The organism is Mesorhizobium sp. M1406 (genome assembly GCF_040317555.1).
Classification (GTDB): domain Bacteria; phylum Pseudomonadota; class Alphaproteobacteria; order Rhizobiales; family Rhizobiaceae; genus Mesorhizobium.
The window spans coordinates 55,896-98,647 of sequence record NZ_JAMYKW010000023.1 but is presented as its reverse complement, the minus strand read 5'-3'; the positions used below and the strand labels follow the sequence as shown (position 1 = coordinate 98,647).

General features: G+C 60.4%; 34 protein-coding genes, 1 tRNA gene and 1 pseudogene (1 of these 36 only partly in view). 11 read left to right on the top strand and 25 right to left on the bottom strand.

The features are described 5' to 3' along the window. Positions 1-82: 82 nt before the first annotated feature. The 5 genes and pseudogenes from NKH03_RS19935 to rpsU form a co-directional block, all read right to left on the bottom strand. Positions 83-1,174 (bottom strand): annotated as a pseudogene (locus NKH03_RS19935) (MFS transporter); the annotation flags it as partial. Between the two features lie 204 nt (positions 1,175-1,378). Further along, a complete protein-coding gene (locus NKH03_RS19930) occupies positions 1,379-1,876 on the bottom strand; it encodes a DUF992 domain-containing protein (protein WP_352863136.1) in 498 nt (165 codons plus the stop codon). A gap of 93 nt (positions 1,877-1,969) precedes the next feature. Further along, positions 1,970-2,446, bottom strand: coding sequence for a DUF992 domain-containing protein (locus tag NKH03_RS19925; RefSeq protein ID WP_352725195.1), 477 nt, complete (start codon positions 2,444-2,446; stop codon positions 1,970-1,972). Between the two features lie 205 nt (positions 2,447-2,651). Continuing rightward, positions 2,652-3,494: a tetratricopeptide repeat protein gene (locus NKH03_RS19920; protein ID WP_352969992.1), complete on the bottom strand. Its 843-nt coding sequence runs from the start codon at positions 3,492-3,494 to the stop codon at positions 2,652-2,654. A 141-nt stretch (positions 3,495-3,635) separates the two neighbouring features. After that, positions 3,636-3,914: a 30S ribosomal protein S21 gene (rpsU, locus tag NKH03_RS19915; RefSeq protein ID WP_023810129.1), complete on the bottom strand. Its 279-nt coding sequence runs from the start codon at positions 3,912-3,914 to the stop codon at positions 3,636-3,638. A 134-nt stretch (positions 3,915-4,048) separates the two neighbouring features. Here rpsU and NKH03_RS19910 point away from each other — a divergent pair, with 134 nt between their 5' ends. The 3 genes from NKH03_RS19910 to NKH03_RS19900 all read left to right on the top strand — a co-directional run bounded on the left by NKH03_RS19910 (position 4,049) and on the right by NKH03_RS19900 (position 5,895). After that, complete coding sequence (locus NKH03_RS19910; RefSeq protein ID WP_352969990.1) at positions 4,049-4,213, top strand: hypothetical protein; 165 nt, start codon at positions 4,049-4,051, stop codon at positions 4,211-4,213. 191 nt (positions 4,214-4,404) lie between these two features. Further along, entirely contained in the window at positions 4,405-5,472 is a 1,068-nt protein-coding gene (locus NKH03_RS19905) for a cyclic nucleotide-gated potassium channel (protein WP_352863141.1), read from the top strand. Between the two features lie 332 nt (positions 5,473-5,804). Further along, positions 5,805-5,895 (top strand) — tRNA-Ser (locus NKH03_RS19900). A gap of 300 nt (positions 5,896-6,195) precedes the next feature. On the opposite strand, the gene NKH03_RS19895 is transcribed toward NKH03_RS19900, so the two are convergent. The 4 genes from NKH03_RS19895 to NKH03_RS19880 all read right to left on the bottom strand — a co-directional run bounded on the left by NKH03_RS19895 (position 6,196) and on the right by NKH03_RS19880 (position 12,316). Then, positions 6,196-8,421 carry a mechanosensitive ion channel family protein gene (locus NKH03_RS19895; protein ID WP_352969989.1) on the bottom strand — a complete coding sequence of 742 codons (2,226 nt, stop codon included), beginning with the start codon at positions 8,419-8,421 and terminating at the stop codon, positions 6,196-6,198. 400 nt (positions 8,422-8,821) lie between these two features. Then, the gene (locus NKH03_RS19890; RefSeq protein ID WP_352969987.1) at positions 8,822-11,710 is read right to left on the bottom strand and encodes a glycosyltransferase; all 2,889 of its coding nucleotides are present in this window, start codon (positions 11,708-11,710) and stop codon (positions 8,822-8,824) included. Positions 11,711-11,716: 6 nt separating this feature from the next. Next, positions 11,717-11,893: a glycosyltransferase gene (locus NKH03_RS19885; protein WP_352969985.1), complete on the bottom strand. Its 177-nt coding sequence runs from the start codon at positions 11,891-11,893 to the stop codon at positions 11,717-11,719. Between the two features lie 177 nt (positions 11,894-12,070). Continuing rightward, positions 12,071-12,316 carry an IS66 family transposase gene (locus NKH03_RS19880; protein ID WP_352969983.1) on the bottom strand — a complete coding sequence of 82 codons (246 nt, stop codon included), beginning with the start codon at positions 12,314-12,316 and terminating at the stop codon, positions 12,071-12,073. A gap of 126 nt (positions 12,317-12,442) precedes the next feature. Between NKH03_RS19880 and NKH03_RS19875 the strand changes: the two genes are divergently transcribed. Genes NKH03_RS19875 through NKH03_RS19860 form a run of 4 tightly spaced genes read left to right on the top strand, consistent with a single transcriptional unit; the run spans position 12,443 to position 17,348 of the window. Next, a complete protein-coding gene (locus NKH03_RS19875) occupies positions 12,443-13,108 on the top strand; it encodes a hypothetical protein (RefSeq protein WP_352863147.1) in 666 nt (221 codons plus the stop codon). A 7-nt stretch (positions 13,109-13,115) separates the two neighbouring features. After that, the gene (locus NKH03_RS19870; protein ID WP_352969981.1) at positions 13,116-15,773 is read left to right on the top strand and encodes an OmpA family protein; all 2,658 of its coding nucleotides are present in this window, start codon (positions 13,116-13,118) and stop codon (positions 15,771-15,773) included. A 6-nt stretch (positions 15,774-15,779) separates the two neighbouring features. Then, positions 15,780-16,274 (top strand): Rab family GTPase, encoded by a 495-nt coding sequence (locus NKH03_RS19865; protein ID WP_352969980.1) that lies wholly within the window; start codon positions 15,780-15,782, stop codon positions 16,272-16,274. 3 nt (positions 16,275-16,277) lie between these two features. Continuing rightward, positions 16,278-17,348: an adenylate/guanylate cyclase domain-containing protein gene (locus NKH03_RS19860; RefSeq protein WP_352969978.1), complete on the top strand. Its 1,071-nt coding sequence runs from the start codon at positions 16,278-16,280 to the stop codon at positions 17,346-17,348. 133 nt (positions 17,349-17,481) lie between these two features. On the opposite strand, the gene NKH03_RS19855 is transcribed toward NKH03_RS19860, so the two are convergent. Next, on the bottom strand, positions 17,482-18,162 hold the full coding sequence (locus NKH03_RS19855) for a redoxin domain-containing protein (protein ID WP_352969976.1): 681 nt from the start codon (positions 18,160-18,162) through the stop codon (positions 17,482-17,484). Positions 18,163-18,181: 19 nt separating this feature from the next. After that, on the bottom strand, positions 18,182-21,481 hold the full coding sequence (locus NKH03_RS19850) for an ATP-binding protein (RefSeq protein ID WP_352969974.1): 3,300 nt from the start codon (positions 21,479-21,481) through the stop codon (positions 18,182-18,184). A 242-nt stretch (positions 21,482-21,723) separates the two neighbouring features. On the opposite strand from NKH03_RS19850, the gene NKH03_RS19845 reads away from it, so the two are divergent. After that, on the top strand, positions 21,724-23,496 hold the full coding sequence (locus NKH03_RS19845) for an adenylate/guanylate cyclase domain-containing protein (RefSeq protein ID WP_352969972.1): 1,773 nt from the start codon (positions 21,724-21,726) through the stop codon (positions 23,494-23,496). Positions 23,497-23,518: 22 nt separating this feature from the next. Here the strand turns inward: NKH03_RS19845 and NKH03_RS19840 are convergent, their stop codons facing one another. The 3 genes from NKH03_RS19840 to NKH03_RS19830 all read right to left on the bottom strand — a co-directional run bounded on the left by NKH03_RS19840 (position 23,519) and on the right by NKH03_RS19830 (position 26,317). Then, on the bottom strand, positions 23,519-24,898 hold the full coding sequence (locus tag NKH03_RS19840) for a hypothetical protein (protein ID WP_352969970.1): 1,380 nt from the start codon (positions 24,896-24,898) through the stop codon (positions 23,519-23,521). 97 nt (positions 24,899-24,995) lie between these two features. Then, positions 24,996-25,520: a GNAT family N-acetyltransferase gene (locus NKH03_RS19835; RefSeq protein WP_352863160.1), complete on the bottom strand. Its 525-nt coding sequence runs from the start codon at positions 25,518-25,520 to the stop codon at positions 24,996-24,998. Positions 25,521-25,594: 74 nt separating this feature from the next. Next, positions 25,595-26,317, bottom strand: coding sequence for a hypothetical protein (locus tag NKH03_RS19830; RefSeq protein ID WP_352969968.1), 723 nt, complete (start codon positions 26,315-26,317; stop codon positions 25,595-25,597). Positions 26,318-26,614: 297 nt separating this feature from the next. Between NKH03_RS19830 and NKH03_RS19825 the strand changes: the two genes are divergently transcribed. Further along, positions 26,615-28,030, top strand: a complete 1,416-nt coding sequence (locus NKH03_RS19825; protein WP_352969965.1) for an adenylate/guanylate cyclase domain-containing protein — start codon at positions 26,615-26,617, stop codon at positions 28,028-28,030. A 72-nt stretch (positions 28,031-28,102) separates the two neighbouring features. Here the strand turns inward: NKH03_RS19825 and NKH03_RS19820 are convergent, their stop codons facing one another. The 8 genes from NKH03_RS19820 to NKH03_RS19785 all read right to left on the bottom strand — a co-directional run bounded on the left by NKH03_RS19820 (position 28,103) and on the right by NKH03_RS19785 (position 39,103). Further along, positions 28,103-28,582, bottom strand: a complete 480-nt coding sequence (locus tag NKH03_RS19820; protein WP_352969963.1) for a class I SAM-dependent methyltransferase — start codon at positions 28,580-28,582, stop codon at positions 28,103-28,105. Between the two features lie 174 nt (positions 28,583-28,756). Next, complete coding sequence (locus NKH03_RS19815) at positions 28,757-29,938, bottom strand: ABC transporter permease (protein WP_352863166.1); 1,182 nt, start codon at positions 29,936-29,938, stop codon at positions 28,757-28,759. Next, a complete protein-coding gene (locus tag NKH03_RS19810; protein ID WP_352863168.1) occupies positions 29,935-30,933 on the bottom strand; it encodes an ABC transporter permease in 999 nt (332 codons plus the stop codon). The genes NKH03_RS19815 and NKH03_RS19810 overlap by 4 nt, the downstream gene beginning before the upstream one ends. Before the next feature lie 2 nt (positions 30,934-30,935). Further along, positions 30,936-32,804, bottom strand: a complete 1,869-nt coding sequence (locus NKH03_RS19805; RefSeq protein ID WP_502913535.1) for an ABC transporter substrate-binding protein — start codon at positions 32,802-32,804, stop codon at positions 30,936-30,938. A gap of 26 nt (positions 32,805-32,830) precedes the next feature. Next, entirely contained in the window at positions 32,831-34,726 is a 1,896-nt protein-coding gene (locus tag NKH03_RS19800; RefSeq protein WP_352970002.1) for an ABC transporter ATP-binding protein, read from the bottom strand. Positions 34,727-34,886: 160 nt separating this feature from the next. Further along, positions 34,887-36,227 (bottom strand): adenylate/guanylate cyclase domain-containing protein, encoded by a 1,341-nt coding sequence (locus NKH03_RS19795; RefSeq protein ID WP_352969960.1) that lies wholly within the window; start codon positions 36,225-36,227, stop codon positions 34,887-34,889. Between the two features lie 257 nt (positions 36,228-36,484). Further along, a complete protein-coding gene (locus NKH03_RS19790; RefSeq protein WP_502913534.1) occupies positions 36,485-37,828 on the bottom strand; it encodes a nucleotide sugar dehydrogenase in 1,344 nt (447 codons plus the stop codon). Positions 37,829-37,942: 114 nt separating this feature from the next. Further along, positions 37,943-39,103 (bottom strand): DUF3095 domain-containing protein, encoded by a 1,161-nt coding sequence (locus NKH03_RS19785; protein ID WP_352970001.1) that lies wholly within the window; start codon positions 39,101-39,103, stop codon positions 37,943-37,945. Positions 39,104-39,195: 92 nt separating this feature from the next. Here NKH03_RS19785 and NKH03_RS19780 point away from each other — a divergent pair, with 92 nt between their 5' ends. Together NKH03_RS19780 and NKH03_RS19775 are read left to right on the top strand one after the other, a co-directional pair. Next, the gene (locus NKH03_RS19780; protein WP_352969958.1) at positions 39,196-40,284 is read left to right on the top strand and encodes a glycosyltransferase family 4 protein; all 1,089 of its coding nucleotides are present in this window, start codon (positions 39,196-39,198) and stop codon (positions 40,282-40,284) included. After that, positions 40,281-41,042 (top strand): polysaccharide deacetylase family protein, encoded by a 762-nt coding sequence (locus NKH03_RS19775; RefSeq protein WP_352969956.1) that lies wholly within the window; start codon positions 40,281-40,283, stop codon positions 41,040-41,042. Before NKH03_RS19780 ends, NKH03_RS19775 begins: the two co-directional genes overlap by 4 nt. 1 nt (position 41,043) lies before the next feature. Here the strand turns inward: NKH03_RS19775 and NKH03_RS19770 are convergent, their stop codons facing one another. From NKH03_RS19770 to NKH03_RS19760, 3 genes are all read right to left on the bottom strand, one after another. Further along, positions 41,044-41,895, bottom strand: a complete 852-nt coding sequence (locus tag NKH03_RS19770; protein ID WP_352969955.1) for an MBL fold metallo-hydrolase — start codon at positions 41,893-41,895, stop codon at positions 41,044-41,046. 192 nt (positions 41,896-42,087) lie between these two features. Further along, positions 42,088-42,537: a cyclic nucleotide-binding domain-containing protein gene (locus NKH03_RS19765; RefSeq protein ID WP_352863176.1), complete on the bottom strand. Its 450-nt coding sequence runs from the start codon at positions 42,535-42,537 to the stop codon at positions 42,088-42,090. 83 nt (positions 42,538-42,620) lie between these two features. Beyond that, positions 42,621-42,752: the final stretch of an ABC transporter transmembrane domain-containing protein gene (locus NKH03_RS19760; protein ID WP_352878836.1), read on the bottom strand. The gene runs 2,583 nt beyond the window's last position; only the last 132 of its 2,715 coding nucleotides appear in the window; its start codon lies off the right edge, out of view — the gene reads right to left on this strand; it ends in the stop codon at positions 42,621-42,623.

The following is a 42,752-nucleotide window of genomic DNA, read 5'->3' as shown; positions in this document are numbered from 1 at the left end:
CAGCATCGAACTGCTCGTCAAACCCGATAGCCTGCCCCGGCTACAACCCATCCAACCCGTCGAATCCTCTGTGCACAGGTACTAGGGGTATCGTATAGGCAAAGCCGGCAATACCGGCCGCGATCATCACCGCGCCGCCAACGATGATCAGCCGCTCGCGTTGCGGTGGTGCGTTGGCGACCAGGATCGACAGGATCGACCAGGCGATCGATTCGGCGGCGATGATGTAGCCGGTGGTCAGCAGCGGAATGTCGTGCAGGCTGGTCAGCAGCAGCGGTCCGTAGACGCCGAAGGAACAGGTCGCTACCGAAAAGGCGGCAACCATGGTCATGCCGGCGCCGACCGGCGTTCGCCACGAGAACAGCCGTGCCGGAAACAGCCGCGAGCGCGGCTTCAACGCGTCGATGGAGAAGAACAGCACCAGGCCAGCCAGGCCAAGGACCATCAGCAGCGAGGAACGCAGCAATGCGATGTCGACGCCGGCCGAGGCGATCAGCACCACGGCGACGGCAAGGCAGCCAAGGGCCGCGAACGGGAAGGGCGGCGCCATGCCTATGCTCGTCCTGGGTTTCGTCGCCTCCGGCGTGTCGAGCACGATGAAACTTGCCAGCGCCATGGCGGTGCCGCCGAGGGTGAAGACGCCGAAGGCCCAGCGCCATGACAGCAGCTCGGTCATGATCGCGCCGAGCAATGGTCCGCTGAAGGCGGCGACGCCCCAGATCGCCGACATGATGCCGAAAAGCTGTGGCCAGATGGCGCGCGAGAACAGCCGCTCGACCGAGACGAAGGCCAGCGACACCAGCGCCCCGCCGCCAAGCCCCTCGATAAGGCGGCCGGCAAGGAACAGTTGCATGGAAGGCGAGGTGGCGCAGATCAGCGCTCCGGCTGCGTAGAGCAGCGCGGCGACCACCATGTTGGTGCGCAGCGGGACATAGCTCACCAGACGCCCGGCTGCCGCGCCGGCAACGATGGCGCCGAGTTCGTAGATAGCCAGCGACCAGCCGACGAGCTGCACGCCGGCCAGTTCGCCGACCATGGCCGGCATCACGGTTGCCACCATGGTTTCGTTGGTGGCGTGCAGCAGGATGCCGAGGCTGATGAAGCAGAAGCGCGCCAGGTCGCCGCTTGCCCACAATGCGCGCCAGTCGACCCTGTTTGTGTTGATATCGGTCATGTCCACCCCTGCCTTGCAATATCTTGACGCCAGAGCAGGACGCCAGAAGCCAGTACGGATTTCCGGCAGGACCATGCGCGGGCAGGAGCGTGTATCGCGCGCCGCTTCAAGCGCGCTGCTCCGGTCGGGGCAGGCTTGTAAAACCTCAACCGAGGTTGAGCTCAAGCGAATTTTTCGGGATGTGGTTGCGGTCCGGTGGCGCGATCAATTCTCGGTGCTGCGCAACTGGAACTGGCTGACGCCGATCGCGAGGTTCATGCCGGTCTGCGTCTGCAGGCTGAGCGGCTGCAAGGTGAAGGCCTGCGAGGATCCTCCGACCAGCAGATTGGCGCCGGCGCCGACGGCCGCCGTCACCTCGGCGCTGGCGCCGATATAGTCGCCGGCCAACGCGCCCGGGGCATAGATATTCTTCAGCGGCGTCAGCACGATCCACTGCATGAACGTCTGCTTCGTCGTGCCGATGTCGAGGCCGTATTTGTTGACGGCGCCGAAATAGGCTTCCGGCGCGAAGCTCTTGTCGGCGGGATTGAAGGTGCAGCTCAAATCCTTGCTCGAGCCGAAGATGAAGCCGGTGCCGCCGCCGATGGCGCAATCGAGCGTGCCGAGTTCTAAGCCCTGGTCCCGCGCATGCGCCGCCCCGGCAAACACAGTGGCGATCACGGCGGCGGCAATGGCTGTCTTCAGTCTGGCTGTCTTGGGCATGGCAGTCCCCCTCAAAAACAAACGGCGCGGAACCATCCTATCTGGTTTCGCGCCGCAGGGTGAGGGGTCGTGGAGCGCATGGCTCCACTGCATTCACTTGAACGAATGGATGAGCTGGAGCGAGGTCACGGCCACGGCAAGGTTGACGCCGGTCTGCGCCTGGACGCTGAGCGGCTCCAACATGAAGGCGCTGTCCAGGCCGCCAACAAGCAGGTTGGCGCCGCCGCCGGTCACGACGCTCGCCTCGGCGTTGACGCCGTAGTAGCTGCCGGCGAGATCGCCTCCGTCGCGGTCGCGCGTTGCCGCCAGCACGGCCCAGACGAGCTGGCCTTGATGCGTCTTGCCGACATCGAGGCCGACCTTGGAGATCACGCCGGTGTAAACCTCGGACGGTCCGTGATGATGGGGGCGGAAGACGCAGGACACGCCCTTGTTGGACGCGACGATATAAGCGGTGCCGCCATCGATGGTGCAGTCGAGCGTGCCGAGTTGCAGCTTGCCGGCGCTGGCCGGGGCGACGGCAAACGCCGTCATGGCGAGGACAGCGGCGCAGGCGAGTTTCTTGATCATGGGAGGTCCTTTCGCAAATTACTTTTTGACAACGGATTGGGTGGGCAGACCGTTCCGCTGAAAACTTGGCGCGAACAAGGCACGGGTCGACGCCTTGCTGCCGGGGTTAACACGGGGTTGCCGGAGTGCGTCTTTTCGGACACGCAAAGGACGCCGCGGCACTTGGATGCCACGCAGATTGTGTGGGAATGCTTGCCGAAATCGATCAGCTGACGCGGACGAGGCCATCCTTGGCCGGCTGGTAGGCCGGGTTTAGATGGATGGCTTCGTGATAGGATTTCGCCGCCCTGGCCTTGTCGCCGCGCCGCTCGTAAATCAACGCCTGGTTGGCCCAGGCCTCGGCATTCTTGCCGTCGAGCTTGATCGCCATGTTGAAGTCGGCGAAGGCGTTGTCCTCGTCATTTGTCGCCAGGTAGGAAAGGCCGCGGCCATTGTAGGGTTCGGCGGCGTCCGCCGCCAGAGAGATGGCGGTCGAGAAGTCCTCGATGGCGAATTTGTGCTGGCCCTGGCTCTGATAGATCAGGCCGCGATTGTGGTAGGCGCGCGCGTCGGTCGTGTCGAGCTGGATCGCCTTCTGGAAGTCGTTGAATGCGTCCTGGGTGCGGCCCGCCTTGCGGTAGAGATTGCCACGGCCGATGTAGGCGGCGTCATAATTTGAATTGATCTGAATCGAACGGTTGTAGTCCTCGAGCGCGGCCGTCTGATTGCCGAGGAAGCGCTGGATGAGCGCGCGGTTCGAATAGGCCTGGAAGAAATTCGGGTTGAGTTGGATGGCCTGGTTGAAATCCTTGAGCGCCGCCTGGTATTGGCCGCCACGGCCATAGGCCGAGCCGCGCACGTTGTAGGCTTCGGGATCCTGGGGATTGCGCTGAATGACCGCCGACAGCGAGGAGATGTTCTCGCTCGACCCCTGCGCCTTGTCGATGTTGTTGAATTCGCCGGTCGGGCCTGACGTCTGGCAGCCGGCAAGCGCCAGTCCGGAGAGCAGGGCCACTGTCAGGGCGAAACCACGCAATGCGGTACCGCGCTCCACGCTTGTTGCGTTCATGTCTGCCCTGTCCTCACTTCAAGCCGCGTCGCTCAGGTCCGGTTCCCCCCTCCGGGCCGGGTCACAACCAAAACAAAAAGGTGGCGGCGATTCCGCATCGCGCCACCTCTGATATCCTTCGAAAAGGACGAAAAATTGGCGTTAGAACCGCGGCGGACGCGGGGCACCACCTGCACCGCCGGCGGCGCCAGCAGCAACGGGGCGCGGCGTCATCGGCAGCAGGCCTTCGCGCTGGGCGCGCTTACGGGCCAGCTTGCGGGCGCGGCGGACAGCTTCAGCCTTTTCACGGGCGCGCTTTTCGGACGGCTTCTCGTAGTGACCGCGCATCTTCATTTCGCGGAAAATGCCTTCGCGCTGCATCTTCTTCTTGAGAGCGCGAAGCGCCTGATCAACGTTATTGTCGCGGACGAGTACCTGCACGGGCAATCCTGTCTTTCGGGTTTGATATCAACAGGCAAGCGGCCATAGCCACTAGCCTCCGCGGCGGTTTACACCACGAATTGGGGCGGCTGATAGCAGAATCATGCCGCGCTGTCCACAACCGAAATGGAAGAATGGCGCCGGATGCGACCGGCAGCGCGCGTATTGGTCTTCTTGGCGCCGACCAGTTCGAGCTGGCGGCAACCGATCCCAACTTGGTGGAAGGTTCCGCAAGACCGCTGGATAAGCAATTCATCTCGCTTGACGGCTACGCCGTCGACCGATCGTCGTCGACCTAGCCCGATCCGCGGAAGGCTGACCATCGCGCAATTGCCGGATCGGGTGATTCTGGGTTGTGGCCTGTCTGTTCACTTTCCCGGACATCTGAGTTTCACCGTTGGTGATTAACATCGCAGCGAAAGTAAGCACCTTTGCGCTTGCCTTGAAGGCATCCTATTCTGGAGGAATAGCATCCACTCGTGGGCATAGAATGTCGGTACTGCCTTTCGTAAGAATTTACGCGCCGCTCAACGCGCTGCTGGCTGCGACTGGGCTTGGGGCGGTGGCCATGCTCACGACACCAGACATGTCCGGACGAAGCAGACTGGCTCTGGCTGCCGTGCTCGCGGTCATTTGGGCCGTCTATCTCCTGGAACTGGCCGAGACGCTGCTCAAGCGCCGGGCGAAAGACGTTCGGGACAGGACGCCGGCTATCGCCATTGATGTGCTCGCGGTTTTGGTTCCACTCGCCGCATTTCTGCTCGTCGGCACGCCGGACCGGAGCCTCTACTGTGCTGTCTGGCTGCTGAAACCGCTGCGCGACTCGACTTTCTTCCCGCTGCTGGGCAGGATCCTGACCAACGAAGCGCGCAACCTGATCGGGGTCACCACGGTATTCGGCATCGTTCTGTTCGGTGTTGCGCTCGCAGCCTTTGTCATCGAGCGCGACGTCCAACCGCAAAAGTTCGGCAGCATCCCCCAGGCAATGTGGTGGGCGGTGGTCACGCTGTCCACCACGGGCTATGGCGACGCTATTCCGGAAAGCTTCGCCGGCCGCGTCCTTGCCGGGGCGGTCATGATGAGTGGCATCGGCATCTTCGCGCTCTGGGCTGGCATTCTTGCCACCGGCTTTTATCAAGAAGTCCGTCGCGAGGATTTCGTCCGTAATTGGCAATTGATCGCCGCCGTGCCGTTGTTTCAGAAGCTCGGCCCGGCCGTGCTGGTCGAGATCGTGCGCGCGTTAAGACCTCGTATCGTGCCGGCGGGCGCTGTGATCTGCCGCAATGGCGAGGCCGGTGATCAGATGTTCTTCGTTGTGGAGGGGCGTGTCAGCGTCGCGACGCCACACCCGGTGGAGCTTGGTCCTGGCGCCTTCTTCGGCGAGATGGCGCTGATCAGCGGCGAACCGCGCTCGGCGACCGTCAGCGCCACGACGGCGGTCTCACTCCTGTCGCTGCACTCGGCGGATTTCCAGATGCTGTGCAGCAGCAGCCCGGAGATCGCGGAAATCATCCGCAAGACCGCGCTCGAGCGGCGCGGCGCGGCACCTAAGGGTTGACCGTACTAAGCGTTCGTCAGGAGCAGGGCGCGATTCAAGACTGCCCAACTGCCTGTCAATGGTGGGGCGGCTCTATCGGCCACGCGCGGCAAGTCGATGGTCGCCAAACATCGCAATTAATTCGGCTATCCCATCAACAGGGCGAGCATCGACAAACTGCTTCAGGCGATCGACCGACAGAATCATGGCAAGGCCCCGAGTCATCTGCCAGGGAATTGCCGCGGATCCGCCGCATCCGAGGAAAAGCCGCGGTCCGGTGCGTTGTTATTTTTCTATATAATGGCGCGGGCTTGTTGATTGTGCCGGCGCTTTTCTTTATCCAGCGGCGCAACGGAGAGGTGGCCGAGTGGTCGAAGGCGCTCCCCTGCTAAGGGAGTAGAGGTCAAAAGCTTCTCGTGGGTTCGAATCCCATCCTCTCCGCCATTCTTGTCTGCTTCGAAGGCGGACTTCCCAAAATTACTTCATTAAAACAGGTTGATAGCAGGATATCCCGCTGCCCGCGCCGCGCGATTCGGCGTCAAAATTCGCTGAAAACAACGCTGTTTTGTTCGGTTCTGACAGGTCTGGAGTGGTCCGGCGCAGTTTTTTCACAGAAAAACAACGATCCGGCCCATCTCGTTCACTGTGGTTCCTACACACTGAATTGAATTATCGTTTACCCAAGTCACAGATTTTTTGCCCTGCGGAAAGCCGCGCTGTGACCGGCAGGGTTTCAGGGCTTTCCTATTCCGTTGTGCTGGCTTTTTTTCTCCGACGAATAGTGTGCGACTGCGCGACGGCCATTTTTAACGCGGGTGTGATCTCCAACGGCGCATTCTCTGCCCCATGTGGATTCTGTAGCCCCTGGACCTGGACGGTCGGAAGTGGGAGTTCGATGCCCTGCTCCTTGAAGACTTGGCGCAGCCGCACATAGAATTTGCGTTTCATACCGAAGGCGCCTCCGGGTCGGGTTGTGGCCTTGACCCTCAATACGATGCCGTACTCGCCGAACTCCTGTACGCCCTGCATCTTGATTGGGTCGAGCACCCAGTGTTTGAACTCGGGATCTTCCGCCAGTTCGAGGCCGATGCGCTTGATGAGCTTGCGGGCGAAGTCGATATCGGTGTCATAGCCAACGGTGATGTTGAATTTGTCGATAACCCAGTCACGACTCTGGTTCTGGACTGCCCCGAGTTCACCGAAAGGTATCGTGAACAGCGGACCTCGATGATGGCGCAGCTTCACCGAGCGCAGCGAAAAGCTTTCCACGGTACCCTTGTAATTGCCCGAGGAAATATATTCGCCGACGCGAAACGCATCATCGAGCAGAAAAAACACGCCTGAAATGACGTCCTTGACGACGGTTTGTGCGCCAAAGCCCACCGCGACGCCGACGACGCCGGCGCCAGCGATCAGCGGGCCGATCTGGATACCCATAGAGGCGAGCATCATCAGCACCGCCATCACCACGATCAATGCGAGCAGCATGTTCTGGAGGATCGGCAAGAGCGTGTGCAGCCGCGCCTGCTGCGGATCGAGGATCGGGACGTCCTCGTCGCTGATGACTGGGTGCGGTATTTCGATGCCCAGCTTTCGCTCGATCAAGGCCTTGATGATCGACCAGCCGAAATCGGCTGCGAGGGCAATGACCACGACATTGATCAAGCCTCGCAAGATGAACATCGTCGTCGTATCGCTGTCGCGCATGGATTGCATGTTCAGACCCCAGACACGCGCGAGAAAGTAAGCCGCCGCCAGGATCAAAATCATCCGGATTCCGCGATCGATGACAGCGATCGTCACCGCCGGGATTGTAGGCCGGCCGACATCTTCCGAACCTGGCCGCAAGACGAAATTAACCCCGCGCTGTGTCAGCACGATTGCCAAAGGCAGGAAGAATGCGGCGAAGGTAAACCAGAAGTATATATAAAGCCCGGCGACGCGCTGCAGGAACAGGACGACGAAATAAGCCGTCAACAACCATGTCGCTTCCGTGTGACCGCTGTGGCGCGCACTGTCTCGGTGCGTTCTTGGCCGACGCCAGATGGCAAGCAGCAACAGCAACAGCAGCACGAAATCGGCGCCCAGTGACAGGACCATCATTCCGTCCTGATCGATGCCGAGACCCGGCAAGAGAATAAACGCGGCGCCGAAAAACGCAAAGACGCCGACGATCCGGGGTAGCCAATAGGACCAATGGTCCGCCACTTCGTTGGTGATCGGCAAACCCCGAACCTCGACGGCGTTCTCGACGTTCATGAAGGAAGGGACGAGCATGGCGAGGACGTACATGCGCACACCCCATGTAACGACGGCCGCCATCAGGAATGTCAATACAATCTCGCGGATAAGCATTGGCCAGTCGAACAACATGAACGCGCCGGCGCTGCCCAATGCGAAAGAGACAATCAGCATGCTGGAATATAGCGCGCGACCGCCAATCTTCTTGGCTCGCCCGATTGGCGTATCCTTCGGTTGCGCGATGATCCAAAGACGAAATGGACGTGTGACTTTATACGTTGCCCAAGTGAGCGTCAGGCCGGCAGCAATGAACATCGCAATCAGCATAAATACGCTTGCGGATCCCTTGCTGGACATGTCCTGCATCGTCTCTGCGCGAACGCGCGCGAACTGACCTGGCAGCAGGGGTAAAGTTCGCACGATTCGTTCGATATGGTGCCCGATCCGATCGAGCGTCGAGGATGCCATCGTATTCATCTGGCCTGGTGCGGCCACGGCGCCGGACGATACGTCGGTCGGCGAAGCCACTGCCCCGGCAGGCGCGCCCGTCGATCCGGCCTCCTGATTTCGTTGTTCGGCCACCCAGGCCTTCACTGTCGGATCGTCGAGAAGCTCGAACAGCTGTTTGACCCTTTCAGGCGGGACCGTCGCCGGCGCCTGCGCCTGTGCCTGACCAGCCAACAAGAGGGCGATCCCAAAGACGAGCGGCCTGGCAACCAGGACAAACATCGCGCTCAGATGTCGGAGACGTTGTGTCGGGCGTGCCAGGTTCCTGGGTACCAGTCGACGAATTATAAGTGCCATCGTGCTGTTAACTTTCCGGTCAAATCGGCGAGGAACGACATCTATGTCCGTTGTTGTCTTACCTTGAAGAAACCGATGTTGCGGTGCAAGAAGTCATCGTTCCGAGCCAGACCGTTTGCGCCGGGTAACTTGGCAGCGTTTATTTAGCCGCCGGGGCAGGGCATTCCGATCCGCGTGACATCGGGCGATCGCCGCAGTCTGGTCGCATGAGCCATCGTCAACAACATATCTCGAGCGCTCCATAGGGCCGCGGGGTCACGCTGCGAAGCGTCCGTCGATCTTGCGCATTGTTAGCGGAAATAATGACGCTGACAAAGTTCACCGTTTAATCGAGCACGGCCTCGACAGTGGCGACAAAGTCATCGAGCGAGCGATCCCCGCGAATCTCGATGCGCGGAAGGTCGATCGGATCGCAATCGAGATCCGCCGGCCCAGATCTGCCGCCGAAGCCAATTCGATAGCCGCATTCCTTGGCCAGCCGCCCTAGCCGTCGGTCAGTGACAGAGAAGGGTGCCGCGAACGCCGTGGTCAGCCGACCCGTCCACCGTTCGATGAACATACGAGAGCGCAGGAGCTCGGCGGCCAGGTCACAGCTCGAAAGACCGTCGATGGCGCGATGCGTCGCCAGATGGCTTCCGAAGAACGCACCCTCGGCGGAGAGGCGTCGCACCGTCCCGGCGTCCATAAGCCGCGTCGGCGGACCGATATCGGCGTCCCACTTTGCACTTTCGCCCACCAGATCCGTCACCAGGAACACTTCCGCGGTCAGGTCGTTGGCGCGCAAGATCGGCCAGGCATGGTCGGCAAAGTTCTGGAAGCCGTCGTCGAAGGTGATGACCACCGGGCGGCCAACGAAAGGCTGACGGTTGGCGATGAACTGTTCCAGTTGCTCGGACCCAATGGCGTGAAAGCCATTGGCGCGCAGCCATGCCATCTGGCTCGCGAATGCGGCGGGCGTGAGCCGAAAACGGGCGAGCGCGTCCGGACCTTCATCGGCAACGCCATGATACATGAGAACAGGGATATGCTGGCGCCGCTCGTTGCGTGCGACGTCGCGGCGCAAGGCCCGCGCCCCGCCCCAGACGATATTTCGCGCGACCCCGATTCCGATGGGTGCGCGGATCGGCACATGATCTATCACCGGTTCCGCCGCCACATCGTCCGGTGACAGGCGGCGGAAGCGGTCTATGCGGTAGAGCTCGGTCTGGATCGATTGCTCAAGGACGAGGCCTTCGGCCGCTGCCAGCGTCTCCGAGATCGCTTGCGCACCGAATGTGTTCCAGTCGAAGCCCGTCCTTTCAACATTGTCACGCAGCACGAATGCGTGTGCGCTGATGAAACTGCCGCCAGGCGCCAACGCCTCAGCGAATTTTTTGGCGATGCGCCGCAACTCGGCGAGATCATCCAGGTAGTAGAGCACCTCCGAACAGAAGATCAAATCCATCTCATCCGGCAGCGCGTCGGCGGAGAAATCCAGTACGCAGAATTCAATGTTCGGCTGATCGCTGCATCGCGCACGGGCCCGCTCGATGGCTATGGCGGAGATGTCAGTTGCGGTCAAATGGCCCACACGCGGCGCCAGCTGCCGCGTGAAGTGGCCCTCCGCGCAGGCCAGTTCGAGCGCCCGTCCGATGGGACCAGCAGGCAGGATTTGGAGCTGCCGCTGATATTTTTCCTGCTCATAGAGCGAGCCGTAGTTCCACGGGTCCTCGGTCGCGAAATAGCTGTTCCAGAACGCCGTGCGATCATTCCTGTCCGCGGTCCGTGCTCGGTGCGGCGTTGCAGGAGGTGGTGCTGGTTCGGCGCTTGACCGAACCAACTCTCGCGCTTCAGCTGCCAATTGGGCGAGTTTGCCGAAGTGGCTGTCCAGATCGGGCCGACGTTCGGCTGCGGCCTCGGCTGCAAGCGTGTTTGGCGTATCGGCACTGGCGTCCTTTTGCAGTGCGATCAGTTCAATCCAATGATCCCTTGTCACTGTCCCGAGTACGCCGAACTGCACGACAGCTTCGATCTGGCCATCCATCATCAGGTAGACATAGATTTGATCGATTCCTTCCGGAAGCTCGGTCGAGGTTGGATTTCGAGTGTCGACGCGAATTCCGAGTATCCGCGCCAGCCTACGCGGTGCGGCAAGATCGTCGGCATCGAGAAGCATTTGCTCAAGATGATACTGGACGCGACGACCCGCGACCGGATCGTCCCAGACGTTGCCGAGTTCGATGATCAACTCGGTGAGGGCGCCGCCGAACCTGTCCCACCGGGCAGCCAATTGCGCTGGCACCGATAGGCTTCCTACCATCAGGCCATAGAAGGCCACCTTGGCGATCTCACGCGCCCACTTACGTGCTGCCGGGAGCGCGCGTAGGGATTGCGGGTTGATCGAGCCGCCGCCGCTGCCGCAATCCGACGCAGCGTTCCACAAGGCGAACCACGCGAGTGCTTCGGAAGCGGTGCGGCCGATCGCCTCGGTCGCTCCATTGGCGTGAGCCGATCCTGGGTGTTTGACCCTGGGATCAGGAGAAAAGCCGCGGGCGATCACGATTTCCGCGTCTGCCAGCATCTGCGTCGAATTGCGGGTGAGGGCGTTGGGGCTGGCTCGATAGAAGGCGAGCGGCTCGTCGACCATCACCCAATTCTTGCCGAGACGTGCGACGCGCTGCCACAGATCCCAGTCCTCGCAGGTGCGTAGCGAAATATCGAAACCGCCCAACTCGACGATTGTCTCCCGGTCGACCAGCAGCGCGTGAGTGGCGATGGCACACCGGCGGGCGAATGTCTCGAAGGGCTGGATCGCGACCTCGGGGGCGATGCTCGACGGGGTGAGTGCACCATCGGGCATCACGCGCCGAGAACCGCAATAGGCCGCCACCGCATCGGGAGCGGTTTTCAGTGCGTCCAGCATTTTCGTAAGGAAGCTGGAATCGACCCAATCGTCGGCATCCAGGAACATCAGCCAGTGGCCGCGCGCCGTCGAAATCCCGTTATTGCGCGCGCCGGCGGGGCTCTTCGCGCAACAACTCAACGTCCGAAATCGGGCATCTTGTTCCACATAACGGGCGATGGTCGCCGGGGTGCGGTCCGTGGAGGCGTCGTCGACGATGATCGCCTCCCAATCCACGATTTCCTGATCGAGAAGGCAATCGAGTGCGCGCGTCAGCGTTACCTCCGCGTTGTGCGCAGGAACTACGATTGAAACCAATGGACTATGCGCCACGTTGTCTTACCCATGCCTGGTTCGACGGTAGAACAAGATGCGTTGATCTTTGTCGGCGTAGGCCGTCACAATCGAGGCCGATCCGTTCGACCCATCGTCCACCACGACTATATCCAGCATCTGGTAGGTCTGCCGGCGAATGCCGGCATGCATTGCGCCGATGTTTTGCTCGACATTGAACATTGGTACCACACCGCCTTGCGGTAGCATTATTCTGGATCATCGAGCTTTCGTTTTCTTCGGCGAGAGTCGGCGAATGTCAAAACCGGATAACGGCATCGGATGGTAGCACCGCCCTGTCAAGATCGGGCGAATTAGAGGCAAGAAAAAGACTTGAAGACTGGCTTGAATGGCAAGCGCTCATGTCCGACGGCTTAGAACTGCGGCCATCGGCAAAAGGATGATCGCGGGCGAAGACGCGAGCGCAAGCTGGTCCGGATCGACCCACTCGGAACCGCGGCCGAACTGAGAGCGCTGCAGTTGCCTGATGATGGATTTAAGGCGCTCGATCTCACCGTCGCGGTGCTCGACAACGGCCGCCATGTTACGCACAAGATGCCGCCGACGGGCCTGTTTGCTGGGCAGATTGTCGAGGTCGAGCCGCATGTTCAAATTTACGCGCGAACCGGCTTAAGCCGAAAAGATTCCGGCTTGCGAGCCGGGTATTTTACTGACATGTTTACCAGTTGCTAAATTAGCACTGTGGCATCTGTTCAAATGAAGGGGATAGGGATGGCCAAGGAATCTTCGAGTACCGCTTCTTCGGCAAATAAAGCGGACGCAAATCTGACAAGTAATGCAGACGGAAACGGGCTGGCCTTCATGGCAGGCCAGGCTCGCGAGAGCGGGGCCTCCGGCGACGCTGTAGGTGTCGACAAGATACGTGATCTGCTGTTCGGCAACCAGATGCAGGACTATGACCGCCGCTTTTCCAAGCTTGAAGAACGGGTGTTGCAGCGCTTCAAGGATGTCGAATCGGAAGCCAAGCGTAATCTTGACATGTACGAGTCAAATGCAAAGAAGCAGGTCGATTCGCTTGCGGCGCAATTGCGGAACGAAAAAGATTCACGAGCCGATGCCGACAAGGAGATTGACCGGAATCTTCGCGAGCAAAACCAGGCACTTGAAAAGCAGGTGCGCGCGTTGTCGGATCAATTGAGCGCGCTTGAGCGCGACGTTTCGGACCGGATAAATCGAAACGATCATTTGCTGCGTGAGGAAATCAAGCAGAAGAATGAAGGCGTTCAGATGCTGATAGAGAAAATGTTTGCCGATCTCAGCAACGTCAAGACCGACCGAAATCTTCTGGCCGGCCTGTTTGTCGAGGTCGCGAAATGTCTGAATCAGGATCCTGTCGGCAGCAAGAGCAACTCGGAACGTAACTGGAAAGTGAGTTGATGGGACCTTGACGTCAACCGTCGACCCAATCAGCCTTCCGCAAAGAACTGCCTCGAACGATACAGAGATTGATCGCGAGGCTCTGGCCCGTCTTTTGATCGAAATTGCCCGGAACGTCGATCCGGACTATCGTGCGTGTTTCGACGGAGTTCCAACCGCCGATCCTCGCATGGAAACGCTGCGCCAGTTGCTGGTCAGCCGCGAAATTTCGGAGCTTTCACGAGTTACGCACCTGCTGGACGAACCCGAGCAGCTTGCGGCAGCCGTGGGCGGCGTTCTTCCCAGTGCGGCCGCGCGAGCGTCTCATGCGCTGCTCGGCGAGGCGCTTGCGCCCGCTGTCGAAAGGGCCGTGCAACGGTCAATCCAGAAGAGCCCGCGCACGCTGACGGATATATTGTACCCGGTGTTTCTGCCGGCAATTCGCAAGTCGATCGGGGAAAAGATCGACCAGACCTTTCAGTCGCTGAATGAAACTTTAAGACATATATTTACCTGGCACGGGCTCAAGTGGAGATTTGAATCATGGAGAACTGGGGCCAGCTTCTCTGAAGTTGTTCTGAAGCATTCTCTTATCTATCGCGTAGAGCATGTCTTTCTCATCAACCGTAATTCCGGGCTTTTGATAGCGCATGTAACTGCTGATAATGCAACGAGCGAAGATCCTCAACTCATTTCTTCGATGCTCAGTGCAATTCAAGATTTTGTAAAAGACTCATTTAACGAGAAAGAGCAGAGCGGCCTGGACACAATCCGTTTTGGCGACCTTCGTCTCTGGTCGGAAGTTGGACCGTTTGCCACCCTGGTTTCGGTGATCCGGGGAAATCCGCCAGAGGAATTGCATGAAATAGTTCGCGACGTATTGCTTCGCATCCATGCGGAATGCTCACAGGCTTTAGAGCAGTTTGACGGCGACAGTTCGCAGTTGGCCGGCGTAGAGGCGCAGTTGCAGACCTGCGTCGAGCTGAAGCAGGAGGAATCAAACCAGGGATTTCCGTGGCTGGTGGTGGCTGCAGCCCTGCTGGTTTTGATTCCGGCAGGCGGTTGGTTCTTTCTTTCCTGGCAATCCGGGCAGCGCTGGCAGGCCTATGTGTCGCGACTGGAGACCCAGCCGGGCATCATCGTTGCAGAACAAAAGATACGCGGCGGCCAATTCTATATTGCCGGCCTGAGAGACCCGCTTGCCGCCAACCCGCAGTCGCTGTTGTCCGGAACGCAGGTCGATCCCGCCCGCGTTCATTCGCAGTGGCAATTCTATCAGAGCCTTGAACCGGAGTTCGTGTTGAAGCGGCTGACGGCGTCGCTGGCTCCGCCGGATACGGTACGATTTTCGATCGTCGATGATCGCATCATTGCCGAGGGTGAGGCTCCCGACACCTGGATAGATCGGGCGCGCGCAGCGGCCCGAGAGCTTTCGGCAGGCGGGCCGGTATTCGATATCTCCAAGGTTCGTGATGTGAGCCCCGAAGCACGCGCGGCGGAGCGCTGGCAGGCCTACGTGTCGCGACTGGGGACCCAGCCGGGCATCATCGTTGCCGAACAAAAGATACGTGATGGCCAATTCTATATTTCCGGCCTGAGAGACCCGCTTGGCGCCGACCCGCAAGCTCTGCTGTCCGGAACGCAGGTCGATCCCGCCCGCGTTCATTCGCAGTGGCAATTCTATCAAAGCCTTGAACCGGAGTTCGTTTTGAAGCGGCTGACGGCGTCGCTGTATCCGCCGGACACAGTACGATTTTCGATCGTCGATAGTCGCATCGTTGCCGAGGGTGAGGCTCCCGACACCTGGATAGATCGGGCGCGCGCGGCGGCCCGGCAGCTTTCGGCAGGCGGACCGGAGTTCGACATCTCCAAGGTTCGTGATGTGAGTCCCGAAGCACGCGCGGCGGAGCACTGGCAGTATTATGTTTCGCGACTTGAGGCCCAATCGGGGATCATCGTCGCCCAACAAGCGGCGAGGGGCGGACATTTCTACATTTCCGGCCTGAGAGACCCGCTTGCCGCCGACCCGCAAGCTCTGCTGTCCGGAACTGGGGTTGATCCTGCCCGCGTTCATTCACAGTGGCAATTCTATCAGAGCCTTGATCCGAAGTTCGTTGTGAAGCGGCTGACAGCGTCACTGACCCCGCCGAAATCGGTTCGGCTTTCGATCATCCAGGGTCGCATCGTTGCCGAAGGTGAGGCTCCTGCCGCCTGGATCAACCGGGCGCAGGCCGCCGCCGAACAGCTTTCGGCGGACGGAGTGGTTCTGGATGTCTCGCAGCTGCGTGAGCTGGACCTTGCGGAACTCAATCATTTGAGGCAGGCCATCCAGACGACCGATATTTTCTTCTCTTCCGGCAAAGTTGTGCCGGGACCAGAGCAGACGCCGGTTCTCGACAGGTTGGCGGATCAAATAAAGGAATTCGCCCAAGATGCCCGCAAGTCAGGCGTGACAGCGCGGTTCATGTTGACCGGCCATTCGGACGCCACGGGCCGCGAGACGGCCAACGCGTCGATCAGCGCCGCCCGCGCCGAGACAGTTCGTGCGCTTCTCAAGAAGCGCGGCGTCGCTCCGGAACTGCTGCTGGTTCGGGGCGCGGGCACCTTTGAGCCGGCTGTGCCTGAAAATAGTCAAACCGGTAGCTCCACCAATCGCCGGGTTTCGGTTACGGTAAACCTGGATTAGGGCAAGATGTTGCAAAAAAAGATCTGTATGCTGGGCGGGTTCTCTGTCGGAAAGACGAGCCTGGTTCGCAGGTTTGTGCAAAGCATCTTTTCAGAAACCTACTTGACCACGGTGGGAGTGAAAATCGACAAGAAGAATGTCGCACTCCCGGACAAAACCGTGGATCTGATTTTGTGGGACTTGGCCGGCGAAGACGATATCGGCTCATTCCGCGTCAGCTATGTTCGAGGTGCAACCGGGCTTGTGCTTGTCGTCGATGGAACCCGCGCTGCTACTCTTGCCGTGGCGCTCACGCTGCGCGAACGGGCCGAGGCCGAATTCGGCGCTATGCCGTTCGTATTGCTGATCAACAAATCCGATCTGGCCGATCGGTGGGCAATATCGGATAGTGAGATTAACGAACTGAGGCAACGTGGATGGCAAATCTATCTAACAAGTGCGCTCTCGGGTGACAATGTTGATGATGCGTTTCGTCAACTTGCTTTGATGGTAACCAGATAGACCATGCATGGGTTGCCAAGAGAAGTCCGAAGTTGGATTTTCAATTTCTTCTACAATGGGCACTCTGTCGCATATCTGAAAATCGACGCCCAGCTTTGCATAGCTGCCAAGGGCGGAAATGTTGAACATTATGGACTCTCATCGCTTCGCATTGGCGAAGCTGTTGCCGAGCAGCTTGAATTTATGGAAGGTTTGCTGCCTTGCCCGGAGCTTCCGTTTCACATTGCCATGGTCGAGCTGCCCAGCGGGCGTGTCGCGGACCTTCATTTTTTTGCTGACAATGCCTGTGTGTGGCTGCTCTTTCTCGACGCCACTGCCGAACGCGACAATAGGCAGCGGCTTCAACAAAAGGCTTATGAAATGACACTCCTGCAAGAGAGGGAGCGTCAACTCAACGAGAAATTACAAACGACGAACGAGGCGTTGAGGAAGAGCCAGGAGGGATTGGCGCGTGAATACCAGCGCGCCGAAACCCTGCTCCTCAACATTCTTCCGGCGTCGATCGCGGAGCGGTTAAAAGCGCACAAAAAAATTGCTGACAACCACGCGGAAGTGAGTGTGCTTTTTGCCGACATCGTCGGTTTCACGGAACGAGCGCGGAGCGTCGGAGCCGTGACGACGCTCGCAATTTTAAACTACTTCTTCAAGGCGGCGGATCGGCTCTCGGAACGATACGGCTGCGAAAAGATCAAGACAATCGGCGATTGTGTGATGGTGGTCGCTGGCCTGCCCACCGCGCGATCCGATCATGCAAAGGCCCTCGCGCGTTATGCACTTGAGCTGCGCAAGGCGGTTAAGCGCGAAAGCTTCGCGGGAGAACCGCTGAGACTCAGAATTGGAATTCACTCGGGACCAATCGTCGCGGGCGTCATAGGCAAGAGGCGGTTTGCCTATGACCTGTGGGGCGACACCGTTAATCTCGCCTCACGTATTCAAACGTCCGCGGAGCCCGATGAAATCCGTATTTCGGATGCAACTCGCCAACTGCTTGGACCAAATTTTGCTTGCGACCCACTCGAGGAAACGGAATTGCGTGGTACAGGTCGTGTGCGGATGTGGCGGCTGCCGGCCTGATTGCCGCATGGCAGTGCCGACCCTGGAGCCGACGCATCTCAAGCCGCAAGCTATTACGCGAAGTTTTGACCCGATGGTGCCCTTCATTGTCCGCATCGCGAATGGCAGCAATGCGGATCAGTCTTCCGACGGTCTATTGGGCGACTTGCGACACGGCTGACATCAGTTCCTGCGGGTTTGGCGCCCCAAACATGTATCGCCCACCCTCTGGAACCTCCGTGAAGCTCCAGCGGACGATCCCCTGCCGGTCCAGCAGGAATTGACCAATCAGTTGTCCGTGTCCCGTTGCCATCATCTGCTCGTCGGCTTCGGTCACTTCGTAATTGTCCTTCTTGCCGAGGAATTCGCTGGCCGCAAAAGGATCCATGGGACCGGGCAACTCGCCTGGTAGGTCGACCCGCATATCCTTTGCCACTGCCATCGAGACCTTGTACGGCCAGTTCGTCTCGTTTTGGGTGAATTCGAGGTTGGGCAGTCCAAAAGCACGATGTGAAGCGCGTTCAGGGTCTGAGGCCGCAAGCAGATTTGGCATCGGGTGGTAGCGGAAATAGAGACGCGCCCGTTCGATCGGCGTGTTGACCACCGTCAGGCTCTCCACGCCCCTTTCGCGCAGTTCCGGATCAAGCCGCGCCTGAGCAGCGATATGGCGCCGGCAAAATGCACAATGCAGACCTCGAAACAGACCGACCAGCACCGGTTTTTGTCCGCGAAAGTCGTCAAGCGCGATCTTGCCTTCCTGGGTAATGGCGTCGAGTACCAAGTTCGGCGCACGGTCGCCCGGTTGAAGCGGTACCAAGTCACTAGGCGCGGACATTTCCAACCTCCAACCCCGGCTAATCGAGAAAGGGCAGCACCACAAGCGCTTCCGGGTCGAGCCCGTGCTGGGCGCATATACCCTGCGCCAAGGAAAAGTAGCGTTCGGCCTCGGCAAGATTGTTGAGGTCGAGATTAAGCGTTGCCAGACCATCATAGCACGGAAACAGCAGTTGGGGTTCGCCCGTTTCGCGGGCTACGTCCAGTGCTTCGTGGAACAAGCCGACGGCCAGTTCCGGACGGCCGTTGCACTGGTGGATCTGCCCAAGCACAATCAACGGCACCGGCAGATGCTCTCGCTGATCGAGTGCCCGGTCGATCTCGATGGCTTTCTCGGCAGCAGGCACGCCCTCTGTTGGACAGCGATCCGTGAAAGTACAACAAGCGACCGCCAGATTGGCGAGAAGACGCGCCTGGAAGCCCAAATCACCAATATGGCGCGCGACTTCAAGACCGCGCCGACAGACCTCCATCGCCCGTGCCGGATCGATGGTCGTGTAAAGCACGCCGAGATTGGTGTAGCCGCGGCAGGCCGCGCCCAGCAGACCGGCGGCTTCGGCCAATTCAATGCTGTGTTCGACCTGACGCACGGCTTCACGGTTTCGCCCAAGGCGAGCCAGCGCGACAGCCTTGGTATTGAGTGCCTCGGCGGTCACAAGAGTGGCCTCACGCCCCACCTCGGAGACATGCTCCGTTGTCAGAGTGCGTACGCAATCCAACGCCGCGTCTGCCCATTTTGCCGCGAGAGCGTGATCTCCGCTACGGAAAGCCTGTCGGCCACGTTCTTGCCAGAGATGCGCCTGCTCGACCGGGGCATCCGCTCCATCGAGGAGCGCTGCCGCTTCAGCATAGCGGGATTCTGCCTTCTCCCGCTTGCCGACGTCCCAGAGCAGCCGACCGATCTTACGCAAAACTCGCGCCGACGCGACGCGATTGGCCGACTCGCGGTATGCCTGCAACACCGCCTCGTAGTGATGGTGCGCAATCTCGCGGCGGCCTGCGGGGCCGCTCAAATCGGCAATGCGCTCGGCAATTGTCAGCTTGAGCGGTGTTTGCCCGGTCGCCTCCAACGCAGTCAGTGCTCGCTCGTAGAAACGAAGGGCATCGTCGTTGGCGTATATCATGCGAGCGCGATCGCCGGCCGCCTGCAGGTAATGCGCGCCCTTCTCCCGCTCGGCGCTCTGTGCGAAATGATGACCGAGCACGGTCAAATCCTCTAGCCGTTCCGGATTATCGCCGCACAGTTGCTCCAAGGCAGCACCTATCCGCCCGTGGATTTCGGTCCGGCGTTGCAGGAGCAGATTCTGGTAGATCACGTCCTGCAGCAATGTTTGCGTAAAGCGGTAGCTTTGCGACGAGATCGAGCCTGATCCGGCAACTTCCTCGATGATTTCCGCATCGCAAAGCAGTTCGCATCCGGCTTCCAGCCGGGCGGGGTCGGCTGTCACGGTTTTCAGAAGCGTGGCATCGAAGCGCGGGCCGATTACCGCGGCTTCCTGGGCCAACCGGCGCACCCCTTGTGGCAGCCGATCGACGCGAGCGAGCAACATTGCCTGGATAGTGGCGGGAATGCCGGTTGCGACTTCACCTGCCACAGTCCGCCATCGCTGGCCCTCGCGCACCAGTACACCGCGATCGATAAGACCGCGAACGATCTCCTCCAAAAAAAGAGGGTTGCCGCCCGCTCGCTCGAGGATCTGATCGACGAGCCCTCCCGCGGAGCTTACCCAGCTCTCGCCGAAAAGCGCCGCCAGCAGGCTGCGACCTTCATCGCTGTTGAGCGGCGAAAGCCTGAGCGCTGTGTGACTGACCCGACTTGAGTCGAGTTGGCTGTTGTCCGGCGCCGGGCGATGCGTGACCAGCACCATCAACCGCGTGCGTTCCAACCTGTCCATAACGAAACGCAGTGCCTCGAGCGACACGGCGTCGGCCCAGTGCAGGTCTTCGACGACAATCAACAGCGGCGACAACGCAAGCCGCCGTTCGATGATTGTGCGGACCGCGTAGAGAATTTGCCGCCGTAGCTGCTCGGGTTCGACATGCTGCAAGGTGGCATCGGGGTCGCCAAGGCCAAGCACATGGTAGAGTAACGGCATCAGCCGCTTCGCCTCCTCGCCCTGCAGGCCGAGATCGGCAAGCAAGCCTGCGAGCTTCCCCCGCATTTCGTCCCCATTGTCGTTTTGCATCATCCCGGCAGCGCTGCGCACCACTGCGCCCAAGGCGCCAAATGATTGTTCGCCCAGCGGTGAGCACGTGGCCTGCCGCACGGCGACGTTGCGAAAACGATCCTCGTCGCCGACGCGGGCGACGAACTCCTTCACCAGCCGCGATTTCCCGATACCGGCTTCTCCGACGAGGCGGACAAGTTGGGCCGAGCCGCCGCAAGCCTGGTCAAGGCTCGCCAGCATTCTATGGAGCTCCGCAGCACGACCAATCATCGGCGCGCTGAGGCCGAGCGCCTCGAGCCCACGCGCTGCACGCGGCGCCGCAAGCGGTGCATCCAGTCGATGGACGAGCACACTGCCAGCCTTGCCGCGAAGCACGACATCGCCCAGCGACTCGTATGAGAAGGCATGCCGGGTCAGCCTGTGAGTGAGCTCGCCTACCAGCACCTCACCCGGTGCGGCCAGCGATTGCAGGCGTTGCGCCGTATTCACCGTGTCGCCGGTCACCGAATAGGATTTGGCGGTGCCGATGCCCAATCCGCCAGTGACGACCGGACCAGTGTTTATGCCGATGTGGAGTAACAGAGGCGAGCCGGAGTGGGAGGCGCTTTCGCCGAGCCGCGCCGTCCGGGCGATCATGTCGAGAGCGGCGCGAAGCGCACGTTCCGGGTCGTCCTCATGCGCGACCGGCGCACCGAACAAAGCGAGCAGTGCATCGCCGATGAATTTGTCGACGAAACCACCAAAGTTTCGCACGGCTGCCGTCAATTCCTTGAACAGTTCGTTCTGCAGCGTTTGCATGACCTCGGGGTCGAGCTGCTCGCTGAGTGTCGTGAAGCCGCAAAGGTCGGCGAAGAGGACCGTTACCGTCCGGCGATCGGCGTCAGAGACAGGATGCAGCCCTTCTTCGGGTTCGATGTTCGCAAGCAGCGACGGAGTTCGAAAAGGCGGCACAATGGTTCGGCTTGGTGTCGGAGCAGGCCGTTCGACGGCTTTTGCGGGCGCACCGACGCTTGCCCCACATTTCGGACAGAACTCGAAATCAGGTGCGCACGGATAGCCGCAACTGGCGCAGGGCACGGGCTGGCGCTTGCCGCACCTCGGACAGAAAGCGTAACCGCCCTCAACCTTGAAACCGCAGCCTGAGCAGTCCATCCAACCAGACCTCACTAGGGGCCGTGACGGCGTGATCTCCCTACGCACTTCACGGCCAGGGTATTCACAAGCATGAACCGATAGCCGTCGACCGGCAAGCGGGCAGCGCAAATGGGCATCGGGCGGTCGGGTGGGTTCCTGTGGCAGCGCGCAGCCAATTCCGTTTGCTGCGTGGCTGTCGGTTGCGAAAGTTCCCTCTTACTTCGGTCTTCCTGCTATCGTGGAGATGAGGAGACGAACCCTTGAGCGAGAATCGTAAGCTAGCCGCAATCCTGGCTGCGGATGTGGTCGGATACAGCCGGCTCGCGAGCGCGGATGAAGATCGTATTTTGGCGAGGTTGCGGACACTGCGCAGCGACCTGATCGATCCGATCATCGCGGTGCACCACGGCCGGGTGATCAAGCGCACCGGCGATGGGGCGCTGGTTGAGTTCCGCAGTGTGGTGGATGCCGTGCGCTGCGCCATAGAGGTTCAGAATGGCATGGTTGAGCGCAACGCCGGCGTGCCGCAGGACCGCCGTATCGAGTTCAGGATCGGCATCCATCTGGGAGATGTGGTCGAAGAAAGCGACGGCGACCTGATGGGCGACGGCGTCAACATCGCCTCGCGTTTGGAGGGAGTCGCGGCGCCCGGCGCCATCTGCCTGTCCGAGGATGCCTATCGCCAGGTCAAGGCGAGGCTCGACCTCTCGGTCAGCGATCTCGGCAGCACACAGCTCAAGAACATCGCCGAGCCGATCCGGGTCTATTCGCTGCAAGTCGGCAGCGCCGGGACCAAGGCGGCCGCGATCTCGGAAACCGCGACGAGCCGGCCGGCTACGGCAGTGCCGCCGAAGCTGTCGATCGCCGTCCTGCCGTTCGCCAATATGAGCGGTGACGCCGAGCAGGACTACTTCGCCGACGGCATCTCCGAAGACATCATCACGGCGCTGTCCAAACTGTCGCAGCTCTTCGTCATCGCCCGCAATTCGTCGTTCACCTTCAAGGGCCAGAACGTCCATGTGCAGGAGGTGGGCACGAAGCTCGGCGTGCGGCATGTCCTTGAGGGCAGCGTACGCAAGTCGGGGAACAGGGTGCGCATCACCGCGCAGCTCATCGATGCAACCACGGGCGGCCATCTTTGGGCGGAGCGGTTTGATCGCGACCTGACCGACATATTCGCGGTGCAGGACGACGTGACGCAGCAGATCGTCGGTGCGCTGGCGCTCAATCTGACTGAGAGCGACCGTCAGCGGCTGGCGCCCGAGCACCCGCGCAACACGGAGGCGTATGACTATTTCCTGCGGGGCCGGGAGCTGTGGCACCGGCTGACGAAGGAGACGAACGTCGCAGCCCGCGACCTCTTGCAACGCGCCACCGAACTGGACCCGAAGTTTGCCTCTGCCTACGCTTTCCTCGCCCTCACGCACGGAATCGATTACCTGAACAGGTGGGGTGCGTCACCGCCTGAATCGATGGCGCAAGCGGAAGAGGCCGCAACGCGAGCGGTAACGCTGGATGACAGCGATCCCTGGGCGCACTGGGCGCTGGCGATAGCCAAGCTGTACACACGACGGCACGATGAGGCCATCGACGAGGTCGAGCGCGCACTGGTCCTCAATCCGAACTTCGCCGAAGCGCACGTCGCCCGCGGCGAGGCGCTGTATTACTCGGGCAGACCCGAGGAGGCCCTTGAGAGTTTCGCCCGGGGAAAGACCCTGAACCCATACTTTCCGGATGTGCTTCTGCACTTCCAGGCTTTGGCCCTGTTTCAACTGGGAAGGTTCGACGAGGCCGTTGACCTCTTGCTGCAACGGCTGGCGCGCAACGCTGTCACCGACGTCTCGCGCGCGCTTCTGGCTGCCAGCTACGGCCATCTGGGCCGTCTCGCCGAGGCCCGCGCGGCATGGCAGGAGGTGCTTCGCGTCAATCCCGACTATTCGCTGGAATACCGTCGCAAAGTCTTGCCTTACAAGAACCCTGCCGATTTCGAACTCATGGTCGACGGCCTCCGCAAGGCCGGCATCGTGCAATGACAGGTGAGGCCATGCGGCCGGATCAGACGCTGTAGGCTTGGCCGATCTTGCGCCATCGTGCATTTTCGCGAACCAGTTTCAGGTTGTCGGTGGTCTCGGCAAATGTCCGCGAACGGTATTGCCGTAGCAGGTCCGCGAAGAGCGCCCCTTCCGGCAGGCCGGCAAGCTGCTCGCGGACCGAGATCTTTTCATCGATGACCCGGGTGCCCCAGGCATTTTCCCTTACCTGCAGCTCCGCGGCCAGATCACGCTCTTCCGGCGCGGTTTTTTCCAACGCAGCCAGCAGGATCGAGTGGAAAAGCGCTACATAGCCAATCTGTCTCAGGCCGCCGACAACCCGCACCCGCGGCAATATGGCAAGAACGAGGAAGGTCAAGAACAAGTTCGGCAGCAGCACGCCGTCCAGCAGCGCCTGCTTGAGATGCGGCCGCTCGAACGGGATGGAAAGACCATGCGGCCTGTCAGGCTCGATCAGGTGCCCGTTCTCAAGAACGAGCTTGCGCACGCGCTCCTCGCGGATGCCCCAGAAATAGTCCGTGGCATTGGGCAGGAATCTGCCGAATGGGCCCGATGCGGCCTCTTGCAAGGCATGTTCGAGACGCTGGCGTCTTGCGGGTTCGATGAGCAGCCTGGAAAGAAGGCTGCCTTCATATTCCAGATGCCGCGCCATGGCAGCCGCAGCGAGCCGATCATCGATGAAAACCGGCAGGGCCATGCCGGAACGATCCCAATTGGCGACCAGATCCTCGTTGAGGGCTGTCATGGCATCGGCGGCGGTTGCAAAGACCTTATCCTGACTGGCAAGCAGTGTACCGAGCCAGCGGCTGGCATCCGTTTCATCGCCCACCGCTTCGAGCGCGCGCTTGTTGAGGGAGACGGGACCGGCCACGCAGGCGCTTTTGCGGCACAGTTTGTGGCGCCCCATGCCAAACAGGTTGACCTTGTCGTCGCCGACCTCGAGCCATCCGGGCCCCTCCCGGCCAATTGTCTCCATGGTCATCGTCGTTCCCATGAAGCCGACGAAGGCAGACAGCTCGTTTTCGACCGCGCCGAGCCAGGCAAACAGAAGGGCATCGAAGGTGATCCGGTCCATCAGAAGCAGGCAGTGCAGGCCGGACTGAATTACCGGTCTGTGCTCGAACTCTTCGAGGGCCTTGCCGATCTCCTCAGGCTGCATAATTACACCGAGGCGCTGATGCAGGACTTCGCGCAGGATCGAGCGGGCAGCGATCGCCGGGCCCGATGCAGGCCTTGCCACCGGCCGCCACAGATGGCGGGCGTAGTCGGAGACCGGAGCATTCCAGTTCTGCTCGATGTCACGCACGACTTCCGGGCAGAGCAGCGACAGCACAGCCAGAATTTCCACCGGAGGCGCAGGGGTTGGATCAAAGACGGCGGTCATCGGTCCCGTCTAGCCGCTTGCGGGGCAAACGCCAAGTGCGAGCGGATCCGGCACGAATTGTTGGGTCGGCTGAACACCTAAGGCAAAACAGCGGATCTTAGAACCGCAGCCGGGCCATACTCAGGAGGTCGCGGTACTGCCCGTCGGTAAAACCGGCCTTCACATGCCGGCCTTCGACCTCGAACCCGTGGCTTTTGTAGAGACGGATGGCCGGTTCGTTGTCGGCATAGACGGTCAATTCGACCCGCTTCAGGGCGCGCCAATTGTCGGCCACGTCAAGCAGCGCCCCAAGTATGGCAGAGCCGATGCCCTTGCCGACAAAGGCATCGTCAAGGCCGATATTGATCTCGCCGATATGCGAACGGCGCGGCGAACCCTGCACGACCAGACTGCCATGGCCGACGATCTTCCCGTCCAACTCCGCAACGATCCAGGTGGTTTCCTGGCCGGACTTGGCGATGCGCCGCTCCACCTGCTCCACCATCTCGAAGGGCATCCTGAACGTACCCCAGCGGAAGCCCGGCATGTTGAAGATAGCACAAAGCGCCTCCGCATCGCTTGGCCGGACGGATCGGAGTTGCGGCCGGATTTTCTCGGAAGATGGCGAGGTCGTGTTGGTCATGGCGTTCCCGGCGAAGGCAATCGGCCCGGCACGATGCACCGTACGGCACCTGAAAATCCAGCCGTCTTTGCAACCTATGATGCCGATTGCGAGCTAAAATACCGGGAGGCGGCGTAGAGTTTGAAGACGCCACTGATGCCGATCCAGCCGAAAAGGGCGAGCCAGCACAATGTCCCGGTCGCCGTCCAGTCGATCCGATGCACCGCAGCGTCGGTGATGACGAGTCCAAGGATAGCAAGCAGGCCAACCAGAAACTGCGCCAGGCCGAGCACCAGCAGTTCCTCGCGCGGCGCGCTTCTCCAGACGAGATATATGCCGCCCGCACCGGCGAGGAAGATGGCGCTGTAGAGCTGAGCGTGGAAGGCATCGACCGGCCATGGCCAGATGCTGCTGAACGTTAGGGGAAACAGCAACAGGCCGACGCCATAGAGCCCAAGGATCACCGATTCCACCGGCATGTAGCCGCGCCACGCGGAGCTTAAGGTCACGCCTTTTGCAGAAGGACGGGCCCTGGCCCGCCACAGGAACATCCCGGATACCGCGACCGAGCCCAGATAGACCAAAAACCAGAGCCAGGGCGCTTTGCGCCCAAAGTTGAAATAGCCGAGATTGACGAACGAAGCCACCGACACGATGGCGGTGAAGATGAAGGCCATGACGAGCACGAGCCTGCCGGGCGACCAGCGGTTCCAAAACAGCAGCGCCGCCATCACGACCATTTCGGCGGTGTAGAAGCCGCCGAGGAAGCGAGCATTGAACGGCGTGACGGCCCAAGGCCAGCCCGGCTTGACCAGCACAGGCGCGAAAAATAGGCCGGCGCCTATGATCAGGACGATGATGACCACCACAGAGAAAAGGCGCAGGGCCGCGGGAAATGGCGGGTTGTTGGGTGTCGGCATCGGAGAGCGTCCCAAAGGTGAATGCCTATCGGCCATCATAGTGCCGCTTGCGGCAAGTGAAAATCCGCCGAATGGAAATTGAACCATCACCAGGCTGTCTATTCGAATGGTCCGTTTCGAAGTAAAATGAAACACTCGGACCAAAGAGCGGTCCGATCAACACGCCTGGGAGGCGCATTTTCCGGAGCCAGCCCGATGAACGAAGCTCAGGATCTGTTCTCGCTTCTGCGGCAATCGACCGATGTCGATCCACTGGTAATCGACGCGATCAAGCGAACCGTCGCGGAGGGCAAAGACCGCGAACTTTGCCGCATCAATGCGCCAGCGTTCGCCAGCAAGCATGGCCTCGACGAGGAGCGCGCCATAAGCGCCTTTCTCCACGCGGCCCGGGTGGGCATTTTCGACGTTTCCTGGAACGTTCTGTGCCCCGGCTGTGGCGGCGTGCTCGACACCAACGCCACGCTGAAAACCCTGCAGAAGGACGAATACACCTGCGCGCTGTGCTCCGAGGGCTATTCGCCGACCCTCGACGAGATGGTCGAGGTGACATTCACCGTCAGTCCCCGCATACGCAGGATTGCCGCCCACAATCCACACGAACTGCCGATGGTGGAATATTTCCGCCAGATCTACTGGGCGTCCGGCGTCGATGTCCCGGATGAGGATTTCGCGAAAAAATTGGAAGCGTTTTCGCTGGAAGATATCGAGCTTGCGCCCGGTGAAAAGGCGCTTCTGCCCATACAGCTTCCGTCCGAATTCATCATCGTCTTCGAGCCGGTCACCCATTCAGCGCAGTTCATCGACGTGAAGGGCGAACCGACAAAGGAGCGCCGAAGCCTCTCTTTGGTCTTCGACCGCGACCATGTCCAGAACCAGACGCTGGAGATGCAACCCGGCCCGCTGCGCATTTCCCTGGAAAACAGGACCGACACCCGCGTGCTGCCGACGGTCTTCATCGCCGGCCAGGCCTTGCATGATTTCCTGGGCAAACGCCGGCCATTCCTCACCGCCAAGCGCCTGCTCACCAACCAGACGTTCCGCGATCTCTATCGCACGGATACGCTCGACATCAACCAGCGCCTGAAGATCACCAGCCTGACCTTCCTGTTCACCGACCTGCGCGGTTCGACCGCGCTTTACGAGCGGGTGGGCGACCTTGCGGCCTTCGATCTCGTGCGCGCACATTTCCAGGTTCTGCACGAGATCGTCGCGGCGGAGGCAGGCGCGGTGGTCAAGACGATCGGTGATGCGGTGATGGCGACCTTCGCGACGCCTGATCGTGCGATTGCTGCGGCCCTCAGGATGCGCGATGCCATGCGGGCGCTCAACGAGAAGAGCGGGCGCGAGGACCTGCTGCTCAAGATCGGCGTCCATGCCGGCCCCTGCATCGCCGTGTCCATGAACGAGCGACAGGACTATTTCGGCCAGACGGTCAATATTGCTTCGCGGGTCCAGAACCTTGCCAACGCACAGGCAATCTTCGCCACTCGTGCGGTGGTCGATGACAATCTCACCGCCGATCTGTTGCACAGGAACGCGCTGACGCCCGTGCGCCACGAGGTCTCGCTGCGCGGCATTGACCGGGAGATAGCAGTATACACGATCCCCTGAAGGCCCCTGAAGGCCCCTGAAGGCCCCTGAAGGCCCCTGAAGGCCCCTGAAGACCTGGGTCCTCCCGGGCCCTCACACGCGCACACAGATAAAATAGCGATCGGCGGGAACCGAAGGCGGCGGCGCGAGGCGCTGCAACTGCGGGTGATCGAGCGGCGTGCCGCTGACCGCGATGCCGCCGACGCGAAGCAGGCGCGCGGTCAGATCGGGAAGCCAGGTAGAGGTCACTGCATCACGATCTTCGTAGCCGGTGCCGATGTCGGCATGAACGAGAGCGGCCTCGATGCCAATGAACCTGCTCGCCGTCTCGCGTATTTCGCCGAGCACGAGGTTTTCAGCTTCGGGAATTGAGCTGGCGTGTGCGGCAAGTGCGCGGTCGAACGCCACGATCCGGCGTCCGGGTAGGCGCTCGCGCAGATGATGGAACGTCCGGCCATTGCCAAGGCCGAGCTCGAGCACGGGCCCCTCCATCTTCGCCACCTCGGCGCAGACATGATCGAGTATGTCGCGCTGTGCGGTCATCCTCCGGATGAAACTGTCGAGGCGACTCATATGCGTTTGTGTGTCCTGAACCAGCTCAAAAGATCGGCAATGCCCGCGATTAAACCCCGATCGAGCCTCGTCGCATATAGAGGCCCACTATGGGCACTGCAACAACCGAACAGGCTGCCAACGAGGATCGTACCGAGTGGACTTGGCGGCGCAGCGCGCGGCGGAATAGCGATGTCACTTGTAGGGGTCCGCGGCGTCCCGCAACCCGTCGCCGAGGAAGTTGAACGCCAAGATGACGAGAACGACGGGGAGCATCGGCAAAAGCAGCCATGGATAGAACGCGATCACGCTGACGCTGCGCGCCTCGGTGAGCAGGATGCCCCAGCTGGTTATCGGTGCCCTCAGGCCGAGCCCGAGGAAGCTCAGCGCCGTCTCGCCCAGGATCATGCCGGGTATGGAGATCGTCGCCGTCGCGATCAGATGCGACATGAAGCCGGGAATGAGATGCCGCCGTATAATGCGGCTGCTTCTGGCGCCCATCAATTGCGCGGCCAGAACGTAATCCTCCTCGCGCAAGGCTAGAAGCTTCGAACGCACGGCCCGCGCCAGTCCGGTCCAGTCGAGCAGCCCGAGGATGACGGTGATGCCGAAATAGATCAGGATTGGACTCCAGGTTATCGGCATGATCGCCGCCAGAGCCAGCCATAGCGGAATACTGGGGATCGATTGCAGAACTTCGATTATCCGTTGAACGATCAGGTCGAAGATACCGCCGTGATAGCCAGCCAGTCCGCCGATGACAATGCCGAGCAGGAAGCTGAAACTGATGCCGACAAGGCCGATTGTCAGTGAAATGCGTGCGCCATAGATGATGCGCGAGAGCACATCGCGCCCCAGCCTGTCAGTGCCGGCCAGAAAGAGCTGACCGGTTTCGGCGGGGCAGACAAAATGCCTGTCACCTTCGATCAGGCCCCAGAACCGGTACTTGTCGCCCTTGCAGAAGAAACGGATCCGCTGAACATCATCCTGTTTCTCGATGTAGTTCCGCTTGAGCGTGTCCATATCCAGCGTCATCTGGCGGCCATAGACGAACGGCCCGACGAACTGGCCGTTGTGGAACAGGTGCACCCGCTGCGGCGGCGAATAGATGTAGTCCATGTTGCGCGTGTGCAGATCGTAGGGCGCCAGGAACTCGCAGATCAGTATCCCGAAATAAAGCGCTGCCAGGAATATGCCGGATACAAGGGCAAGCCTGTGCCGACGGAATTTCCACCACATCAGCCGCAGCTGCGACGCCTGAAAGACCTTCGACTGCTCCGGCGTCATCTCCTCGACCGACTGCAGGTCAAAGGGCGCGATGGAAACGTAGTGTTGCAGTGGGGCGCCCGGAGCGGGCAGCGGCGATTGCGTGTTCATTTGGTGCTGCCGCCTTGCAAACGAATTCTCGGATCAAGTAGCGCCAGCGCCAGGTCGGAAATCAGGACGCCGATGACCGTCAGGAAGGCGAGGAACATCAGGAACGACCCTGCCAGATACATGTCCTGGCTTTGCAGCGCCTTGATCAGCATCGGTCCGGTCGTCTCCAAAGACAGCACTATCGCAGTAATTTCGGCGCCGGAGATGATGGCCGGCAGGATAGAGCCGATATCTGAAATGAAGAAATTGAGCGCCATGCGCAGCGGATATTTGACCAGCGCCCTGAAGGGATGAAGGCCTTTGGCGCGCGCGGTCACGACATATTGCTTATGTAGCTCATCGAGCAGATTGGCGCGCAGCCGCCGGATCATGCTTGCCGTGCCCCCGGTGCCGATTATCAAGACCGGAATCCAGAGATGGGCGAGGATCGACTTCGCCTTGGCCCAGCTCATCGGCTCGCCGAGATATTGCTGGTCCATGAGATGGCCGATAGACGTGCCGAACCAGATGTTGGCGAAATACATCAGGATCAGCGCCAGCATGAAGTTCGGAATCGCAAGGCCGAGAAGGCCGAAGAAAGTCAGGCCGTAGTCGCTCCAGCTGTATTGATGCGTGGCGGAGTACATGCCGATCGGAAAGGCGATGAGCCAGGTAAAGATGATCGTGACGAAGGAAACCAGCACCGTCAGCCACATTCTGTCCCCGACGACGTCGCGAACCGGCAGCTCATATTCGAAGGAATAGCCGAAATCGCCGTGCAGCATCCCGCCGACCCAGTAGAAGTAGCGAATGACCGGTGGCTTGTCGAAACCATATTCCTTGCGCATCATCTCGATGCGATCGGAATCCACCGCTTCGCCCTGAGCCCGAAGCTCGGCAACATAGCTGTCGAAATAGTCGCCTGGGGGAAGTTCGATGATCGTGAACACCAGTGCCGATATGACCAGCAGCGTTGGAACCATCACGGCAATGCGCCAGACAAAATATCGAAGCACGCTCAGGACTCTCCAAGCCAGAATGTATCCGGCATATAGACACCGAAATAGGCGGTCGGGTCGTAGCCGTAGAGCGCCTTGTCAGGCAGATTGCGCAGCCGCGAGGATGCCAGAACCGGCTGATGCGTTCCGTTTACCGTGCCGATCGAAAATACCTGATCGGTATAAATCGACAGCATTGAATTCCAGATCTCGGCGCGCTCCGTGGCTTCGGTCGATGCGTTCCAGCGCTTGAGCAAAGCCATCAACTCGACCACGGGCGGAAGATCGGGCGCTTCGCCGACCTTGCCACGGGACAAGTAGTGAGCACCCCAGAGCGGCCATTGCAACTGGTCATCGACGGTGGGGGCCAGTTGGTAGGGGTTCATGTCGGCGGTCGGCACGCCATTGTCGATGCCCGACCACATCGACATCATGATCTGGCCACCAAGCGCGCGGCTGCGGAAAATGTCGCGCTGCGAAGTCCGGATGAACAGGGCGATGCCGATCTTGCGCCAGTGATCGGTGATGAGCTCGAGCGCGTCGGTTTCCAGCGTGCTTTCGCCGGCCGTTTCCACTACGAGCTGCGCCGGGCGTCCGTCGGGAAGTATCCGCAGGCCGTCATCGTCACGCGCCTGAAGCCCGACCTCGTCGAGCAGGGCATTGGCCTGGTCGGGATCATGGGCGACCCAGGCTTTCGCGAATTCCGGCCGGTAGAGCGGGCTCTCCGGCAGGACCGTATCGGCACTTTCCTGCGCCAGTCCGTAGAACACAGCCAAATTGATCTCGCGTCTGTCCACAGCGAGCGAAAGTGCGCGGCGCACGCGCACGTCACGAAAAAGGCCACGCCACACCTGGTCGGCACAATTCAGATTGGGCAGCAGCGCCAGCCGCGAACCTTGTGTGCGTTTCCAGAGATGCATCTTCACCGGGTAGCGCTTCTCCGCATCCTTCAGGAAGGAGTAATCGGTGAAGTCAATTCCCATGCCTTGCAGGTCGCTCTCGCCCGCACCGGTCTTGGCGGAAATGATCGCCGACGAGCTGACACTCATGACAATCCGGTCGACATAGGGCAGTTGCCGGCCATTCTCGTCTATTCGATGAAAGAACGGGTTCCGCTCGAAGACGAACTGCTCAGCCGGCGGCTTGGTCCGGTTCTGCCAGGGATCGAGCGTCGGCAGTTCCGGGTTCTCCGGGCGATACTGCCGCGACATGCGGATATGCAAGAGCGTCCATTTCTGGGCCCGGTTCTCCTTCATTAGGCCGGCGAGCCGGAATGGATCCTGGTATTTCTTGTGGAACTGCTTGAGATAGGCGGCCGGCAGAACAAGCGATAGGGGCGAAGCAGCGGCGAGCTTGGGCAGGAAGTCGGGATTGGGTGCATCCCAACTGTAGCGGACCGTCAACGGATCGACGATCTCGAAGCGTGGCGGCTTGCCGTCCGCCATCAGGGCCGGGGCGAGCCCGCCTTGCGAAAGCTCATCGTTCAGCCAGACATCTTCCCAGCAATAGCGAAAATCCTCCGACGTCAACAGGCTGCCGTCAGACCATTTATGTCCTTCCCGCATCTTAAAAGTGAAGACACGATCATCCGCTACATCGAAACTTTCGAGAATGTCGGCTTGCAGGTTAAGCTTTTCGTCATAGCCGACCAGGCGAGCGTAGCCGTAGATCGTCATCATCCGGATATCTTTCTGGCTGCCGATGATCGTGCGCAGCGTGCCGCCGTATTGGCCGGGCTGCCGGCCCATCGAAGCGAGATTCAACGCGCGCGGGCGCTTGGGCAGGCGTTCGGCGAGTGCCGGCAGCGCCCTGGCCTTCAGCTGCGGCTCAAGAAATTCCGGCTCCAGATCGCCGGCGCACACCGTGCCCGGCAGAAATGCCGAAGCCATGAGTCCAAGGACGGTGCGACGGCTGATCAATGGCGTAGCTCGCTGACATCGGCCGAACGTCGGGCCAGCACGAGGTGGCCGCCGCCAAGATCGAGCGGCGACAGCACGTCCTCGTCGCCCTCGTCGCGGAATTGCGGTGCCCATGCGCTGGTGTCGGAAGCGCCGCTGAGTGTCAGCGTCTTGAAATCCATCGGCCTGTCGAGATCGGGGAAAGGTACTGCGGCGACCAGTGAGCGCGTGTAGGGGTGGACCGGTTTCCTAAGCAGAATTTCGCGCGGCGCGAGCTCGACGATACGCCCGCCGCACATCACCGCGATGCGGTCTGCCATGTAGTCCACGACCGCCAGGTTGTGGGATATGAACAGGTAGGTCAGGCCCAGTTCCTTCTGCAGGTCCTTCAGAAGGTTCAGGATCTGCGCCTGGACAGAGACATCGAGTGCCGAAACCGGCTCGTCGCAGATCAGGAGTTCAGGCCCCAGTGCCAACGCGCGCGCGATGCCGATACGCTGACGCTGCCCGCCGGAGAAACTATGCGGATAACGCTTTATGAAGCGCGGGTCGAGCCCGATTGCCTGCATCAGGCTCTTGACCGTGGCTAGTCGGGACGCGGCATTGCCACGTCGATGGATTTCCAGCGGCTCGCTCAAAATGTTCTCCACCGTCATGCGGGGTGAAAGCGACGAAACCGGATCCTGGAAGACCATCTGGATTTTCGCGCGCAGCATGCGCAGGGCGTCTCCCTCGGCTTCCAAGATGTCGATCGGACCATCGCGGCCATTGAAGATCACAGAGCCGCCGCTAGGGGTGACAGCCCGCATGAGGATCTTGCTGACGGTGGTTTTGCCGGAGCCGCTTTCGCCGACCAGACCCAGGCACTCACCCCGCCTGATATCAAAGCTCACGCCGTCCACGGCGCGAACAGAAGTTTGATGATCTCCGCCGAACCAACCGGACTTGCGGATCGTAAAGGTCTTTGTCAGATCCCTGACCGACAGCAGGAGGTCGTCCGGCCCCTTCGATGCCGGCGCCGTCTGCTTGCCGAGCAGGTTCCCGACATTCACCGGCACCTCGCGGAGCGCCTTTAGCCTTTCGCCGGGCTTCAGGTCGAAATGCGGAACGGCTGCCATCAGGCCCCTCAGGTAAGGGTGGCCCGGCCGGCGGAATATCGCCTCCACAGGTCCCGCTTCCATGATCTCGCCATGGTACATGACCACCACCTCGTCGGCGACGTTGGCGACTACGCCGAGGTCGTGCGTGATCAGCAGCATCGCCATGTTCAGCTTCGTCTGAAGCTCGCGCAGCAATTGCAGGATTTGCGCCTGGATGGTGACGTCCAACGCCGTCGTCGGCTCGTCGGCGATCAAAAGGGCGGGCCGGCAGATAAGCGCCATGGCGATCATGGCGCGCTGACGCAATCCTCCCGAAAGTTCAAACGGATACATGTCATAGGCGCGCTTGGGATTGGGAAAGCCGACAAGGCTGAGCATTTCCTCGGTCCGCGCCTTGCGCTCCGCCCGAGCCGTGGGCGTATGAATCTGCAGGGATTCGCTGACCTGGTTGCCGATCGTGTGCAGCGGCGACAGCGATGTCATGGGCTCCTGAAAGATCTTGCCGATGCGGCTGCCTCTCAACGCCCGGATTTCGGGTCCATCACGCGGCATCTGCAGGATATCCTGCGTCGTGCCGGGCTTTTCAGGATCGGAAAATAGGATACGGCCACGAACATGGGCTGTGTTCGGCAAAATGCCCATTACTGCCTGGCTAAGAACCGATTTTCCGGAACCGGACTCGCCCACAAGCGCGGTAACCTTGCCGGGAAGGACGCGAAGATTTGCCCGCCTGACGGCATGCAACGGTCCTCCGATAATGGCAAAAGAGATGCCAACGTCTTCGACCCGAAGTAGATCAACGCCCGAATTCATTCTCACACCAGCCCACTCCTGCCGGCCTACCGGGCGGCAGACCCAGAAAGCGAGACTAGCGCATTGCCAGCCTAGAGCAACTTGGATTCGAAACGGTCGCCAGTGGCGAATCCGGCGACCGGACTGATTACCAAAGGCGTTCGGATCAGATTGGGGCGCGCTACTGGAGCTTCCTCGGGTCGCCCGCCGACAGCCGTGCGGCATCGCGATGAAGCAGCATGACCTGCTCGGCCTCCGATCTCCGGTCGTAAATCGACTCCAGCGCACCGTCTTCATCGAGTGCGAGAGCGCCCGACAGATCGGGTGAAAGCACCGTCAGCTTCTGCTTGATCCCCGCCAGTTCCTCGTTGCCGAGCGTCAGCCAGCTGTTGGCGCCGCAATAGCTGGCGAAGTCTTTGCTGGCGAGAACGCGGTGCGGATATTTCTTGGTCAGGGTCTGGAGGCGCTGGACCTCGTTTACAGCCGAGCCGAAGACAGAGAATGTGAGCCGGTCGGTAAGCCCGACATTGCCGAACATCACGTTGCCGACATGCAGGCCGATGCCAAATTTTATGTCGGACAACCCCTTTTCCTTCCTTCGCAGATTGAGATCCACCATGCGCGCAGTGGCCTTGTGCGCTGCCGCCAGAGCAGACTGGCAGGCGATTTCGGACTGCGAGCGATGCCTTTCGCAAGGGTAGACGGCAATGAAGCCATCCCCTATGAAACTCATGATCTGCCCGCCATTGCGATTGAAGGGCGCAGCAATGGCATCGAAAAACTGGTTCAGCGTATCGATGTAGATTTCGCGGCCGGAAGTTTCGGCAAGCCTTGTCGACCCGCGCATATCGGCCATGACCAGTGCGGCCCGGATTGTGTCGCCCTCGCCGCGCTTGATCTGGCCGTCCAGCACGCGTCTGCCGGCGTCGCCGCCGAGATAGGTGGTCATCATGTTGTCGGCCAGCTTGGTGAGCACCGCCATTTTGGTTGCGATGGCGAGATGGTTTTGGATACGCAGCAGCGCCGAAATCATGCTGTCGGTGAAACCTGAAGCACTGTCGGTGGACCAGGACCCGATCATGCCCTGACTGGTATTGCCGTTGAAAGGATGGACGAAAGCCATGTAATCGGTCACGCCCATAAGCCTGAGCTCATCGAAAACAGGAAATTCCGACGGGACCGACGGGTCGAGCCGACGCCGCAGATGGTCGAGCTTGTTGCTGAGCAGATGGTAGTATGGGCTGGTCAGGAATCTGTCAGAATGAACGCCGTCCTTTTTGCGGAAGCCTTCCACTTCCATGCCTTGGCCGCGAAGCCAGGTGAAGCCAAGCGCGTCATAAAGCGGATGAAGCATCGAAAAGCTCAAATGCACCCGCTTCAGCGGCACGCCGGCAGCAGCCAGCCGTTCGCAAAACCCCTTTACCAAGGTTTCCAGCTCGTTGCCCGCCAGCGCCGACTGTGTCAGCCAATCGGCAACCCTATCCATGAGAATTGTGGAAATTTCTGCTTGTGCCGTGCTCATACCACCTCGAAACCCGTCGAAGACGGAGCCGTTATCCTTCGATCCGCCATAACACAGTCCGCCAGCGACCCAAAGATACCCCAAAGTCAACCAGGCCGGCTTCGGCGGCAGAACGGCGAAATCCCCAATAACTGTCCTTGCAACCAAGGAACAGGCTCAACTGCATTCATGTCTTGTGGCGTTATGTGGCGAAGCTGCGGGCGGAGTGCAATCACGATCCTGACATCGGGCAGAAAATTCGCCGGGCTGGGACGCCGTCAGGCCTTCACCACCGTCTCTCGGAGGAGCCCGAGACGGCCAAAAACATTGCGTGTATCGACAATCAGAAGGGCGTGATCAGCGATTGTCCGATAGTCGATCGCGTCATGGTCGGTTGCAACGACGACAGCATCGAAATCCTTCAAGGCCGCCTCGGTCAATTCGACCGAGCGGCGCCCCTTGATCGCCATATGCTCCCGTGTGGTCGGTATCTCGGCAACATGCGGATCGTGGAATTCCGCCTTGCCGCCCCATTCCTCGATGAGTTCAATGAGCCGCAATGAGGGGCTTTCGCGTATGTCGGGCACATTCTTCTTATAGGCGAGCCCGATGATGAGAATGCGCGAGCGGCTGAGCGCCTTGCCGCAGCGCCGGTCCAGCGCTTTCGCCAGTTCATCGACCACATGACGTGGCATGGCAGTGTTGATCTCCGCCGCCAGCTCGATGAAGCGGGTCGGCAGTTCGTATTCGCGCGCCTTCCACGTCAGGTAGAAGGGATCGATCGGAACGCAGTGCCCGCCCAATCCGGGGCCAGGATAGAAAGGCATGTAGCCGAAGGGCTTGCTCTTGGCCGCCTCGATCACCTCCCAGATGTCGATGCCCATCGCGCCGAGCACGATCTTCAATTCGTTGACGAGGGCTATGTTGACCGAACGGAAGATGTTTTCCGTCAGCTTGACTGCCTCGGCGGTCGCCATGGTGGAAACCGGAACGACGGTTTTGACCACGCCTTGGTAGAAAGCCTGCACGAGCGTCGCCGCTTCAATGCCGTCACCCGCCACGACCTTGGGGATCGTCGCGACTTCAAAGTTGCGATTGCCGGGATCCTCGCGTTCGGGCGAGAAGCCGAGGAAGAAGTCTATCTTCGACTGCAAGCCGGTTTCTTCCAGTAGGGGCTTGACCACGTCGTCGGTGGTACCGGGATAGGTAGTAGATTCCAGCACGATGAGGTGGCCGAGACGCAGATGCTTTGCGATGGTGCCTGCGGTGTTCCTGACAAAGGAGAGGTCCGGCTCACGGTTTTTCGTCAGCGGTGTCGGAACGCAGATGATGATGATATCGCAGATGGACAATTCGGCAAAATCCGCGGTGGCGCGGAACCGTCCACTCGCCACGTGGCCGGCAACGGCTGTCGACGTCACCGCCTCAATGTAGGATTGGCCGTTGTTCAGGCTCTCGACCTTCTGGGCTTCAATGTCGAAACCGAAAACCGGGAAGCCGGCGCGTGCGACCGCAATTGCCAGCGGCAACCCGACATAGCCCAATCCGATCACGCCGACTTGCGCGGCGTGTGTCGAGATACGGTTCAGCAGACGGTCATATGCCGATCGTGAAGCGTCCAAAATCTGCTTTCCCGTTAATTCGGATAGGCTGGCCGCTCCCATGGCGCGGCTTACCATGGTCCCAGGAACCATGGCCGAGGCATATTGCGGAAAATGGATTCTCGCAAGCCGTCATCAGACCGGCAACTTTGCCCTCAAGCTTGCGGCAGCCATCGCATAGCCGCCGGCGGCACCATCTATGAAATGAACGTGATCGCGTTGCAGAGGCGAGGCGACGAGGCATGTCATCAAGGCCGATTTCTGGCGGTGCAGGCCATAGTTGCAGATGCCCGCCTCTTCCGCCTGTTTCAGCCGGTTCTCGATCCGTTGCAACAAATCCGTGTCAACATCGATGGTCATCTTCAAACCGTCGTCGAATTTCCGGAAATCCGAATTGCTGGCCACGTCGCGCTTGTAGATCTTCGGATCGAAACTGCCGATCGTCCAGCCATATCTATCGGCGACGGCCGTAAGCGTCATCAGGAACACTATCCACAGCTTCGACAGCCACCGCCGTCCTGCCGGCGCCGTGGCCCGCGCCTCGATATCCAGGCCGGCGGGCAGCAAGCTGTAGCCCGGCCCGTTCACCGGCACCGGGTGGCCATCGCGTTCCTGCCTGCCGGCAAGGGCGATGATGTCGGATGCCAGAAACTGAAAACCGCGCAGGTCGCGCGACGCCCCCGGTATGGCTATGATCGAGACGATTTCGCCATGCCGGGTCTCGATCGGGTTCCAGCGGCAGGAGAGGCCGGTCAGGTCCGGCCGAGCGCCTGCCGGCGCAGGATCGATGCGGTAGCGCCCCGCTTTCATCTCGGCTTCCGCCCAACTGCCGCCACCGCCGGCGAACATGGCATAGAAGACCGCATCGGAGGCCTGGAATCTCGCCACGCGAACGTCGAGGCCTTGCGCTCGAATATCCTTTATCGGCACGATCGCGGCACGCAGGGTTAGGCCCAGTTCGTCCGCCACCCATCTCTGGACAGCCGCCAGCGCGTTGCGGGTGATCTCCAGCGCCGAGCCGGGAAACGCGACGAGCGCGCCGTCGCCGCCGAAGACAAAGGGCAGATCTTGCCGGCCCAGCGCATTGAGCAGCGCCGAAATGACGCTGGCGCCGGCCATATTGACGGTTTTATAGTGCCCAGCCTCGATCGCCTTGGTCGAGCCGACGATGTCGGCGGTGGCCAGCGCCCAGCCATCGGGGAGAGGCCGATAGTTGTCGATATCGGCAACGCTTTCGAACTTTGCGAAGACCGGCAGAGAAGCGACAAACGGGTCGGACGCGGCAGCTGTTTCCATGAGCATCAGATAGCACATTCCACTGCTTGAAGGTGAAGTCGATCATGCCTTTAAATTGACTTGCGCATGCTTTCCGATGATAGGGTCGAGCGATGCGAATTGCCTTCTACGCGCCGCTGAAGTCACCCAATCATTCCGTTGCCTCCGGCGACCGCCAGATGGCACGCACGCTAGTCAAGGCGCTGGAGCATGGAGGACACAGCGTCGAACTGGCATCCGAATTGCGCTTCTATCTACGCGAACCGGAGCCGAAAAGTTTCGATGCGCTCAAGATAGAGGCCCGAGGGGAAGCCGCGCGGCTGACCAGGCTTTGGGATCGTGACGGCAAGCCCGATCTATGGTTCTGCTATCATCCCTATTACAAAGCGCCCGATCTGATCGGGCCCGAGCTGGCGTCGACCTTTGCTGTCCCATATGTGACGGCGGAAGCTTCCTATTCGAGCCGGCGCAATGCCGGTTTGTGGGCCGATACGCAAGAGTTGGTGGTGCGCGCCGTCGAACAGGCGGCGCTGAACATCTGCTTCACGCAAAGGGACCGTCAGGGACTGGCAGATGCGATACCCGACGTCGCTCTTGATATGCTGTCGCCCTTTATCGACACATCGGCATTCCGCGAAATGCCGGCACGAGGTTGTCCGACGCGCCTCGTTACCGTTGCCATGATGCGCCCGGGCGACAAAGTCGAAAGCTATCGCATGCTGGCGCAAGCGCTCGGTGTGATCGGCCACCTGCCCTGGACCATGTCGGTCGTCGGCGACGGGCCCGCCCGTGACGAGGTCAAGGCGCAATTCGCCGGCTTGCCCGCCGACCGTATCGAATGGCTTGGCGCGATTGAGCCAGCCGCCGTGCCGGATGTCCTCTATGGTGGAGGAATTTACGTCTGGCCGGGTCATGGCGAGGCCTATGGCGTTGCCTATCTTGAAGCACAGGCCGCCGGCCTTCCGGTGGTGGCTCAGGACATCGCCGGCGTGCCGGAAGTCGTGCGAGATGGCCAGACCGGGTTTCTCACCCCGCCGCGCGATGTGGCGGCGTTCGCTTCCGCCATTGAAAGGCTTCTGGTCCGTAACGACGAAAGAACCATCATGGCCGCGGAAGCCAGACGTTTCATCCTCGAGGAGCGTTCCCTCGGCGTTGCAGCGGCGCGTCTGGCCGAGCTTCTTCCGAAGGTCTTCGTTTCATGACATCCGATCGGATCTGGCAGCCCTTGGTGGAAGAACTGGCGGGCCGGCAACGGGCGGGTCGTAAGACAGAGTTCTGGCTGCGCGACGATGATGCCGTGGATCCGACACCCGCGCTTGATCGACTGCTCGACCTCACCGGTGAATTCGCGGTTCCGGTCACTCTGGCCGTCATTCCGGCCCTCACTGATGAGAAGCTTGTCGCCCGGCTTGACGAGGCGCCGCATGCCACGGTCGCCATCCATGGCTGGGTGCACCGAAATCATGCGCCCGAGGGTCACAAAAAGCAAGAACTCGGCGCCCATCGGCCACGCGAGGCGGTGCTCGATGAACTGGCTGGCGGGCTGTCGCACGTAACCGGCCTGCACGGCGCGCGCACCGTTCCGATGCTGGTGCCCCCCTGGAACAGGATCGACGCCGGTTTGGTATCCGACCTTGGATCGATAGGATTTGCGGCATTGTCGGTCTATGGGCCGCCGAAGCCGGCTTCACTGGCGGTCATCAACAGCAATGTCGACATCATGGATTGGCATGGCACGCGCGGCTGCCGCGATCATGGCCTATTGGTCCAGGCTATCATCGCGCACTTGCAGCATGCATTCGACGACGAACCGGTCGGCCTGCTCACCCACCATCTCGTACATGATGAATCGGCCTGGCTTTTCCTCGAACGGCTGTTCACAGTCACCGCACAGACTGACTCCTGCGCATGGCTTCCAATCAGGACATTGATCGGGCGCAGCGCGGTAGAGGAAAAATAGCTCAGCGCTTTTTGTGCAATGAGACTGGAAATTCGAGCGTCTGGCCATCCCGCGCGGCAAAAGCGCCGGCAAACCTGTCTTTGGCCAGTTTCTCGATCTCGTCCAGTTCCTCATCGGTGCGTGTCGCATCGTGGTGAAACAGCGCAAGCCCTCGCGCACCGGCCGCCTCACAGAGCTTGACGCCCTGTTGCCATGTGGAGTGCCCGTTGCCGCGGCGGCGTTTCATTTCCTCCTCGGTGTAGGTGCAATCGTAAATGACCAGGTCGGCATCTTCGATCAGGCCGAGCACCGCGCGATCGAGTTTGTCCGGCTCGTGCTCAGTGTCTGTGATCACCGCCACGACACGACCGCCCCATTCGACCCGGTAGCCTATGCAGCCGCCCGGATGGATAAGACTGCCAGTTCGGACCACCACCCCTTCGCGCGGCCGAAGCACGTCTCCGGATACGAAATCGTGGCAGTCGAGGCTTGCCTTGCAGATCTCCAATTTCACCGGAAACCACGGCGGCCGCATGAACTCATCGACCATCTGCCGGGTCGTCATGCGTCCTGCAAGATGCCCGGACCAAAGCGTAACCTTGACGCTCCGGTCGTAGATCGGCGCAAAGAACGGCAGCCCGATAATGTGATCGTAGTGGCAATGGGTGAAAAAGAGGTCGAAATCGGTCACGCCCGACGTCCGAAGCGCGCCGCCGGCAGGCCGCAGGCCAGAGCCCGCGTCGAACAGAAGCGTATGCTTACCACATCGCAACTCAATGCAGCTTGTGTTGCCGCCATAGCGAGAGAATTCTGGCCCCGATACCGGAATGCTGCCGCGCACACCCCAAAACCTGACCAGGAAAACGTCGTCCATGGTAGCCCCTTCGCGGTTCCCGTCGCTCATCGTAGCCAAACAACTGCTGCTAGAGCAATTCCAGGAAAAGTGTGAACCGGTTTTCCGTCCGGAATTTGCGTCCAAACAAGAGGCGAGACAGGTTCCTCCAGTGACCTTCTCAGCAAAAGGCCAGTGCTGTCACGACGGGGAGGATCGACCGCACGTCAGTTGCTATTTGGCGCTTCGTGCGTCGATCAGATCCGCGGTGGTATGGCTTAGGCGATCGGCAAGAACCCTCAATATCTCAATGGTCATTTCCGGGGACTCCTTCATAAGCCTCAGGAAATGATCCTTGCGGATTCTTAAGGCTTCCAGCTCACTTGCCGCTCTGACGGTTGCAGTGCGGGAGCTGTTGCACAGTATGGCGATCTCGCCAACAATCGAATTTGGGGCCATTTCGGCAACTTTTATCGGTCCGCTGTCGGAATCGACCAGAATATCCGCGCTGCCTGAAAGGATGACATAGGCGGCATCTCCCTCGTCGCCCTGCCGGAAAAGGATCTGGCCGGCGCTGTAGCTCACGCGATCGGATGTGAACGCAAGCAGTTTGAGCTTTGTCAACTCGATGCCAGAAAACAAGGGAACGCGTTGCAGCATTCCAACTTCATCCTTGAGCAGCATTGTCGCAAACCTCAAAATTCGCGTTTGCCAGACTAGGGCAACGGGCGCCCGGATGGAATTAATTCCGTCTCCGAGACGTCACTCTACGACACCAGTTCCTTGAAGATACCGTTCTCTGCCAAAAGTGTCTCGTGTGTTCCGTCTTCCACCAATTGACCCGAGTCGAAGACGATAACGCGATCGAACATCATCGCCATTGACGGATTCGTCACGAC

Coding starts and splice junctions, on each gene's coding strand:
- NKH03_RS19930 (WP_352863136.1), bottom strand. CDS start 1,876: ATGCCCAAGACAGCCAGACTGAAGACAGCCATTGCCGCCGCCGTGATC.
- NKH03_RS19925 (WP_352725195.1), bottom strand. CDS start 2,446: ATGATCAAGAAACTCGCCTGCGCCGCTGTCCTCGCCATGACGGCGTTT.
- NKH03_RS19920 (WP_352969992.1), bottom strand. CDS start 3,494: ATGAACGCAACAAGCGTGGAGCGCGGTACCGCATTGCGTGGTTTCGCC.
- NKH03_RS19910 (WP_352969990.1), top strand. CDS start 4,049: ATGGCGCCGGATGCGACCGGCAGCGCGCGTATTGGTCTTCTTGGCGCC.
- NKH03_RS19905 (WP_352863141.1), top strand. CDS start 4,405: ATGTCGGTACTGCCTTTCGTAAGAATTTACGCGCCGCTCAACGCGCTG.
- NKH03_RS19895 (WP_352969989.1), bottom strand. CDS start 8,421: ATGTTTGTCCTGGTTGCCAGGCCGCTCGTCTTTGGGATCGCCCTCTTG.
- NKH03_RS19885 (WP_352969985.1), bottom strand. CDS start 11,893: ATGTTCAATGTCGAGCAAAACATCGGCGCAATGCATGCCGGCATTCGC.
- NKH03_RS19880 (WP_352969983.1), bottom strand. CDS start 12,316: ATGCGGCTCGACCTCGACAATCTGCCCAGCAAACAGGCCCGTCGGCGG.
- NKH03_RS19875 (WP_352863147.1), top strand. CDS start 12,443: ATGGCCAAGGAATCTTCGAGTACCGCTTCTTCGGCAAATAAAGCGGAC.
- NKH03_RS19865 (WP_352969980.1), top strand. CDS start 15,780: ATGTTGCAAAAAAAGATCTGTATGCTGGGCGGGTTCTCTGTCGGAAAG.
- NKH03_RS19860 (WP_352969978.1), top strand. CDS start 16,278: ATGCATGGGTTGCCAAGAGAAGTCCGAAGTTGGATTTTCAATTTCTTC.
- NKH03_RS19855 (WP_352969976.1), bottom strand. CDS start 18,162: ATGTCCGCGCCTAGTGACTTGGTACCGCTTCAACCGGGCGACCGTGCG.
- NKH03_RS19850 (WP_352969974.1), bottom strand. CDS start 21,481: ATGGACTGCTCAGGCTGCGGTTTCAAGGTTGAGGGCGGTTACGCTTTC.
- NKH03_RS19840 (WP_352969970.1), bottom strand. CDS start 24,898: ATGACCGCCGTCTTTGATCCAACCCCTGCGCCTCCGGTGGAAATTCTG.
- NKH03_RS19835 (WP_352863160.1), bottom strand. CDS start 25,520: ATGACCAACACGACCTCGCCATCTTCCGAGAAAATCCGGCCGCAACTC.
- NKH03_RS19825 (WP_352969965.1), top strand. CDS start 26,615: ATGAACGAAGCTCAGGATCTGTTCTCGCTTCTGCGGCAATCGACCGAT.
- NKH03_RS19820 (WP_352969963.1), bottom strand. CDS start 28,582: ATGAGTCGCCTCGACAGTTTCATCCGGAGGATGACCGCACAGCGCGAC.
- NKH03_RS19815 (WP_352863166.1), bottom strand. CDS start 29,938: ATGAACACGCAATCGCCGCTGCCCGCTCCGGGCGCCCCACTGCAACAC.
- NKH03_RS19805 (WP_502913535.1), bottom strand. CDS start 32,804: ATGGCTTCGGCATTTCTGCCGGGCACGGTGTGCGCCGGCGATCTGGAG.
- NKH03_RS19800 (WP_352970002.1), bottom strand. CDS start 34,726: ATGAATTCGGGCGTTGATCTACTTCGGGTCGAAGACGTTGGCATCTCT.
- NKH03_RS19795 (WP_352969960.1), bottom strand. CDS start 36,227: ATGAGCACGGCACAAGCAGAAATTTCCACAATTCTCATGGATAGGGTT.
- NKH03_RS19785 (WP_352970001.1), bottom strand. CDS start 39,103: ATGGAAACAGCTGCCGCGTCCGACCCGTTTGTCGCTTCTCTGCCGGTC.
- NKH03_RS19780 (WP_352969958.1), top strand. CDS start 39,196: ATGCGAATTGCCTTCTACGCGCCGCTGAAGTCACCCAATCATTCCGTT.
- NKH03_RS19775 (WP_352969956.1), top strand. CDS start 40,281: ATGACATCCGATCGGATCTGGCAGCCCTTGGTGGAAGAACTGGCGGGC.
- NKH03_RS19770 (WP_352969955.1), bottom strand. CDS start 41,895: ATGGACGACGTTTTCCTGGTCAGGTTTTGGGGTGTGCGCGGCAGCATT.
- NKH03_RS19765 (WP_352863176.1), bottom strand. CDS start 42,537: ATGCTGCTCAAGGATGAAGTTGGAATGCTGCAACGCGTTCCCTTGTTT.